The organism is Pseudomonas sp. LB1P83 (genome assembly GCF_054897885.1).
In genome coordinates this window covers 515,763-573,433 of sequence record NZ_CM142709.1, presented here as the reverse complement: position 1 = coordinate 573,433, position 57,671 = coordinate 515,763, and the positions used below count along the sequence as shown (strand labels likewise).

Genomic DNA, 57,671 nt, shown 5'->3' with positions numbered 1-57,671 from the left:
GGGTTTCGGCCAGCATGACCGGCACACCGATCAGTGCGATACAGGCCAGGAACATCAGCACGAAGGCGCCGCCGCCGTAGACACCGACCATGTACGGGAATTTCCAGATACTACCCAGGCCCACGGCCGAACCGGTCGCGGCGAGTATGAAGACCCAGCGGCTAGCCCAACTGCCGTGGACAGAAACCTTGTCTGTCGACATCGTTATCACGCCCAAGCGTTCAAAAAAGAGGGCGCATTGTCCGGGATTCAATCAACCTGCTCAAGCACGTAGCGATACCGTAGCCGACTCGCGTGCAACTCCCTATAATGCCGCCCCTATGGCTAAACAGAAGAAACACCCAACAGGGACCATCGCGCAGAACAAAAAGGCGCGACACGATTACTTCATCGAACATCGGTTCGAGGCTGGTCTGGTCCTGGCCGGCTGGGAAGTAAAAAGTCTGCGGGCAAGCAAGCTGCAACTGGTTGACAGTTACGTGCTGCTCAAGGATGGCGAAGCCTGGTTGCTCGGCAGTCACATTACGCCGCTGATGACCGCCAGCACTCACGTCATCGCTGATCCGACCCGCACCCGAAAGTTGCTGCTCAACCGCCGCGAGCTGGAAAAACTCGCCGCCGCCGTGCAGCAAAAAGGTTACGCCTGCGTGTGCCTGTCCTGGTATTGGAGCAAGCACATGGTCAAGTGCGAGATCGCACTGGGCAAGGGTAAGAAGGAATACGACAAGCGCGATACCGAGCGCGAACGCGACGCCGGTCGTGAGTTGCAGCGTGCGGTACGCAATAAGGGCAAGGAAGATTGATTCTTTCGCCTTGAGGCCCCCTTCGCGGGCAAGCCTCGCTCCTACAGGATCGGGTGATCTGTAGGAGCGAGGCTTGCCCGCGAATGCAATCGCACGAACGATACAAATCTAACTGACTACATCCCCTTGCGCCGCTCCGCCCGGGCCATGCGCTGCACTTCCTGACGCACTTCTTCCAGCACTTCCTGCACATACAAGATGTGTCGGCTGGAGACTTCCCGCGCCTGCTCGGCCCTTCCCTCGATAATCGCCATGTACAACTCCCGGTGCTGCGTAATCAGCATGTCGCGGGTTTCCGTGCGTTGCTTGTACATGCCGCCAATGTTGGTCACCACGTTGCGTTTGAGCAGATCGAACAACCCACGAATGGTGTGCAGCAGCACTGCGTTGTGACTGGCTTCGGCAATCGCCAAATGAAATTTTGCGTCCGCCGCGCCCTCTTCCGCCCGGCTCACTTCGTCATGACGCGTATAGCAGTCCTGTAACTCATTGAAGGCTGCCGTCAATCGCTCACGATCGACATCCGTGGCGCGCAGTGCCGCGTAATAGGCGCAGGACGCTTCCAGCGTATGGCGAAATTCCAGCAGATCACGCTGGGCTTCGGGGTTGCTTTCCAATAAGTGCAACAGCGGATCGCTGAAAGTCGAACCCAGTGACTCCACCACATAATTGCCACCGCCCTGGCGACTGACCAACAAGCCCTTGGCCGCCAGTTTCTGGATTGCCTCGCGCAACGAAGGGCGTGACACGCCGAACTGCTCGGCCAACGCGCGTTCGGCCGGCAAGCGCTCGCCAGACTTCAACGTGCCTTCGAGGATCATCCCCTCGAGCTGCTCGACAATATCGTCAGACAAACGGCGCTGACGAATCTGATCAAACCCCATAACTCAATTCTCCACGGTCCCGACGGCTCGCCGGGCTCTCTATTCTGGCCTATCGGCGCTGTGCCAGCACCTACCAGACGGCATTTGTTAAGGCGGATCAAACGCACGCCACGGCGCTTATTCGACAAAAGTTTTAGGGCGACAAATTGACACACCGCCTACAAGGCTTTTACCCTAGCCAACAGCGATTGTAAATTGGTATTACCAATTATCCAAGAACGCTGACCAGTGCCTGACCAACAACAATTAGGGGCCACCCCATATGCAAACCTGGCAACAGCTCTATACCCCGCTCGGCAGCCTTGGCGTTTCCGCGCTCGCGGCCGTTATCCCCATCGTGTTTTTCTTCCTGGCGTTGGCGGTGTTCCGCCTCAAAGGGCACGTGGCCGGCAGCATCACGCTGGCGCTGTCGATTGCCGTGGCGATCTTTGCCTTCCAGATGCCGGTCGATATGGCCTTCGCCGCCGCAGGCTATGGCTTCGCCTACGGCCTGTGGCCCATCGCCTGGATCATTGTCGCGGCGGTGTTCCTCTACAAACTGACGGTCAAGAGTGGCCAGTTCGAAGTTATCCGCAGCTCGGTGTTGTCGATCACCGACGACCAGCGTTTGCAGGTTCTGCTGATCGGTTTCTGCTTCGGTGCGTTCCTGGAAGGTGCAGCCGGTTTCGGTGCGCCGGTAGCGATTACCGCCGCATTGCTGGTAGGACTGGGCTTCAACCCGCTGTACGCCGCCGGCCTGTGCCTGATTGCCAACACCGCGCCGGTAGCCTTCGGTGCCTTGGGGATTCCGATCATCGTGGCCGGGCAAGTGACCGGCATCGACGCGTTCAAGATCGGCGCCATGACCGGCCGCCAACTGCCGTTGCTGTCGCTGTTCGTGCCATTCTGGCTGGTGTTCATGATGGATGGCCTGCGCGGCGTTCGGGAGACCTGGCCTGCTGCACTGGTGGCTGGCTTGAGCTTTGCCATCACCCAATATTTCACGTCGAACTTCATCGGCCCTGAGCTGCCGGACATCACCTCGGCGCTGGCCAGCCTGATCTCCCTGACGCTGTTCCTGAAAGTCTGGCAGCCAAAACGCGCCGCCGGCCAACACATCGCTGGCGCCGTCTCGGCGTCCGTGGTGACCGCCAGCGCCGGTGGTTTCGGCCAACCGCGCACCAGCGTGGCGTCGCCTTACAGCCTGTTCGAAATCGTCAAAGCCTGGTCGCCGTTCCTGATCCTCACCGTGCTGGTCACTATCTGGACCCTGAAACCGTTCAAGGCCATGTTCGCCGCCGGCGGTTCGATGTACAGCTGGGTGTTCAACTTTGCCATCCCGCACCTGGATCAAATGGTGATCAAGGTCGCTCCGATCGTGACCGCGCCGACCGCCATCCCGGCGGTGTTCAAACTCGATCCGATTTCCGCGACCGGCACGGCGATTTTCTTCTCCGCCCTGATCTCGATGCTGGTGCTGAAGATCAATATCAAAACTGGTCTGACCACTTTGAGAGAGACCTTTTACGAGCTGCGCTGGCCGATTCTGTCGATCGGCATGGTCTTGGCGTTCGCCTTTGTCACCAACTACTCGGGCATGTCTTCGACCATGGCGCTGGTATTGGCAGGCACCGGTGCAGCATTCCCGTTCTTCTCACCATTCCTCGGCTGGCTGGGCGTGTTCCTGACCGGTTCCGATACGTCGTCCAACGCGCTGTTCAGTTCGTTGCAAGCGACTACCGCACACCAGATCGGCGTGAGCGATGTGCTGTTGGTTGCGGCAAACACCAGCGGCGGCGTGACCGGCAAGATGATCTCGCCTCAATCGATCGCCGTGGCCTGCGCCGCGACCGGTCTGGTGGGTAAGGAATCGGACCTGTTCCGCTTCACCCTAAAGCACAGCCTGTTCTTCGCAACGATTGTCGGCCTGATTACCTACATCCAGGCCTATTGGCTCACCGGCATGTTGGTGCACTAAGTCCTACACGCTAAAACGCAAAAACCGACGCCGGACCACGATTCCGGCGTCAGCTATTCACAACCCGGTCTGTAAGGCTGCTGAAAGCTTCCCTCTCTATATTCAGCGGCCTCAGCGGACGGATAACCGGGCCCACCCGGAGACACGCCTGATGAGCGAGCTTTTTTACAACGCCGTGCCGAACGCGACCCGTGTCGCCCCGCCACTGCCCGAGCCTCGGCAATACCCCAGCGAGAAACCGTCACGGGTCTACCTGTTCGGGACCTGCGTGGTGGATTTGTTCTACCCCGAAGCCGGGATGGACGCGATCCACTTGCTGGAACGCGAAGGCATCCGTGTCGAATACCCGCAAGGGCAAAGCTGCTGCGGGCAACCGGCTTACACCTCGGGTTACACCGAGCAGGCAAGGACCGTGGCGCGCTCGCAGTTGGCGCTGTTCGCCGGGGATTATCCGGTGGTGGTGCCGTCGGGATCGTGTGCCGGGATGTTGCGTGAACACTACGCCGACTTGTTCAAGGACGAGCCGCAAACGTTGAAGCAAGTCCAGGCGCTTGCCGCCCGGACTTATGAACTGGCCGAGTTCCTGTTGTTTGTCTGCAAAGTGCAGCTCAAGGACAGCGGCACACCAGTCAAAGTGGCGCTTCACACGTCGTGCTCGGCACGCCGTGAAATGAATACCCACCTGCACGGTCGCGAGCTGTTGTCGCAACTGAGCAACGTGGAGCGAGTCGACCACAGCCACGAAAGTGAATGCTGTGGCTTCGGTGGGACTTTCAGCGTCCGTATGCCAGACATTTCCGGCGCGATGGTGGCTGACAAGACCCGGTCGTTGAAGGAATCCGGCGCGCACCAGGTACTGAGTGCCGATTGCGGTTGCCTGATGAACATCAACGGCTCACTGGAGAAACAGAAGGAAGCGCTACGCGGTCAACACCTGGCCAGTTTCCTTTGGCAGCGAACCGGAGGTGTTCTATGAACGCTTCCGCGATTATTCCTACGGTTGCCGTGGAAGAAGATTTTCGCACCAGGGCCCACAAGGCATTGGGTGACAAGCAGCTGCGAAGCAACTTTCGCACTGCGATGGATTCACTGATGACAAAACGGGCAGCGTCCTTCAGCGATGCCCATGAAAGAGAACATTTGCGAGTGCTGGGCAACGCTGTCCGCGCCCGTGCTTTATCCAAGTTGCCCGACCTGCTCGAACAGCTTGAACAGAACCTGACCCGCAACGGTGTGACAGTGCACTGGGCGGAAACGGTGGACGAAGCCAATGGCATCGTCCTCTCGATCATCCGCGCTCACGAGGGGCGGCAAGTGATCAAGGGCAAATCGATGGTCAGCGAAGAGATGGAGATGAATCACTTCCTCGCTGACCGGGGCATTGAATGCCTGGAATCGGACATGGGCGAGTACATCGTCCAGCTCGACCACGAGAAGCCTTCACACATTATTATGCCGGCGATCCACAAGAATGCCGGTCAGGTCGCGTCCTTGTTCCACGACAAACTTGGCGTGGAGTACACCAAGGACGTTGACCAACTCATTCAGATCGGTCGCAAAGTCTTGCGACAGAAATTCTTCGAAGCGGACATCGGCGTCTCCGGCGTCAACTTCGCCGTGGCCGAAACCGGCACCCTGCTGCTGGTGGAAAACGAAGGCAACGGGCGCATGACCACCACGGTGCCGCCGGTGCACATCGCCGTCACCGGTATCGAAAAAGTCGTGGAAAACCTGCGCGACGTGGTGCCGCTCCTGTCGCTGCTGACGCGCTCGGCCCTCGGCCAGCCGATCACCACCTACGTCAACATGATCTCCGGCCCGCGCAAGGAACATGAACTCGACGGCCCCCAGGAAGTGCATCTGGTCCTGCTCGACAACGGTCGCAGCCAGGCCTTTGCCGACAGCGAATTGCGCCAGACCCTGAACTGCATTCGCTGCGGCGCCTGTATGAATCATTGCCCGGTCTACACCCGAATCGGCGGCCACGCCTATGGGGAGGTTTACCCCGGGCCTATCGGAAAAATCATCACCCCGCACATGGTCGGCCTGGCAAACGTCCCGGACCATCCGAGCGCGTCGTCGTTGTGCGGCGCTTGCGGTGAAGTCTGCCCGGTAAAAATTCCTATCCCGGCACTGCTGCGTCGCCTACGGGAAGAGAACGTCAAGGCGCCGGACAGCCCGCATCAAGTCATGCGCGGCCAGGGCAGCAAATACTCGCGCAAAGAACGTTTTATCTGGAACGCCTGGGCTAGGCTCAACAGTTCGCCGACGCTGTATCGTCTGTTCGGCTTTTTCGCTACGCGCTTGCGCGCCCTTGCGCCAAGCAACGTCGGCCCCTGGACGCAAAACCATAGCGCACCGCAACCCGCTGCCCGCTCACTGCATGACATGGCCCGCGAGCATCTGGCCAAACAGGGAGACCGTTGATGAGCGCCAAGCAAAACATCCTCGCCAAGTTACGGAAAAGTCTGATCGGCACAACACCGGTGCCTGACGCGTTCGACGTCGAATTGGTGACGGCACCTTACACCTACACCGCCGAGCAACGAATCACGCAACTGCGCAAACTGATGGAAGCGGTGCACACCGAAATCCATCTGACGTCAGGCGAAAGCTGGCCGGAACTGCTCGCGCAATTGCTGCGAGATCGCCAGTTGCCGAGCCTGTTGATTGCGCCGACTACACCTCACGGGCAACGCGTCACACAGCACTGGGCGAACAATCCTGATCTGCCGACACTCAAGTCCTACGACCGCCCGGTTGAAGAATGGAAAGCCGAGCTGTTCCACGACACCCCGGCCAGCCTGACCACTACCCTCGGCGCCATCGCGGCCACGGGTAGTCTGATTCTCTGGCCGACGCGGGAAGAACCGCGCCTGATGAGCCTGGTACCGCCGGTGCATTTCGCCCTGCTCAAGGCCAGTGAGATCCGCGACAACTTCTATCAGGTACAGCAGGAATTTGAATGGGCTCAGGGCATGCCGACTAACGCGTTGCTGGTCTCCGGCCCGTCGAAAACCGCTGACATCGAGCAAGTCCTTGCCTACGGCGCACACGGTCCGAAAGACCTGGTGGTTTTGATCCTGGAGGACCAATGACTCTACCGGCGGCTTTCCTGCGAGATGCGCAGCAACTGATTCCCCAAGAGCGACGTTTCGACGACCCCTTGTCGACTTTGGCCTTCGGCACCGACGCCAGTTTCTATCGGCTGATTCCGAAACTGGTGATCAGTGTCGAGTCCGAAGATGAAGTGGTCGCGCTGCTCAAACTGGCGCAACGGGATCAAGTCCCGGTGACCTTCCGCGCGGCCGGCACCAGTCTTTCCGGCCAGGCCATCAGCGATTCAGTGCTGATCGTGCTTGGGGATAACTGGAACGGTCGCGAGATCCGCGGCCAAGGCACGCAAATCCGCCTGCAACCCGGCGTGATCGGCGCACAGGCCAACGCGTGGCTGGCGCCGTTCGGGCGCAAGATCGGCCCGGACCCGGCCTCGATCAATGCCTGCAAAATCGGCGGCATCGTGGCCAACAACGCCAGCGGCATGTGCTGCGGCACGGCGCAGAATACCTATCATACGCTGGCCGGCATTCGTCTGGTGCTGGCCGACGGCAGCCGTCTCGATACCGAGGATGCGGCGAGCGTCACGGCGTTTCGCCAGAGTCATGCCTCACTGCTCGAACGTCTGGCGACCTTGGGCCGCGAGACCCGCGCCAATGCCGAACTGGCTGCCAGAATCCGCCATAAATACCGTCTGAAAAATACCACCGGCCTGTCACTCAATGCACTGGTGGATTTCGACGAGCCTGTGGATATCTTGAGCCACTTGCTGGTGGGTTCCGAAGGCACGCTCGGCTTCATCAGCGCGGTGACCTACGACACCGTGATCGACCACCCGAACAAAGCCTCGGCGCTGATCGTGTTCCCGGATGTGGAAACCTGCTGCAACGCCGTAACTGCGCTGAAAAGCCAACCGGTGTCGGCCGTCGAACTGCTGGACCGTCGCAGCCTGCGTTCGGTGCAGGACAAACCCGGCATGCCGGCTTTCGTACAACAGTTGTCGAACAATGCCTGCGCGTTGCTGATTGAATCCCGCGCTGCATCGTCCACTTTGCTACAGGAGCAACTGGCGCAGATCATGGCGTCGTTGACTTCGTTCCCTGTGGAAAAACAGGTCGACTTCACTGAAGACCCGGTCGAAAACGCCCGACTCTGGGCAATCCGCAAGGACACCTTCCCCGCCGTCGGTGCGGTGCGCAAAACCGGCACCACGGTGATCATCGAAGACGTAACCTTCCCGGTGGAACAACTCGCCATCGGTGTGAACCGTCTGATCGAGCTGTTCGACAAACATCACTACGACGAAGCGATCCTTTTCGGACACGCGCTGGAAGGCAATCTGCACTTCGTCTTCACCCAAGGCTTCAACAACCCGGAAGAAGTCGCACGCTACCAGGCGTTCATGGACGACGTGGCGCAGTTGGTGGCGGTGGAGTTCGGCGGTTCGCTGAAGGCCGAACACGGCACCGGCCGCAACATGGCGCCCTTCGTCGAGCTGGAATGGGGCAGCGATGCCTATCAGCTGATGTGGCAACTCAAGCGCCTGCTCGATCCCAACGGCATTCTCAACCCGGACGTGGTGCTCAGCGAGGATCCGCAGATCCACCTCAAGCACCTGAAACCGCTGCCGGCCGCTGACGAGATTGTGGATAAGTGCATCGAGTGCGGTTTTTGCGAACCGGTCTGCCCGTCGAAAGGCCTGACCCTGAGCCCGCGCCAGCGCATCGTGATCTGGCGGGATATCCAGGCGAAGAAACGCGCAGGCGTCGACACCTCCGAACTTGAAGCCGCCTACGAATACCAGGGCATCGACACCTGCGCCGCCACAGGGTTATGTGCGCAACGCTGTCCTGTAGGCATCAATACCGGCGAGCTGGTGAAAAAGCTTCGCGGTCGCAAGGCGACGCATACGAAAACCGCCAACTGGCTGGAAGGAAATTTCGCCACCGCGTTGCAAGGTGCACGTTTCACCCTGCATGTGGCCAATGGCGCGCGGATGCTCCTGGGCGCACCACGCCTGGCGAAGCTGTCGGCGACGTTGACCAAGTTGTCCAAAGGCCAGGTCCCGCAATGGACCAACGCCATGCCGCAGCCGGAAAAAGCCATTCGCTTCAGCCCGGTCGTATCGGATGAGCGCCCTCGCGTGGTCTATCTCGCGGCGTGTGTCTCGCGGGTGATGGGCCCGGCGGCGGGTGATAAAGAGCAGATGTCGCTGCACGACAAAACCCGTGGGCTGCTGGAAAAAGCCGGCTACCAGGTAGTCTTTCCCGACAACCAGGACAGCCTTTGCTGCGGTCAGCCATTTGCATCAAAAGGTTACGCCGAACAGGCCGAACACAAACGCCAGGAACTGATCGGCGCGTTGCTGCACGCCAGTCGCGGCGGGCTCGATCCGATTTATTGCGACACCAGCCCGTGCACGTTGCGGCTGGTTCAGGATTTGGGCGAAGTTCGACTGGACCTTTACGACCCGGTGCGTTTCATCCGTACGCATTTGATGGATCGCCTGGATTTCACACCGCAGGAAGCGCCAATTGCGGTGCATGTCACCTGCAGCACCCAGCACCTTGGCGAGAGCCAGGCGCTGATCGATCTGGCGCGCAAATGCAGCAAAAACGTGGTCATTCCCGAGGGCATCCATTGTTGTGGTTTTGCCGGCGACAAGGGTTTCACCACGCCGGAGTTGAACGCTCATTCTTTAAGAACGTTGAAGGATGCGGTGCAGCAGTGCAGCGAGGGGATTTCGACCAGTCGCACCTGTGAGATCGGGCTGACGCAACACGGCGGAATTGATTACCACGGACTGGTCTACTTGGTGGATCGGGTAACGCAGGCGAGGGTCATGCAAGAAAAATAGAACCCTGATGCGCTGCCGTAGTCCACAGAATAAGCCCGGACAAACCGGGCTTTACCCAAACTCGGCAGCCCGTCCTGACGGCCAGCGAAGCCTGGACCCTCAGTTCAAGGAGATACACATGAAACGTTCTGTACTGTTAGGTCTGTTCGTTACTGTCTCGCTGATGGCGTCCACCTCGTTTGCCGCCGAAGACCTCTGTGCGGTCAACTTGAAAACCATCGAAAATGCCAAGGCACAGATTCCTCCGGAGATGACTGAACAGGTGGCGGCCTCCGTCAAGAAAGCCAAAGCCGATCACGCATTGGGCACCAAGAAAGGGACTGAAGATTGCATCGCTGAGACTAACCAGACCATGCAGGAACTTCAGAAGTTAAGTGACGGTGGCAAACAATAGTCCCCGCAAAGGCCAACCTTCGGGTTGGCCTTCTACCCCCTCTGGCGCCACCCAACACGAACAAACCAAAACTCGCCAATTGCGGGTTTTGTTGCATCTGGAGATAGGTCATGTGTTAGCCGCCCGCATCGCGGGGAAAGAACTCGACACCATGCCTGAATCAGCGGGAGCCACGCGCCCCACAGAAGCGAGGCCCTGGAAAAGCCCACCAGCTAATAGAGGCAACTGGCGCACCTGTTTACTGCCATTACTTCTATAAGGCAGTTTTTTAATAGCCTTTTTTGCAAAAACCGAATTCTTGCGCAATGCCGCAGTCTTTTAAGTACGCCCCATAAATTGTGGCTTGCTTTCCGACCTCGGCCGAGCCGCCCACCCATACGGCAGCACCGAGACCATCAGTTCAAGGAGATACCCATGAAACGTACCGCACTCGCTGGTATTTTCATCTCTGCTGCAATGTTGGCCTCCCCCGTATTTGCTGCGGACAACGACCTTTGTACGAGCAAGCTGCAGGAACTCAAAAACAAAGTGAGTTCACTGCCAGCGAGCTCCAGCAACGCCACAATGGAGATCAAAAGATTGATGGCCAGCGCCGAAGCGTCCAAAGCCTCCGGGGACGACAAAAAATGCGTCACCGAGGCCACTCAGGCATCGTCACTCGCTGACCAACAGCGCAACCAACCCACCCCATAATCTGTGGTGGGCCAACCTCGGGTTGGCCTTCTCTCGCGTGTTGGCGTACACTGCACAGGCTTGTTGCTCACCATGATTCACAGAGCAACAGGCACGGGGCCGTTTAGGATTCGACGCCGGTCGCGAAACTTTAGGTGCATGCCGAGTTGGTAACAGAACTCGTAAATCCACTGTTGCAACTACTTATAGTTGCCAATGACGAAACCTACGGCCAGGAATTCTCTCTCGCTGCGTAAGCAGCTTTAGATCCTGAGCTTCTGGTACCTTCGGGTCCAGCAATCACCAGGGGATGTCTGTAAACCCAAAGTGATTGTCATATAGAACAGAATCGCCGTGCAGTACGTTGTGGACGAAGCGGCTAAAACTTACACAACTCGCCCAAAGCACCCTGCCCTTCGGGTCGCTGAGGGTTAACTTAATAGAAACGGCTACGCATGTAGTACCGACAGCGGAGTACTGGCGGACGGGGGTTCAAATCCCCCCGGCTCCACCAAATACGAAGCAAGACAAAACCCGCCAAGTGCGGGTTTTGTTGCATCTGGGGGTTGGTGATGTGTGGGTCCGCCCATGTCCCTGTGAAATTCTCAACGCCGCGCACAACCCCACGGCCAGCGCAAAACCTGTAGGAGCGAGGCTTGCCCGCGAAGAGGCCGGTCCTGCTGCTAGCAAGATTTGGGCGGATTGAGCGTTAAGCTCATGTGCTTCGAAGTAGGCTCAGGTTTCGCACAAACCGATTGCGTGATTAGGCCAGACGAGAAATACGTCCCCTTTCTTTGAACGTTCTCAGGTGGGGCTAGCCGGCAGTGCAACGATCTAGGTATCGTTCTATCCCGTCAAAATAAGCAGGGATGCACTGTGTTCTGGAAGAAAGACAAATCGATTCGCGTCGAGTTAGTAACCCCCATTACCCTAGTAGCTCAAAATCCTCTCGTAAATCCGCCGGAAAAAACTGCTCACAAGCAAACACCCGAGCTGAAGAGATCCGAAGCCAACACTGACTTGGCATTCAAACTCATCAATTACGCCGGCATTGGCCTTCAAGCTGCACTCGTGGTGTATGGCTACTCCCTTCTCGTTGGCTACTACAATGGCTTCGGTATCGATACCAACGAAATTGCGTTGAGTACACCTAACCTGCTTCTTTATGGCTACATAAGCCTGTTCTCCGGCGCTCTGACAGCAGCAAATTACGTCCCAATCATCGGCCCAGGCATTCTTGCCTTTTGCTTCATCGCAGTTGCGGCAGCTTTTGTCGTGCTTGTAGTCAAGAATGCAAAAGCAGATACCGTTATCGGCCTTGCGTGCTGGATTGGTTTCCTGATTTTCATGGCCTTTTTTGCCCCAGCGATGGGTGTCCAACAGGGCGTAAAAATGAGCAAGGCTGATATGAAGGGCTTTACTCCTCAGGAGCTCAGTAGGGGCTTTGACAAGCAACACTCTCTCATCACTGATAAGGGCACGAAACTGACAGGCACACTCATCTTGGCTGACGGAAAAAGCACATTTCTTCTGGTAGAAAAAACCGTGTACAAAGTAGACAGTGGCAGCGGTCGTGTACTGCGGGAGACCCTCCTGTCTGCTAAGCCAGACCCGACTCCATCATCAAAGCTTGAGAGTCGGAAAAGTGAGAGAGCAGAGGATGTTCAATGAGCTATACCGCTGAAACCTTCAATGTGATGATCGCGTCTCCAGGTGATGTTGCTTCCGAACGAGCAATTATTCGTGACGTCATCTATGAGTGGAATGCGGTCAACTCAAGCTTGAGGAAGATTGTTCTACTACCTATTGGATGGGAGTCACATTCATCTCCTGAGATGGGTGCCCCGCCGCAAGCAATTATCAACAAACAAATCGTTGAGAACTGCGATCTACTTGTAGGGGTATTCTGGACGCGAATCGGTACCGCCACTGATGGCTATGCGAGCGGCACCGTCGAGGAATTGGAAAGGCATATCGAATCTGGAAAACCCGCAATGCTTTATTTCTCTTCTCAACCTGTGGCCATGGATATGGTCGACTTGGAGCAGGTGGCAAGCGTTAAAAAATTCAAAGCTGATTGCCAACGCAGAGGGCTGTACGAAAGCTATGACAGTCATGCTGACTTTAAAACGAAGCTCTACCGCCAGCTGCAATTGAAGGTAAATCAACACCCCCTATTTTACAGATCTGAAAATCCGCACGTTACAGAACTAGTTGAGTCCAAAACGGAAATTCCCGAACTGACAGCCGAAGCTCGGGTTTTGTTGAAGCAAGCGAGTCAGGATCCGCATGGAATCATCATGTATCTCCGTCACCTGAACGGCACCAATGTGCAGACAAATGGCAAAAACCTCGTTGGCAGTCGGGACCGGCGCGAAATTGCAAAGTGGGAGCATGCCCTCGAAGATTTGCGCGCTAAAGGATTGGTCGTTGCACGAGGTGACAAAGGGGAGATGAACGAGCTCACAAATCTTGGCTTTCAGATCGCTGACATGATCGAGCTGTAATCCCAAAAACCTACCAGATCTGTGAAGACCAATAAAACTGGGAATAAAATAGCCAAGTTCAAATCCCCCCGGCTCCGCCAAATACGAAGCAAGACAAAACCCGCCAAGTGCGGGTTTTGTTGCATCTGGGGGTTGGTGATTTGTGGTTAAACACAACCAGACCTATGCTGGCGATTTACCCGCAAGGATGCCGCCATAAAATTCAAAGTACTGATTGCCGCGTTGACCCTTTCCCTGACGTCCGGTTGTGCGCACTACAACGACCGCACCACTGACACCAACAAGACAGGGCCGATCGCCTGTGATGTCGAGCTCAAAAATCAGGCTGGCTGCTTTACGAGGCAATCGAAAGGCTGGAATTGGGGTGGATTGAAGTTTGGGGTTGGGGCTTCGAACTAGACTCGGGGCTCGCAGAAACCGCTGACTTTGGAAGCATCTTTTAAACAAAAGATCTCGTTCTGGTCCTACAGACGCCGTGATTCTTGGGGATGTTTCCGACAGGTTCCGGCGGTTGTCGGGTAGGAAGGTGAGTGGATAGGCTTTGTGGGTCGCTGCACATCAGCGATCGGGTGTGGAAACCCGAAGATAAACAAACATGTCCCTCATGGCATACTGTGGCGCTTTTTTTCGGCCGTAGGTTCAAGTTATGGCGGCTGTGCGTGGGAGGCCTTCGGGTCTGCCGGGTTTTGTCCGTTTATCTCGGTTTTTCCACCCCGCGCACAGTTGCCACCCATTCGAGTGGAATCGGAAGAGTGGCAGCTCCAAAGACTTAAATGGACGATCTTGCGATGATTAAAGAAACACCAAACCCGCCCGCCCCGGACGACGTTTCCCCCTACGAATCCATCGATTCAAAAAAACTCCACGACGCCGCCGACCGCGCGCTCGATCACTACCTCAATCCCTCCGCCCTGAAATCCCCTGTATCCCGCAAGCCGAGCACGATGTTTCTCGTTGCGCCGGACATCAAGGACGAGGACCTGCTCGCCCATACCTGTGAATCGTTAGCCCAGGCCAGTGTGATGGCGGGTGATTTTGCGGGGTATCTGGAAGGTCCGCATAGGCATACGGCGATGGCGATTCAGCAGATTGTGATGCTGGCGGAACTGGCGGTGAATCGGATGCTGGATAACGTTGTGGTGCCGAAATCTGCGCCACGCAGTTGATCCCCTGTGGGAGCGAGCATGCTCGTGATGGCGGTGTGTCAGTCGACATCCAGGTTGAATGAACAATCGCTATCGCGAGCAGGCTCACTCCCACACTGGATTTTTGTCGCACACAGATTTTGTGTTCGCTGGAGATCACCTGTAGGAGTGAGCCGGCTCCGGGCGGCGTTCCGACGATGGCGGTGTGTCAGTCGACATCCAGGTAGAATGAACAATCGCTATCGCGAGCAGGCTCACTCCCACACTGGATTTTTGTCGCACACAGATTTTGTGTTCGCTGGAGATCACCTGTAGGAGTGAGCCGGCTCCGGGCGGCGTTCCGACGATGGCGGTGTGTCAGTCGACATCCAGGTAGAATGAACAATCGCTATCGCGAGCAGGCTCGCTCCCACATTAGTCTGGTGGGTGACTGGGGTTTAAAGCACTTTCAAATCCACCGACACATGCCCCCGCGTCATCCGCGAATACGGGCAGATCTGATGCGCAGCCTCCGCCAGTTCCCGCTTCACACCCTCCTCCAGCCCGGGAATGTTGACGTTCAACCTGACCGCCAGCTGAAAGTCCCCGCTACCGATCTTGCCCAAATCCACCTCGGCATCCACCGATGTGTCTTCCGGTAGTTTGATTTTCAACTTACCCGCCGCCACCTGTATCGCACCGATGAAACAAGCGGAATAACCCAGTGCAAACAGTTGCTCCGGATTGGTGCCGGGTTTACCCGATCCCGGCGAGCTGAATTTGACATCAAGCTCCCCATCGCTGGATTTGCCAGTGCCTGTGCGGCCGCCGACGGTGTGGGTTTTGGCGGTGTATAGAACGGTTTCCAGTGCAGTGCTCATGATCGTGACTCCTGGTGGGAAGCAACAGATGATGGGGCCGGGAGTTCAAGCCTAGCAGCGCAACCCAGACTCACAAGTGACGTCAGTCGGACGAAAAAAAGGCACTGAGCGAAAACCGCCAGTGCCTTTTTTCACGTCTGAAAGAACGATCAGCGAGACAACATAAACGTGTCGTACTCCAGATCTTCCAGCGCCGTTGAAAGCCTGTGTAAACCCAGCAATACACAGATCAGCAACGACAGCGTAAACCCATACCCGAAGAAGCTTGGCCCCAGGTACATGCTGAACAGCGTCAACATGGCGTTCAACACCGCAAACAGCACGCACAGCTCCAGCACCACAGTACGTTTGTCGAGGTAGAAGAACACATTGAGCAACGCCATGAACACCACCTGAATACTCACGCCGATCACGTCGATGTAGAACAGCGGCAGGTAATAACTGGAGATGCCCAGCCACTCCAGCAGGCGCGGTGCGAACAGGAACAGCAGCACCGCCGTCAGCCCCTGCACCTTGCAGATTTCCAGCAAACCCTGACGGATCGACAAGGTCATTTCGGTTTTCAGCTGCCCGATGTGTTGCAGGGTTTCGCCTTCGCGGATCGCCCGGAACAGGCGGTCGTACCACTCGGCGAAATCAGTCTCGATGCGCACCAGAAACACCGCCATGCCGGGGATGATCGCCAGGTACGCGAGGAAGATCGGCAAGTCGTAAAGGATCGAGGCGCGCAGCGGGCCGACGATTTCGTTGGAGGTGCCGGGGTTGAACCAGAACAGGAATTTGTCGATCCAGATGCCCAGGTTGTAGAAAAAACCGGTGGCCAGCAGGCTGAGGAAAACGTTGCGACGATCGAGGAAATCGAAGGCGATCAGTTTCTCGGCACGGTACTCGCGCAGGATGTCGTAGAGGAACAGAAACAGCAGCGTGCTGTGCCCGATCAGCAACGCCAGCAGCAAGCCCGGCATCTGCAAAAAGCTCAGCACGTAGGCACTTGCGACCATCAGCGTATAACCCACCAGCATCACCAGCAGAATGCGGTTATAGGCTTTCATCCCTGAGAGGAAGATGATCACCAGCCACAAATTGCACAGCACCACGAAGTTCGCCAACACCAGCACGCGGTAAATCAGCGGCTCATCGAACAACAAGCCCAGCACGACGATCCCCAACAACCCGGCGCCGAGGGTGACCAGCAACAACACCCCCAACAAGTTGGGCAGGATCTGATCGTACTTGTGCTCGAACAAGCGGTCGGACACGAAGCGGGTGAAGAACAACTGCAAGCCGCCGGTCAGGATCAACGAGGTGGCCATCAGGTACGTCACCGTCACCAGGAACTGCCCGACCAGCATGTTCGGCAGCAGCAAGCCGATGCTGATGATGCCCACCAGCATCACGCTGATGATCGACAATACCCACGGCCCGGAGCTGATCAGCCCGGCGTAGACGTAGGCGTGCAAGGTCGCCGTGTAGGAATCGCGCGAAAGGATTTTTCGCAGTTCAAAGCCAATACCGGCCATTCAGCTGTTCTCCATGGCGGCTTGATACAGGTCGCGGTAACGCTGCAGCATCAAGGCTTCGGTGTAATAACGAGTGACCCGCAACAAACCGCTGGCCTGGGCGGCCTGCCAGCGTCGCGGGCTGCGCAACAGTTCAAGGATCGCGGCGCTCGTGGCTTGTGGATCGGCAATCGCCACCACTTTGCCGGCGTGCCCCAGGTCTCGGTCTTCGGCGCTGCCACCTTCGATCAACTCGCGGCACGAACCCACGTCGCTGCTGACCACCGGCGTACCGGCGGCCCAGGCTTCGAGGATCACCAACGGCTGCGCTTCACTGATCGAGGTCAGCACCATCAGGCCGAGTTTAGGCAGGATGTCCTGAATGCGCTGGAAGCCGAGGAAATGCACCTTGCCTTCCAGGCCCAGACTGGCCATCAGGCTGCGGCATTCGCTGACGTATTCCGGGTCTTCCTCTTCGGGGCCGACGATCCAGCCTTCGGCTTGCGGCATGGCGCTGATCACGCCGCGCATCGCCCGCAGAAAGGTTTTCACGTCCTTGATCGGCACCACACGCCCGATCAAACCGACCACGGGCGCAATCCCGTGAGCGCGGGATTCCAGCGCCGCGGTCCACACCGGCAGGTCGATGCCATTCGGAATGACTTGGGTGCGGGCCGCGAGGGCGCCGTCCTTGATCTGCCGCTGACGGTTGCCGTCGTAGAGCGCGATGATGTTGTCGGCGCTGTTGTACGTCAGCTGGCCGATGCGCTCGAAGAAACGCACCCACAACGTGCGGATGTAACCCGAGCCGGCGTCGAGGCTGCGGTTCAGCGCCTGGCCGGAACTCTCGGCGATCCAGCTGGCCTGGGCCAGGTCGATCTTGCGTTCCTTGGTGTAGATCCCGTGTTCACTGAGCAGGTAGGTGCAGTTCCAGCGTTGCTTGAGGATGCATCCCAGAAAGCCCGCATACCCGGTGGAAATCGAATGCAGCACCCGTGCTTTCGGCATGCGTTGCGCGGCTTCGGCGAGCATCAGCAACGGCGACTGCATCGCGCGCAGGGTCCAGAAATAATTGACGAAGGACGGGTCGGCGCAATGCTGCCGATAGCCTTCGCTCAACGACTCCCAACTGGCACGGCTGCGCAGCACATCGTCGAGGGTCATGCGGCCCTGGGCGATGCAATCGAGCAAGCGTTCGCCCAGCGCCCGGTCTGGCGCATCCGGGTGATGCAGGAAGCGATACAAGTCCTGCAACTGCTGTTCATCGGCCTCGCGGGGCACCAGCAGGGAATCGGCCGGATGCGTCGCATCTTCGAGGAACACTTCTTCGATGTGCAGCACGTTCGCCGGCACTTCGTAACGCCGGGTCGGATAGGCCTGACGCTGGCCGCCGATGAACATCACCGAAAAGGTCAGTTCCGGCAGGCCGAGGATCATCTGGTGAATCCAGCTGGAAACGCCGCCGCGCACGTATGGCCAGGTGCCTTCGAGCAGCAGACAGATGTCGGCAACCGGTGCCTGTTCCTTGTGACTCATGTCCAGCTCCTGACCAATGCGGCGAACGGCGGCCGCTGACGGGTTTCCTCGGGAAGGCGTGCGAGCAGTGCGGGAATTTCGTGGTACCGGCCGGCCTCGAACGCCAGTTCGGCGCGAAACGGCAGCACTTGTGCCGCGCCCATGCCGTTTTCCTGAGCCTGACTCAGCAGCACCTCGGCACGCTCGACGTCGCCACGCTCCAGCGCGATGCGCCCAGCCAGCAGCACCAACTCACCGCCCTCGCCCGCGGCCAGGCCAAGCTCGGCATGTTCGCTGGCTTGATTGAGCACGTGGTCGAGCACACTGCCTTGGGCCAGGCCCAGATACGCCAGCTCCCAATACCAGCGCGCCAGCCTGCCGTGCAGCGCACCCGCCGCTTTGGCGCTGGCATCGACCAGTTCGCCAAGCGCGATCTGGATGTGCAGGTTGATGTCGCTTTCCTGCTTGTCGAGCATCGAATACGCCAGCAGCCGCACATCGTCACTCGGGTCAGCGAGAGCCAGTTTGAGGATCGGCACCGCTTCTTTGCCGGGCATGCGCCGAGTGGCCAACAACGCGGCCAGACGCTGATCCGGATCCGGCGCATGACGCAACACGTCCTGCAAACCGCCATCGGCAAAGATCGGCGAGTGCAATTGCGACTGTGCCCGAAACGGCAGTTTCGGGATGCCCACCGCTTGCCACGCTTGCTTGTCGCGTTTACGCGGCAGGTACAGCGCCGGGAAGATCGCTGCTACCACACCGACCGCGCCGAGCACCGGCACGAAGAACGCCAGGCTGAAAATAAACAGCGGGCTCCACGGCAGCGGCGAACGGTAGCGCGCCGGCAGCAACAGCCACACGGCCGCGCACAACATCACGCAGGCCAGGCCATGGCTGAGGGTGAACACCAGCAATTGTTGTAACTCGGGCGCCGCGAGCCACAAACTGGCCCAACTGCCCGCCTCTAACAACAAGGCTCCGCTAAACAGCCACTTGCTGATCATTCAGGCCACACTCGTTGAACAGGAAATTACGCAGCCCGTTGCGTTCACAGCCAGGCTCCAGGTTAAACGGCAATACCCGGACGCCAAGGCTGTCGAGGCTGCTTTCAATGCCAAAGTGTTCGTGCAGCATCAGGTTCATCCGCGCCAGATAACCTTCGGTGCCTTGCGGACTGGTCAACGGCAATAGCACCAGCAACAGCTGATGATCGCGGTTGTTACGCAGCGGCAATTGCAGATCGAGGCCACGCTGGCTGCGTTCGAACAGACGCGACAGCTCATCGTTGGGACGGGTTATTTCGAAGGCGAAAAGACCGGCCGCCAGTTTGTGTTGCTCGACGTCCACCAGCGAACGCTTGAGTTGCAGCGTGAACTGCTGCGCATCGGCGTCGGCCAATTGCAGCACTTGCGGGTCGCGGCGCAGCAGGTCGGCGATGTGCCCGGCGAGCAACGCCAGCAAGCTCAAGGTACGATCCTGAAAAGCGAAGAACGGCATCTGCCGCACCGCCAGAATCGCCAGCAAACGCCCCTCGGCATCGATCAGCGGAATGCAGGCCTGCAACGACGAGAACTGCGCCGAGCTGCCGGCATCAATCAGTTCCTGACGTACGCTGACCAGTTCGCCACGCTCCAGGCACAGCTTGACCAGACCGTCTTCAGTGCCCAAAGGCCCCATGACGCCGATGGTCGCCAAGGCTTCGGGCAACACGTTCTCTTCGCGCTCATCGACGCGGTACAGCCCGGCCACGCGCAACGTGCCGTACTGTCCCAGCATGGCCACGATCGGATCCGCCAGTGCGGCCAGTGCATCGCCTTCGTCAGGCATCACTCGGAGCTTTTCGCGCAAGCCCAGCAACGAACTGCGCAAGCTCTGATCGCTGCCCGCCACGCGCTGTTCCAGCAGGTCGTGGGAGACCCGCAAAATCTGGTGCGCACGGGTGAATTCGTCGAGCCGATACTGGCGGTAATCGTTGGCCATCTGCAGACGCTGCAAGCGCCGTTCCCACAGATCGCGAACCTCGCCCACCAGCATGCCGCTGACCAGTACGCCGACAATGAAGGACGGATCGAGCTGGGCGTAGGCTTCATGCCCGATGTAACGCAGTGCAAACAGTGCCGCCACCAACAGGCTGGCGCTGAGCAAGCCGCGCACGAAACCGTAGCGCACGCCTAACAACAACGGCGCCAGCACCGGCCAGGGAAAACCGGCGTGCATTTGCAGCGGGTCTTCGGGGGCCAGCCACAAGCCGAGGCCGATGGCTGCGCCGGTGACCAACAGCGTTTCCAGCCAAGACACCGGGCCGCTGGCACGCGGCGCGAGGCTGTAATCCATGTGAGGAGAATTCATTGCATTCACTCGAACCGAAGGGCGCCAACAAGTGTGTCGAGCACCGTTTGCGCGGTGCCGGCGAGGCTTTCACGGGACCAGCCCGCACGCGCGCCGCTTTTGCTCCAGAGCACACGACCGCTGCTGGCTTCGAGCACGCGCAGGCTGATGCCCACTGCCGGTTCGCCGTCCAGACCGTTCTTGTACTGCCACTCTTCAACGCTGCCGGCGACCACGTAATCGAGCTTCTGATCCCGTGCCCAGTCGAGGGCACCAGCCAGGCGCTCGTTGTCATCCATCAGTGCTTGCTCGCCCTGACTGCTGACCGGGTAAACCTGTGGTTGCAGGCCATGGCTGCTGAGCACGCTGAGCAGGATCTGCTCGGCGCGTTCACCGGCTTGCGGGGTTTGCGAATAGTTGATCATCGGCACGGTGCCCCACTTCGCAGTGCGCGGAAGGTTCGGGCTGGTGTCGCCAGTGAAACTGGCGCAACCGGCGACGAACAGGACTGCCAGAGCCAGGCTCAGATTACGAATTGCTTGCATCAGTTTTTCTCCTGTAAACATTTCATGATCAGCGTCCGAACCGCACGCCGTAGCTCACACCCAGTGTTCCGCCTGCCTGACCGTCCCCGCCTTGTGGGGCGGATTGGTAGCCGACGGTGAGGGCCAATTCGTCACCGCCCAGCACTTCGACGCCGATCCCGGTGTTGATGCCGTAGTTGAAGGTTTGATCCAGCCATTGCCAGCCCGCCGTCACGTCCACCAGCCAGGTGTATTGCGGGCGAGTGCGCACCAGGGCGCCCGGCAAACCGCGACGCCATGAGCTGCCGACATACAGTTGGCCATAACGGCTTTGCAGCAGATCGTCGGCCGTCACGACCGTGGGGTCGTCCGAGTCATCAACGCTTTTCACCGGGCCGTCGTTGGCGCTGGACAGGTAGTCCAAGGTGCGGTCCTTGACGTTGTTGTGCTGATAATCGACACCGCTGCGCACGGTCCAGTTAGGCCCCGCAAATTCCAGCGTGTGGTTGTATTCCATCTTCAGCGCCTGGCCGTTGCCCAGGGCATCGCCCGCACGGGTAGAGAACGATTTCTGCGCCACTTCCCAGCTGATCTGATCCCGCGCCGAGAGCCCGTGACGTCCGCCGACCCACACACTGTCGTGCTGGCCGAAAGCGCGCATCAGGCCGCTGTCTTCGCTTTTGCGATGCCAGTCCAGGCCGGTTTCGATCTGGTCGCTGGAACTCAACTGCCAGGTCCGGGACAGGCCCAGGCCGGTGCGGTCGTCGTCATCGCGCTGGCTGGTGTCGGCGAACAGTTTGTAGCCGCCGTCCTCCACCGAACGTTGCAGGGTCAGCGCGGCGTTGCGCTCATCGCCCATGCGCGACTCGATCAGTTGATCGCTGTTGTAAGTGCCGTTCTCCAGCTCAAGGTTGGCGTACCACTGACTGCCAAGGTTGTGCGCGATCTGCAGACGTGGCCCGTTGAATTCCAGGCCGCCGAAATCCTGCTGATGCCAGGACAGCTGCGCGCCTTGCGGTGTCAGTTCCTGGAGTTCCACGGCCTGACGGCGCAGTTGCTCGCGCACGGCGGCCGGCTGATCGTCACCCAGTGCGGACTGGCTGAGGTCGAGGGCTTCGTCGAAGCGGCCGAGACGGCTGAGGGCCTGAGCACGTTGCGCCGGATTCAGGTCGCTACTGGCCAACAGCGTTTCGACTTGCGCCTTGTTACGGCTGCGCAAGGCTTGCTGAATTTCTTCGTAACGCTGGACCTTCAAGCCCTGGCCCCGCGCCCAATCAAGCCACTGGTCTTTCTGCGATTCCTGGTTCGTTGCGTCGAGACGAGCCAGCAACCGTTCGAACCACAATTGCAGCATCGCTGGCGAGCCGTCCTTCCACTTCACCACTTCCTGCTGCGCCTTGGCCGGCGAATAACTGCTGGCCATCAGGCGCAACCAGATCGCGTAACGCTGGGACGATGGTTGAATGTTTTCGCCTTCGGGACTGCGCAGCAGCTTCAAGCGCAACCGTTGGGCCGCGTCCTGATAACCGGCACTTTCGAGGGCATCGGCGTACGCCGCGCGCACCAGCCAATCCTGCGGACTGGTCTTGAGGTACAGGCGATACCAGGCCAACGCTTCGGCATCGCGACCGAGCATCTGACTGGCACTGGCAAACGGCAGCCAGAGGATTCGATCCTGACGTGCCTGGGGTTTCCACTCCGTCAGCAAAGGCTTGAGCGCGGCGGTGTTGCCTTGATCGACGTACAGCCACATCAGGCGCTCGCGGAACAGGTTGTCATCCGGAAAACGCGACAGACCCTGCAGGTACAAACGCTGCGCTTCGTCGATATTGCCCTGCTGAACCGCCAAGGCACCGCGTATCGCCAGCACTTGGGCTTGCTCGCTGGCGTCCGGGTATTGCTGGGTGTCTTTGAGCAGCGCGACCACTTGCGGCCAGTCCTGCAACTCCTGGGCTTGCTGCAAGGATTCGACCAGACGCTGCGGATCACGGGTGCGTCTCCAGCTGCCGACCATCATGGTCAGGGCGCGTTTCGGATCGCTGCTGCGATACATGGTGATCAGCTGACTTTCGTCGCCACTGTTGAGCGAACCCTTGAGTGCGAGGAGTCGTTCCAGGGAAGCTTGCAGCTCGTCGTCGAGCTCCAGATCCCAGGCCAAAGCAGCGCGAAGGCGCCAGTAGCCCTCATCGGTGATCTTGCGGTTATCGACCTGCAAAACGTCCCACGCCGCCTGGTTATCAAACAGCTTCAGGTCGGTATTGGCCCAGTCGATGCGCTCGGTCGTGGTCAGTGCGAAGCGTTTCGAGTAACGCTTGTAGACCTCGGTTTTCTGCGCGAACTGCCCGGTGTTTTCGAGGTTTTGCAGCAGGCGTGTCCAGGCCAGACGATGCGCCGGGTACTTGCGCAAGTAAGCGTGCAACCAGGCTTCGGCTTGCGTCGGTGTGCCTCGCGATTCGTGACCGTAGTTCAGCGCATCGAGTTCGACGTCAGTGAGTGCGCGCTGCTCCATGATCTCGGCGAGCAAAGGAATCGCCCGGTCAAAATCGTATTGCTGGCTTGCCAGACGCCAGGCGTGTTCGCGGGTTTGCGGGTCTTCGTGCAGTTTCAGCAGGCGAATCCAGTAGCCCAGAGCGGCCTGACTGTCGCCACGCCATTCGCCCAGCTGCCCCATTTGCTCGAGCAAGGCCAGGTCATCCGGGTGTTCAGCCACGAGCTGCTGACCACTGTCCCACGCACCGGCCAGGTCGCCGAGGGCCAGGCGCATGCTGAATTCTTTGCGGAGGATTTGCGGATTGTCCGGCTGCAATACCCGCCACTGATCCAGAAAGCGCTGCGCCAGATCGAAGCGCTTGCTGCCGACGGCGACGTCGACGCCTTGCTCCAGCCACGCCGAATCGGTTTGCGGATCCTTGAGCTGATCCAGTTCATCGGCCAGTACGCGTGCGGCCTGCTCACCACGACCGGCGGCCAACAAGCTGTTGAACGCCAGTTGCGCGTATTCACGACGCTGGGACGCTTGTGGGCTGTCCTGTTTGAGCAGCAGGTAAATGTCGGCGGCGCGGCCAGGTTGCTCACCGGCCAGGTACCACTGCGCGGCAGACTTGAGTGAAGCAATGCGCTGAGCCGGGTCGCGTTCGGCGATTTCTTCGTAGACGCTGGCCGCGAAGGCCGGCGCCTGTAACGTCAGCGCCAACTTGGCCAGGTTCTGCAATTGCGGCAGCGGCAGCAGGCGGTGATCAAAGCTTTGCAGGCGTTCGATCAAGGTTTTCTGCGCGACCGGATCATCGGCCTTCGCCGCTTCCAGTGCATCCAGTTCCAGCCGGTAATACGTCTGCAATTCGAGTTCAGGTTTCGGCCAGTTCTCAAGGTGCTGGCGCGCCTTCGGGTAGTCGCCGAGACGGATCAACAGATCGACCAGCTGCAAGCGCAGGTGATCGTCTTCCGGGTGCGCCGCCAGCAGCAATTCGGCGTAATTGGCCGAGACCGCATCCGGCTCGCGGCCATCAGGCTGGAACACTTCTTCGCGCTGGAACGTCAGCCACAGCAGGCCGCCCACGGCCACCGCCACCACCGCCAATGCCCAGGGATTGAGCAGGCGGCTGCTTTTAGTTGCTGAGGCGTTAGATGCAGTAGAGCTGACCATGACTCACCTGCTTCATTGGTAATTGAAAAGTCCACAGGCCGGCGGATGCCTTGCCTGCAAATTGCTGCCCGTCCACTTCAATCCGGCAGCTGCTCGCCGAGCGCACGGAGAAGGTCAGGTCGACCTGACCGGCAAACGAAAAGCTCACGTGCTTTTCGTCCACATATTTCCAGTCCACCAACGGCAGGTTGGCCTCCTCCAGCGCCGGTCGTTGATCCCGGTCGGGGCGCAACACCAGCAACGCCTGGTCGCTGCTCAACGCCACGTATCGGCCCTGCGGCAAGTCGCGAACACCGGCGATGCCTTGCGAGCGCAGCAGGTCCGGCCAGCCCATTTGCGGGTCGAGTCGAAGGGTGCGCAGGGCGTCCATCCCGCGAACCTGCCAGTCGCCCTCGGCGGTGCGCGCCAGGCTGGCCTGATACAAACCATGCACACGATCGAGGTAGTCGCTCATCCACAGCGACATCGGTTGCTGGTCCTTCATGTAGCCGTAGATCTCGTTCATCGCCTTGATCGAGGCCTGCTTGGTGCTCGAATAGAAGTGGTAATACAGGTGCAGTCCGCGCAAACGCCGTGGGCTGTCGGTGAGTTCGAAGGTGTCGATCACATCGCGGAAGCCGTAGTACGGCCCCTTCCACAGGTTGGTGTAGAGGTTTTCGTTGATGATCGGCGCGTAGTACTGCAAGCCGCCGGCGGTGGGGCGCAGTAATGGATTGAGGCCGGTCAGCGACGGATTGGCCTTGGTCAGCAGGGTCTCGGCGCCGTTGACGTTTTTCAGGCCCGCGTCATAGGCAAGCTTCAGGGTGGCTGCCGAGGGCAAGGCATCGCCCGGCCAGAAGATCAACTTCACCGGTTTTTCCGGGGTGGTGAGCTGCTGGTTGATGTAGTCGCGCGAGCCAAAAATCTCGCGGCGGAAATCGATTTTGTCGTATCCCGGGATGGCCATTTTCAAGCCGTATTCCGGTTTGAAATTCTCACGTTTCTGCGCCACTTCCGGCTGCATGAAAAACGGATGGCTGAAGGTATGGGTGGCGACTTCGACTTTCGGGTTGGCAAACAACTCACGGGCGATGGGTTCCAGCTCCCGCGCCAGGAACGGGAACATGCCGCGCGGTGAAATCTCACCTTCGACGATCGACACCGAAGTCAGGAACGGGTTGGGCCGAATGAAATCGTCGAGCACCTGCTTGCCGGCATACGGCGTGCCGCGCACTTCGGCGCGCGACGGGAAACCATCGCCATCGATGTGCACGGTGGCGATGCGGCGGCCGTTTTCGGTGGTGGTGTCCGGACGCGGCTGAACCGGCAGGCGCAAGCTGGCCTGGAGGAAGGCGAACGGGTCGAGAATCCAGCGGCTGCGCTCGTTGTTCGTTTCGAGAACGTACGGCGCGAGGGCTACACCGCCCCACTCGGCCGTCGCCACCGGGGCGAATGTCTGGCCGTCGGCAGCGGTCAACAGCAACGCGGCTTTCGGACCGTTGGGCAGCAGGGAAATCGCGGTCAGGTCACGGGATCTGGGCTGCACCGGTGCTTCGAAGGCGCCGAGCAGCGCCTTGTCCTGATAGCTGATGGTCAACGCTTGAGTGCCGATCGGCGCCGAGCGATTCAGGCCCAGACGCTTGAGCAGCAGCGGGTCTTGAATCGGCAGGCCGGAAAAGAACACCACCGGGACGTGTTCGTCCAGACGCTTGCCGATCCAGCTGTTGAAGGCCGATGCGTCCTGCGGCGGGCCGCTGGTCATCCAGGTAACGATCCCGGCGTACAAACCGCTGAAACGGTGCTCCGGCATAGAGCTGTCGACGGGCAGGTAATCAACCCGGTAGCCGAGGTATTCGAGCAAACCGCCGAGCAAGGTGTGCCCGGCGTTGCGTACCAGATCACCTTCGCGCGGATCGTAAAGCAGCGCGACTCGGCGCGGCTGGATTTCGATGCTGCTGATGCCCATCGAGTCCAGCTCGGGCGTGCCGATGTAGGGAATGAAGCCCTCATCGCGTAGACGCTTGGCCAGTTTGCGCGCTTCATCGCGACGCTCCGGCGGCAAGTAGTCGATGGCTACCAACGGGATGCCTTTGGCGCGCAACGGTTGGATCTGGGTTTCCAGCCACTGGCGATCGGCTTCAGGCACCGGGCGATAGCGCTTGGCGGAAGCGTCCCAACCGGCGTGAATGGATTCGATAGCCACCGCGGCCGCCACGCCATCGAGGTCGGGCAACACTTCAAATCCACGGTTGAAAAACAGCTTCAGGTTCGGCTGACGCTGGTGCAATTCCCGCAGGAAACCGGCGAGTGCCAGGCGTTGTGTTTCTCGCGCCGACTCCGGCAGCAACTGGAAGCTGTCGAGGGTGTCGAGAAACAACCCGGCGTAGCCTTCGGCCTGCAACGCCTTGGCTCGGCCGAACAAATGTTCACGCCAGGCGGGCGCCGCGAGGTCCATGACCTGACTGTCCCACGCGCCATTACGCACCGGGCTGACCGCCCCCGTGAGGGATGCCTTGTCGAGTTCGGCCTTGCCACCATGGAACTCGCCCACCGACAGATAGGCGAATGGCTGGCTGCCCAATTTGCGCAGGGTTTTGACGTCGCCCGCAGTCAAATGACCCGGTTCGACCACCGACCAGTCGAACTGAGCCAACTCAGAAATAGGCGGTTGATCGGCGTACCAAAAAACTACGCTGGTGGGTTGCGGTAATGCTGCGGCCTGGACGGCGGGTGCGCTCACGAACAACGCTAAAGCGGCGAGCAGCCGTTTAGCGGCCGCGCGGACACGCGTCCTGCGAAAAACGATTTCCATAACTCACTCTTGAATTGACTGAACCGATACTGCTTCGAAGTCGGACAGTAGAACCGGCCGGGTTAGAGGCTGCGGATAAGCTGCGCCAGGCCTTTGCCGATGGCGGTCGGTTCCGGGAGCGTGAAACGCTCGAGCAGGCGGCTGTTGTTGGCGCGCGAATGGCGAATGTCGCCCTGACGTGGCGCGTGATGGATCACCTTCAGCGGACTGCCGGTGACGGCGCCCAATTCAGTGATCAGGTCGTTGAGGCTGGTGGAGCGACTCAGGCCAACATTTACCGCGCCGGGGCTCGGTTCGCTGACTTCCAGGGACTGAACGAGGATGCTCACCAGGTCCTGGACATAGACGAAGTCGCGGGTCTGCGCACCGTCGCCGAAAATCGCCACCGACTGCTCGGCTATGGCCAGCTTGGTAAAGATGCTGATCACGCCGGAGTACGGCGATGAAGGATCCTGGCGTGGGCCGAAGATGTTGAAGAACCGAAAGATCATCGGTTCCAGGCCATGTTCGCGGCGATAGAAATCCAGGTATTGCTCACTCGCCAGTTTGTCGCTGGCATATGGCGTGAGCGGGGATTTTGGCGTGTCTTCGTGAATCGCCGTGCCTTCGCCGTTGTTGCCGTAGATGGCCGCGCTGGAAGCGAATACCACGCGCTTGATCCCGGCCTTCACCATGCTTTCGCACACGTTGAGCGTGCCGACGAAGTTGCTTTGGTGGGTACTGACCGGATCATCCACCGACGCTTGCACCGAGGCCACCGCCGCCAGGTGAACGACAGCACCGCAATCGCGCATGGCCTGTGCCACCACGGCGCCGTCTGCGACATCACCGATGACCAGGCTCAGATTGGCATTGTCCATCGGCAGATTGCTGACCTTGCCGGTCGACAGATTATCCAGCACGCGGACTTTGTAGCCTTTACCCAGCAACGCTTCCACGAGGTGCGACCCAATGAAACCTGCACCACCAGTCACCAGTATTCGCTCAACAAACATGAAATCTCTCCCTGAACAGTAGAGCGGATACGAGTGATTAAAGTCCGCCGATTTTATGGCGCAAGGCCACCAAAGCGCGGCCGATAATGGGAGATCAAATGGGCACTGTCAATACTTTGTCCAATTTATCGCCGAGCGGTATTTCACCCTGCAAGCCGTCATTTATTTGACGACATTTATTAACTACAGGCAGTCATACGATTGCCATTCCAGACCGTCAGACTACGTCTAGACCGGAACTTTCGCCATGTCTCAAGCCCTTCTTATCATTGACGTCCAGCCCGGTTTTCCCCACCGCAATGGCTCATCGACGGTATCCGGAAAATCCTCGGTAACCTGCCCAGCATCGCCACCGTGGAACGCCACGACGAAACGAAAACGCCTTTTGAGAAATAACTCGGATGGCACCCTGCGCCGGACGATGACAGCCTGATCGAGGCCGATCGCGTCTTTATCAAATACGGCTATGCGCCTTCCCTAAGACCGTGAGTATTTGAAAAGCCTGAAGGTCGATCGCGTGTTGGTGTGCGGGCTTCAGACCGAGACCTGCTGCCTGGCGGTGGGCTCATCACTGGATCGGACGGGGGCGTTGGGGGTGAGACTTTGGGAGCATCATTCCAGCACACGGTGAGGTCGGATGAGCTGTAATCAAGTGGAAGCGCAGTTCTAAGGAAGATAAACATGAACATCTGGATCACTGCCGCCCTCGCGGCCATGGTTTCCCTGTCTGCACAGGCCGCCACCGAAGTCGCGCCCCGTGTCGAGCAGGTCCCTTTCGACAAGGGCACCGATGCCGTCGAGATCAAACAGTCCATCCAAGGCCGGCTCACCGCGCAATACCGCGTGAGTGCGAAGGCAGGCCAGATACTGACCGTAGACCTCAAGCCTTCCAACACCTCTGCCTACTTCAACATCACCGCCAAAGGCGCGGACTACGCGCTGTTTAATGGCTCGATCATGGGCAACCACTTCATGGGGCCGTTGCCCGTCGATGGCGAATACTCGGTTCAGGTGTACCTCATGCGCAACGCCGCACGGCGCAACGAGGTGGCGAACTACAACCTTTCGTTGAACCTCAGCCCCTCCGATACCTCGGACAGCACTCAGCCGTTTGACCAGACGCTTGAACTACAGGGCATTCGTTTTCATGTGACGGGGGAATGGGTCGACGGGAATCCTGCCGTGCGCATCTCGCCTCAAGGCTTGGAGGTCGATAATTCGGATATCACCCGGTCACTCACTGGCAACATCGTCCGGGCGGAAGTCGCGGACCTTGATCAGGATGGTTCGCCGGAGATTTACGTCTTCATCAGATCCCCTGGTCGCGGGTTACCGGGGGAGTTGGTTGCGTATGCCGCCAATCGTAAGAAATCGCTGAGCGATATTTATCTTCCGGTTGTTAGTGAGAATGCGAAAGCAGCCGAGGGGTATCAGGGGGAGGATGAGTTTGCGGTGGTGGAGGGTGTGTTGGTGCGGCGGTTTCCGGTTTATGAGAGTGCGGATGATGGGGCTGGGCGGACGGGGAAGATGCGGCAGGTTCGGTATCGGTTGGTGGCTGGGGAGGCTGGGTGGGTTTTGTGGGGTGATGGGGTTACGGAGTATTAAGAAATATAAAACATAAAAAACCCGCGCTATGCGCGGGTTTAGAAAATCGAGCGGGTTTACGTTTGCGAATAAGCCACAAGAATCTCATGTACGCTAGGTTTGCTATCCAGCTTACGCATCATCAGATCGTATTGACTGACACCCTTTAGCTGCCGAGCGGGGCGGATCTGCTGATTCTCGATGCTCAACGCATCCCTTGCGACAGCCGACGCCGAAGGTTTCGATGGTTGTGGCGCTGAGAAGATCATATCTGACTCCATTATTCTGCTCGTTTGAAGAATCGAGGTTTCAATTCAGGTCTAAAATAATGCTTCCTATCGATCCATACGAACCCGTCATGTTTACTAATGACGGCAACGTCAATCGGGCCAGAAACAGACTCGCTAGGCCGCGTCACCCTCTCTTTCAGTGACTCTAGCTCAATTAAGCTCTTTGCCAAGCCTGCCATATCCGGCAGAGGGAGCGAATGTATAATATTGGAAAGTGGAAATACATGCTGGTTTCGTATCTGCTGATACCACCGGTCGGTGTGTTCGGTATGAGCCTCTTGCACGAGGATACTCAAGCGCTCCTCGGTTAACGGCACCTGAGCACCGCACTCAGCCATCACTCGTGCACCTAAATCCGTCAAGGCTTGGTTGGTCGAGCCGTAAATTGAGCCAAGTACATCGGGAGCTACCCCTGTGCGGAACGTATCGATCATGTGAGTAGTCGCGAAGGGCTGAATCACTGCAGGCGAATTGGCATCCATCACCCTTGGCTCATTACGAAGAAGGATTAGTCTGTCGCCGAGGAAGCCGTAGCAATCGTAGACCTCGAGTGCCGGAAAATATTCTTCCTTACCATAACCAGCAATTACCACACCTGTTTGGTCTGCATATTGGATGAATTGTTTTACTGCAAGTTTAACCAGGGTAACGATGAATCGTGGAACCAGAAATACACGCGATGCTGACTGTATAAATAGCGGAATTGCGGTGGTCGCTTCCTTCGTTAGCTCCTCCGTCGTCTTAGCTGTCGCATTCGCAATGTCTGCTTCTGTGAGAAGTTGAGGCAGCTCCATTGCATCGACTTGGGCTTCTGCAAGAGAGAACGCAGCCTCAATTTCTTCGTCAGTTTTATCGGCAAGACCTTCAACCTTATTCACTTCTGCATAGACGGCGATTAGCATCTGAAGCCGGAACACTGCCGCACCGACTAAATTAAGAAGTGCTTTATTTTTGGTTTCCTCTGAAAAGAGCTTGTCGTTGTGCTGTAGAAACTCAAAAAAACGCTCTGGGTACGTTTCCAGTCGGTCAAACTGGTCGCTACCGAGGGTTTCTCGAAACGCTTTGATAGGTAGCTCCCAAGGAACACCTTGCAGCCCGGCTGATCCGTAAATCATCAACCCCACTGGCCCGCCCCGGGACAGCTCGTACAGCTTGTTGGCACCTTTGAAATACCTGCGCTCTTGATTTCCATCCTTCCACGATGTGACGGTAACAGCGCTATCGGCAGCCAGTACAACGGCAGTACGGCTCATAATTGCGATCTCAGCTGTCATGCTTTGCTCTCCGAAAATTGGTGTTAGCGAATGGAGAAACTTTGGTCTTTACCCTTCCTAACCGTCAACCGTCACAATGCGTAGGAATTACACCTCGGCAACCGTAGTTCAGTTCTGAGAGATAATCCTTCTATGTCTTTCTCAAAAAAAACAACGCTTCAATGTCTTGGTCAGCGCGTAGTCCACGTCCTAGGAAACTTCCCGCGATTCGTGTCGACTTTCGTGAACTTGCGGGCGTCACTCCTGGCAGATAATCTCTGCACTTCGCTGCAAAACAGCGAACGGTTTTGACAGGCCGAAAAACGTGGGAATCCTGAAATGACTGGAGTTCCTTTAATGAAAAAGACCAACCCGAATCAACCAGAAGACCCGACTCTTTCTGAGTCAGAACCCCTCGATTTATCCAAGCTATCCGAAACCACCGAACGCACCGTCAGCGCCCGCCTCCGCAACCCAAACCACCCCGACCCCATCAGCCACGTCTTCACCATCCTCCCCGACGTCGACACGCCAACCCTGCTCGCTCACGCCTGCGAAACCCTCGCCTCACTCAACGTCATGACCACTGACCTCGCCTGCGATCTCGAAGGCTCGCGCCGCAACGTGGCACTGGCGATTCAGCAGCTGGCGGTGCTGGGCGAACTGTTGGTAAACCGAGCGCTGGACAACCTCGACCCGCCCGATGGCGTGTCCGAAGTTCCGTCCGCCGGCCACCACTGAGTGGTCGCGCTCTTTTACCCAATGGAGGTTTTGTCATGGATCGATACATGCCTGTTACCGGCATCGACTGCACCATCGCGTCGCTGCTGATCGACACTGAAGCACCGCTGGACGTACTGCATGAAACCGCGGCTTACCGCATCCGCACCGCGACTCAATTGCTGGAGAGCTTTGCTGTGAGCGAGGGGGTTCACAGTGAATTGGCGCGAGTGCTGGTGACATCGCTACGCGATGGCTGCGATTTGATGGATGTCGTCGGCCGACGATTGCAGGCTCAAGTTTCGGCATAGAAAAAATGGGCGACCTCACTGAGATCGCCCATTTTTTATGACTGCCGGACTTTACATTTTGAAACCAAAGCCCTGAACGTTCTCAGCCCCGGACAACGCTTTCTCCGTCGTCACATACAACTCACGTATATGCCCAACCAAAAACGTCCAGAACGCCGGTTCATTAACGGTTTGCGCGACCAGTTCTCCTGGCAGGAACCGCCCCATCTCCTTGCGAAACTCAAGCACAACTTTCGGATCAGCATCGAGCAGTTCCGAACGCTCCTTGAATAGCTTCAAGAATTCATCCTGTTCGCAGTGATGATCGCTCAGTTTCTTCCCAATCAAATTCAGTTGCGGCGTTACACCCTGCTGACGCAGCCAGACCATGTCCCAGAGATCCCGGTTCTTGATTCGGTTAGGACGCAGAGCGAAAGCCACTATTTTGTCGGCATAGATTTCTTCGCGTGTTTCTGCCTGCAAAATCAGGCCACTTGTGCCCATGTCGACGCCATATGGATTGAGCAGCAACATAGGTTGTGGCTGATAACTCGGAATGGAACACACATCGATGTTGATGCGCTGCGCCGGAAGGTCTTTGCGCCCGGGCCGGGTCTGAACCTTCAGCTTCCAGGTATCGACATTCCCCTCCTCACGAACAGGCTCACCGACTTCAACCTCAAGGCCATATTTGGTTTTCAGCGTTGAGACAAGAACGTGAGCAAGCTGAGTCAGACTCTCGCGATTGAAGTCCGCGCCACCGGTGAAATCCAGATCCTCGCTCAAGCGGTTTGAACCGTAGCAGGCACGCAAGCAGGTTCCACCGATGAAGGTGAGTTTAGCGAGCATGCCGGCAGAACTCAGTGCGAGCATGATGTCGTGGTGCAGCAGTTCCTTTTCCACCACGACGCGCAATGGCGCCAGATCCTGTTTGTTTTTAAGTGCTTCATCTACCAGTTCATCAAACAAACTCATTGGCGACGCTCCAATCGATCAAATCCATGTTTCGTTTCGCGACCTTCATGTCCCGCAATGCTTGTTGCGGTGTTGCCCGCCACAGGCGACAACGCGCGTCATAGTGAACCTGTCCAACCAGGTCTTGAGGTTTCTGGCGGGTGTGAACGAATTCGATGGTGCCCCAGCGTCCGCATGAAATGGTGCTGCTGCGACCAGAAGACATCAGCGTGATCCAGTTGATGGGGATCTGAGAGATGACGCCGCTATCGCTCAATGCCGTTTCTAGGCTGATGTAGTTGAACTCCTTGGCACGTAGCCTGGCAGCGGCATGAAACAGCACCAATCCGCTGGACGGTTTGGCCGCTTCAAACAGGTAAAGCCCTCTACACACTCGCGCCAGATGACCATCCGAGGCTGCGCGACTCAATAAGGTTTTGTAGGCACCGTCGGAAATATCTGGCACCAACGATCTGAGATCGTCGGGAGTGAACAGGTAGCGTTCTTCGCTGGCCAAACGGGTCAGTTTTTGGAGAAGCCGCCCCATTGGCTGGGTAGATTTTGAGTGCGGATGCATACCCATGACTCTACAGAAGGTTTCACTTTATGTAACTTACTGTTGAGTCAGTGAAAAAGCTATTCTTCTTTTTTCCTGTAACCCACTCACCCTGTGATCCAGATGGCTCAGGAAACTATCAGAGCGCAATCCATGTGCAGTTACCGCAACATTGATAGCAAAATGTGATGAATACGCAACATTTCAGCTAACTCAAATTCCGATTTCACGAATTCACCCCCTCACCCGCTTCACCCCAATCCCCACCAATATCCCCACTACAATCGCCCCCAAAGGCACTGCGCCCACCCAAGTCATCGTCGGAAACACCAGCAAAATCTGCGAATCATTTCCACCCAGCATCATCGACGCACCAATCCCCATCAACACCCCTGCCAGTAAATGCTTCCCCGCCGCCCGCCATTCAAACCGCTGATAGCTGAACGTCCGTCGATGCAGCGTGTAACTGAGCATTCCCACCAAGAGCATGACGAAAACCGCCACGCGCTGACTGGTCAGCGAGCTGTCGCCCGAGGCCCAGAACATTTGCGAGAGGTTGTAAAAGAACACGCTCGGGGTCCACAGCGGTTCGAAGGTGTAGAGGGCGCTGGTCAAGGCCCCCAGGAGCATGCTGGACAGCACCAGGTGTTTGTCGCCGTGAACGCGGATCAGGAAGAGTAGCGCCATCAGCACGATGCCGATGGTCAGCCAGTATTGGTGGCTGGAGATCGTTGGCATTTGCAGGGTTTTGTGTTCGGTCAGCATGTTCAGGTGATACCAGAGGACGATCCCCAGCACCCAGCCAATAATCGTGAAGGCTTTGCTGAGGTTGCCGCTGGCGAGCTTGGTGAGGGTGCCGACGCTGCAACCGTCGTTGAGCACCGAGGCGATGCCGAACAGCAACCCGCCCCCGACCAGCGACAGGTAGCCGATTTCAGGAACGAACAACGGCTGACTGACGCCAAACAACCGGTAAAACGGTGCCAGTAGCAGGCCGAACAGACCGCAAGAGATGAGCGACACAAACAGCGTCGGCCGGCGCCTGAGCAACAACCCGGTGGCATTGACCAGGCACATGCCCATGCGCTGGGACACCCAACCGATCAGGAAGGCTAACAGCAGCGAAATCAGCAGGGAAAGCACAGGCCTCCTTGTTTTCGGACCGCGACATCGAACAGGTTCTTGAAGGATAGATTAGCCGCAGCCCAAACTTCGGATGAACCCGCGAAGGCCTTCTACACTAATCCCGCATACGCCCCCACCAAACGAGCCCCTATGACAACCCTCAAAGACCGCTTGAAGCAAGGCAAGGATGCTCGCAAGAACTGCCCCCGCAATGCTCAAGCGTCGACGGGAAAAGCGACCCGCGACCCGCTCCCGCTGATCAAAGCGTCCAGCGAAGGCCGGATCAAATCCCTGGTCGAATTACGCTACGGTCGAATGCTCGTTTCTCCTTTCACCTTCTATCGCGGCAACGCGCTTTTGCAGGCCCATGACCTGGCCACCACACCGAACATGGGGCTGACATCGCCAATCTGTGGCGATTCCCACCTGATGAACTTCGGCGGCTTCGCCACACCCGAACGCAATCTGCTGTTCAGCGTCCACGACTTCGACGAGGCCCATCCCGGCCCCTGGGAGTGGGACGTTAAACGGCTGGTGGCGAGTATCGTGGTAGCCGCCCGCGACTTGCGTCATAGCGAAACAGTCGAAGAAACGGTCTGCCGCGAAGCGGTCGGCGCCTATCAGGAAACGATGCTTGAGTGCGCCGAACAAAGCTCTCTGGAAACCTGGTACGAGTCCATCCGTTACGACGACCTGCGCAAGCAGGCGAACAAAAAAACGCTCGAGCATATCGAACGCGCCATCGAAAAAGCCAAAGGTCGCTCCCATGCTGAACTGCTGCCGAAAATCAGCGAGCGTGACGCCCATGGCCGTCTGACTATTCGTGATGATCTGCCAGAAATTTTCCACCTGCACAAAAGCACTACGCTGCTGGACGCCGACGATGACTGGCTGCGCCTCTCGGATTGGCGGCCGATCTACGACGCCTTCATGCGCGAGTATCCAGGCACGCTGCAGGCTGACCGACGAGCGTTGTTTTCACGTTTTCATATTCAGGACATGGCCTTCAAAGTGGTGGGTGTGGGCAGCGTCGGCACTCGTTGCCTGGTGGCTCTGCTGACTGACGATCAGGAATTCCCGCTGTTTCTCCAATTCAAGGAAGCACGGCGCTCGGTGCTGGCCGATTACGTGAAGACAAAATCAAAAGAGCGGCACAACGGTCAGCGGGTGGTCGATGGTCAACGGCTGATGCAGGCGGCCAGTGATCTGTTCCTCGGTTGGACCACCGGCCCCAGCGGTCGACACTTCTATGTGCGGCAGTTGCGCGACATGAAAATCTCGGCCGAACTCGAGACCTTCGATGCGGACACCTTCGCGGAGTATGGACGCGTCTGTGGTCGCGCCCTCGCCCGCGCACATGCCAAATCATCCGGGCAGGCCGCGCAGATCAGCGGATACATCGGTAAAAGCGATGCACTGGCCGACGCGCTGTTCAAGTATGCCAATAGCTATGCCGAACAGAATGAACGCGATTTCGAACGCTTCCAGCAGGCTTGTCGCAAGGGCCGGTTGCGGGCACGTTCGGAGGCGGACTTTGCGGCAGATCATTTGCCGTAAGCGCTAACTCGGGGGTCTACCTCCACATAAATTTTTCTTCACCCCATCGCCCCTCTCCAACCGTTAAAGTGCGCTCGCTCATTCAAGAAACTACAGTTTGCCCGCCCTCCCGCGGGCTTTTTTTTGCCTTTTGATTGATTACCTGCAGGTTGTCATCCGAAACCCTGCGCCCTGATTCAAATCACACCCGCCCGATTTATTGGGTGTAGCATGGATGTCTGTCCATCAGATATCAGTTAGCCATGTCCACGCTAAGCGAAGAGAGCCGCCAGATCGTAGCTTCTCTGGCGCACCGTGTTGGCCCCAATGCTGACATCGCAAGGATCGCCCAAGCGATCATTTCAACCTTGCGGGATATGGATGTAGCCCTCACGCCCATCATCGGCCCGCAGGGAGTTGCCGCGCTTTATCGCCGCAGCCTCCACCTGTGCGCCTCTACTCATCCGCGTTTAGCCGGCACCTACGACAAAGTGCCAGCCGGCATGGACCTGACTGCCCTCAAGTCCGTAATCGTTGAGCACAACGACGCCGATGCGCTGTTTTTCGGTGAAGTGTTGCTGACTACGTTTTACGAGCTGCTGACCACGCTCATCGGGCCCTCGCTTACCGAACGCTTGCTTCGTGGCATGTGGGAACCTTCTTTGAGCGACACCCCTTCGCAGGAAAATTCGCCATGAGCACCAAAGTGACTATCAACCGCCTGGCCACCGGCGTGCCAGGACTGGACGAGGTGCTGGGCGGGGGATTACCGGAGTTTTCGTTCAACCTGATCGCCGGCCCGCCTGGCTGTGGCAAAACCACCCTCGCGCATCAGATGATGTTCGCCCTGGCGACACCTGAACGCCCGGCGCTGTTCTTTACCGTGCTGGGAGAGCCGCCGCTGAAGATGCTGCGCTATCAGCAGCAATTCGATTTTTTCGACAGCGAAGCGATCAACCAGTCGATTCGCTATATCAACCTGGCCGACGACACCCTGGCGGGGAATCTGGACGAGGTGCTGCGGCGCATCGTCAGCGAGGTGGAGACTCACTCGCCAGGGCTGGTGTTTGTCGATTCGTTCCGCTCCGTGGTGCTGGCCAGCCAGACTCAGGACAACCCCAACAACAACCTGCCGCAGTTCGTTCAGCAACTGGGCATGTTGATGACCACTTGGCAGGCGACGACCTTCCTGATTGGCGAATACTTCACCGAAACCGACACCAACCCGATTTTTACCGTGGCTGATGGCCTGATCTGGCTGCGCCAGAGCGTTGAGCGCAACTCCATGGTGCGCAAGATGGAAATCATGAAGATGCGCGGCCAGCCAACGCTGCCGGGGCTGCATACCTTCCGTATTGCTACGTCGGGGATCAAGGTCTTTGCACCTGCCTCCGCCAGCCCGGTTGAAGCACCGCTGGAATTCCCGAGCAAACGCCTGAAAATGGGCGTGCCGCAGCTCGATGAAATGCTTGGCGGCGGCCTGCCCCGGGGTTATTCCTTGTTGGTGGCCGGTCCGTCCGGCTCGGGCAAAAGCATTCTGGCGTCAACCTTCCTGGCCGAAGGCGCGCGCAATGGCGAAACCGGCGTGATTGCGGTGTTTGAACAACGGCCGAATCACTCCCAGAACACCACCCTGGCGGGGCTGATTCAAAGCGGACAAGTAGGCCTGGTGGACAGCCGTGCGCCGGACCTGTCCATCGACGAAATCGTGCATTTACTGCTCAGTGAGATCAGCCGCCTGAAAGCCACCCGTGTGGTGATCGATTCATTGTCGGGTTTCGAACTGGCGCTGGCGCCGACTTTCCGCGAAGACTTTCGTGAGTCGCTGTCGCGCATGGTCACGGCACTGACCAGCATCGGTGTCAGTGTGTTATTGACCTCGGAACTGGAAGACCGCTACACCGACCTGCGCTTCAGCCCTTACGGCACGGCGTTTCTCACCGACGCAATCATCGTCCAGCGCTATATTGAAGTGCAGAGCCGTTTGTTGCGCATCATGGCGGTGGTCAAGGTTCGGGCCAGCGCCCACTCCGATGAGTTGCGCCTGTACCGCATCGACAATAACGGCCTGCAGATCGGCGAGATGCTGCCGGATCAGGAAGGGTTACTGGGAGGCCGGCCAACCCGGCAGTTCAGCAAGGACGAGGGGTAAACCGGGACTATGACTGAGGCCAATGGCACGAATCCGCAAACGATGGCCTCGGCCGCTCGTGAGTTGTTCCTGCTCGGCCAGAAAACCGTCGAAGCCCGTGCTGTGCTGGCGGCGCTGAAAAAAGAATTGAGCGATACCAACAACCGGCTGGTGGATGCCCAGCAGATCGAACAATTGGTCGAAGCCAATCAGCAATTGGTGCTGGCCATTCTGCTGGCACAATCGGATGCGGAAAAACCCCAACGCTCGCAAGAAGAGCAGCGGCTGTTTCTGGAAATGCGCGAGGCCAACGCGCAATTGGTGATTGCGGCCCTCAGCGCGCAAAACCTTCAAGCCTCGGCAGAACATATGCTGGCGCAGCAACGCAACATCCTCACCCTGGTCGCCCATGAACTGCGCAACCCGCTGACGCCCATCAGCATGATCGCCGGCCGGCTGGTGCGGGTGCCCAGCGAAGAGCTGCCACGCATGCAGGCGTTGATCGAGAGCCAGGTGCAGCACATGACGCGGCTGGTGGATGACTTGCTCGACGTGTCCCGCGCCAGCACCGGCAAGCTGCGCCTCGATTGCCGGATCGTCGACATGGTGCAGATCATCCACGAGGCCATCGATGTGTGCAGCCCGGTGATGAACACCCGACACCTGCACTTCACCGCCGAACTGCCCACGTGCGCGCTTTCGGTGGACGGCGACCCGGTGCGGCTCACGCAGATTCTCGGCAACTTGCTGGGCAACGCGGCCAAGTACACCCCCGCGCTGGGCCATGTCACGCTGTCGGTCACGGCCAGGGACAACGCGCTGGAAATGAGCATTTGCGACGACGGCATCGGTATTTCCGCTCAAGCCCTGCCGTTTATCTTCGAGCCGTTTGTGCAAGACGTTCACGCCGTCGGTTTCAACGGCGCAGGCCTTGGCATTGGCCTGACGGTCGTTCGCGAACTGGTGGAGGCCCATGGTGGCACGGTGATCGGCATGAGCGACGGCGACGGCAAAGGCAGCACTTTTATCGTGACGTTGCCGCTGGCGGTTTGAGTTTTTCCGTTGGCCACGTAATGCTTGCGCGACGATCCCCACGAACCGGAGCGCCCCATGCCGCTGCTGTCCCTGCCCTGTAAACGCTTGACGCTGGCGGTGCTCGACCCTGAACAGGCGGCGCTGGAAAGCGACTTCTACCGACGCAACCAAAGGCATCTCGCCCGGTGGTCGCCGATTCGCCCCACCGATTACCACAGCCACGAAAACATCCGTCCGCGCCTTGCAGTGCAAGCCAGCGCTTTTCTGGCGGGCCTGGCCGTGCATTTCGCGCTGCTGGACCCGGACGGCCAGATGATCGGCGCCTGCAACTTCAGCGGCATCACTCGCGGGGCGTTTCAGGCCTGCTATCTCGGTTACCACATCGACGAATCCCATCAGGGCCAGGGCTTGATGCAGGAAGCATTGGAAGCGGGAATCGGCTACATGTTCGATGAGCAGAAACTGCACCGGATCATGGCCAATTACATCCCCGGCAATGAACGCAGTGCGCGGCTGCTGGAGCGCCTGGGATTTGAACGCGAGGGCTACGCCAAGGCCTATCTGAGCATCGCCGGGCGCTGGCAGGATCATGTGTTGACGGCGTTGATCAATGATCGCTTTGAAGCCCCGGAACAGCGCTGGTCCAGACGTCTCTCGTAATACTCGCAGACCGTTCACAATTCGTTAAGCATTCGCCCCGTATGCTCGGGCTTCCCGGTCCACCTCTCGGTAGCCAGAAGTCTATGACGCGTCCCGCCACTTCACTGTTTCTGCTTGCCGCTGTGCTGTTTTTCTTTGCCCTGGGCAATCATCAGTTGCAAGGTTCCACGGAGGCCCGGGTGGCCGGGATCGCCATGCAAATGCACCTGGATAACGACTGGGTGACGCCACGCTTGTTCGGCGAACCGTTTCTGGAAAAACCGCCCTTGAGCTTGTGGCTGGATGCCGGCGCCATCCGCGCATTCGGCGGCACACCGTGGGCGGTGCGGCTGGCATCGGCGTTCGCCGGGTTGTTCAGCGTGATGCTGTTGTACGCGATGCTGCGGCGGTTCGGCCGGCCCAAGGCGATTGCCTGGATCGCCGGCATCCTGCTCGCGACCATGGCCAGTTACTGGAGCAACGTGCGCGGCGTCGGCGAAGACGCATTGCTTGCCCTCGGCGTGACCATGGCGTTGCTGGCGTTCTTTCAGGGGCACCGACAATCGACGTTCGGCAACGCGTTGCTGTTTGCTTCGGGAATCGCCATCGCCACATTGAGCAAAGGCGTGCTGGGCCTGGCGATGCCGGGCGTGGTGATTTTCGCGTATCTGCTGGCCGAGACCTTGATGGACAAGCGCCTGAAACTCTCGGACTGGCTACGCCCCGGTTTACTGACGCTTGCGGGATTGATCCCGCTGATGATCTGGCTTGCCGTGCTGTATCAGCGCGGTGGCGCGCAGGCCGTGGGGGAAGTGCTGCTGACCAACAGCGTCGGGCGCTTCAGCGGTTCCTTCGTCGAGGCCGGGCATTACGAACCGTTCTACTACTACCTGACCAAGCTGCCCCAAGCGTTTCTGCCGTGGAATATTTTGGTGTACCTGGGGTTGTGGCATTTCCGCAAAAGCCTGATGGCCAATCGTTACTTGCTGTTTTTCACCCTGTGGATAATGGCGCAGTTTGTGATGCTGACGTTGGCGTCGAGCAAGCGCACGGTGTATCTCATGTCGATGACGCCAGCGGCGGCGGTGATTGCTGCGGAGTATGCAAGCGTTCTGTTCGAGCGTCTGAAGGTGCGCGAAGGGGCCTCGAACCTGTTGGGGCGCATCGCACGGCATCAATGCAGCGTGGCGATGGGCGTCCTCGCTTTGGTGATCGGCAGCTACCTGACCGCCGCCCAATGGGCACTGCCCCATGCCGATCACAAATTATCGTTCCTGCCGTTGACCGAACAGATTCAGACGATGCAGGCCAACGGGCAACACATCGCCTTGTTCCAGGCCAACGAGCGGGTGGGCGGCGCCAGCGTGTTCTACACCCAGCGAGTGCTCAAGGGCCTGGATACCGAGGCGCAACTACATGAATTTCTGACCGCCTCCCCTTCCAACGTGGCGGTCATGTCCGGTGAAACCGAACCGGCCGCGCCGTTGAAAGTCCTCAAGACCATGATGGTGGGGCGTCAGGCTTATTACTTTGTAAACCAGTAAGCGACTCAGCGGTCGGCGCTTCAGCCTTTTGCAGCACCGGCATCTCCAGCCGCGCTCGGCCGTAAAACGCCAGCGCCGTCAGCAAACACGCCAGCCACACGAAGATCCCGGCCCAGAAGGTGTGGGACATGTAGTGCCAGCCTTGCAGAACCCGCGTCGTGCCGTACACGAAACCGAGCAGCAACGCGCCGTACATCAGCGCTTTGGAATAGCGCCAGCGGTAGCGGCGAGCCACGAAGTACAGGGCGAGCATGGTGAAGCCACCGGAAGCATGGCCGCCCGGCCAGCAACGGCCATCACCGGCTTCCTTGAACAGCTGGAAGTTGTTGTACCACTCCACATGGGCCATTTTCCCACCGTAGAGGGTCGTTTCAATCGGGCAGTACACGCTGGTGTGCGACTTGAGGAAATGGATCACGCCGGTGCAAATGGCAAACGCGAAGACCACAAACAGAAAATCCCGACGATGTTCATAGGCAAATCGGAGCACCGCCGCCGCTTTGCTGCGTTCCAGAAAGCGGCCGAGACGCGGATGCTTTTGCGTGTTGGCCAGCGGCCAGACAAACGACAGCATCGCGCCGATCAAGGCAATCTCGCCAGTCCAGTTCGGAATGATGCGCGCCCACTTATGAGTCAGCTTCTCAAAGAAGTGAACCTTGTCGAGCGGAAAGATCTGGGTGACGGGATCAAACAGCAGATTACTGAAGCTGATGTCGATATTGGTCATGTCGAACATCAGGAAAACCACGGCCGCGCAGACCAGCGGGATACCGAAATTCACCCAGTAAAACCGGTTGCGGGAAGGCGTCAGCATGGTGTGTCCTGATCCAGAAGGAATACTCATTCGGAGGTCACCGAGCGCCAATCAGCGGCTTCAATGAAACCAAGCATGCGCGGTGCTTTATGGGTTTTGGCAGAGATAAACAAAGAAGCGCCGTAACCGAGCGTGGAGGTCGACAACTTGAGGTCTTTTTCGAGTTGCGCCATGCATTCGCTGTGGGTCACCAGAATCAGATTGCGACCGGCCACTTTGTGCGCCAGGGCATCACGCAGCATCGTACCCCTGCAGCTGATCAGCCAGTCCTCGCCCACACCGACCTTGTTGAACATGTAGCTGGCCGTCTGTGACGTACGCATCATGGGGCTGTTGTAGATATCGGCCTTTTCCAGCCCCAATTGTTCGAACCGCGCACCGACACTCACCGCGACGCTGCGCGAACGATCGGTAATGCCATCGTTGCCGCTCAGGCACGCAGCTTTCGAGTGATCACAGCGCTCGACATGGCGTACCAGCACGATCACATCGCCTTTGGCCCAACCCTTGGCCAATGCTCGCGCGCCCGCCACGTTGCCATGCGCCAGGTCCGGCACTGCGGCCGGCCGCAACAGCCATACGGTCAATGGAATCACCAGCAGCGCCGAGGCCAGCACCACCGCGGTATTTCGATAACGGGCCAAAACGCTCAGATTGATCGAGCGTTTGATCCCGAACAGATTCAGTCTCAATTCCACATCAAACGGCCTCACCCGCATGCATCACTGTCATTCGATGCGACGAGGGTAGAGAGACGCGCGTCGGCAGCCAGTGAAACCCATGTGAAAAAAAGCTTAAGCCGCCCACAAAGACCTTGTTACAGAATCTGTCCGACAAAATCCTTTCAGCTCTCGCGATTGCTGCCGATACAGGCCTGCTACACACCCTTGCTGGCACCTAAAAACAACAATCTTCCAGCCAACCGACGATCGAAAGCGCAACGTTCCTGGAGGAATTTGATGAATAGCTGGTTCGGCAACATCAGCGTGAACATGAAACTGGGCCTGGGGTTCGGCCTGGTCCTGGCACTGACCTGCGTACTGGCCCTGACCGGCTGGACCAGCCTGGGCGGGTTGATTGACCGCAGCAACTGGATGAGCGACATCACCCAACTCAACTCCGGCCTGACCAAGCTTCGTGTGGTTCGCCTGCAATACATGCTGACCAACGGCGATGAAAACGCCGCTCAGAACGTACAGACCACCCTTGACGCCTTTTCCGCTCAGCAACAATCGCTGTTGTCGAAGTTCAAGAGCCCGGAAAACCTCAAGCTGCTCAAAGAGCAAGGCGCTTACATCGACGCCTATAAGACGTCGCTGAACAAAATGCGCAGCGCTTACCGCACTGGCAATAGCGCCCGCGACGCCATGGCCGCCAATGCTGAAACGGCCAGCACGCTGATCGACGCCATCAGCACTCGCGTGCAACAGATGCCCCTGAGCGATCAGCGTTTCGAACAATTCCAGGCCGTCACCGCCGCCAAGGAAGCGTTCATCCTGGCCCGCTACGAAGTGCGCGGCTACACCGCCACCACCAATGCCGAGACCGAGCAAAAAGCCGTTGTCCAACTGGATACGGCGATTGCCAGCCTGAAACCGCTCAACGTGCAGTTTGCCGAAACCCAGCAAGACGCCCTGCGTCAACTGGAAACCGCGCTCGGCAACTACCGCAGCGCGTTGCACGCCTATAAAGCGGCCAACACAGATGCCGTGCAGGCCCGCAAGGAAATGACCGACCAGGGCGCCGCGATCGTGACCCTGAGCGATCAGCTGTATCAGATCCAGCTCGATCGTCGCGATGTCGAAAGCGCCCAGGCGCGCACGCTGCAGCTGATCAGCACGCTGCTGGCGTTGTTGGTGGGCATCATTGCTGCCGTGATCATCACCCGTCAGATCACCGGCCCGTTGCGCGACACTCTGGCCGTGGTCGAACGCATCGCCAGCGGCGACCTGTCCCAGGACGTCAAAGTGACGCGCCGCGACGAGCTCGGCGTGTTGCAGCAAGGCATCGCGCGCATGGGCGTGACCCTGCGTGACTTGATCAGCGGCATCCGCGACGGCGTCACGCAGATCGCCAGCGCCGCTGAAGAATTGTCCGCCGTCACCGAGCAAACCAGCGCCGGCGTCAACAGCCAGAAGATCGAGACCGATCAAGTGGCCACCGCCATGCACGAGATGACCGCCACCGTGCAGGAAGTCGCGCGCAACGCTGAACAAGCCTCCCAGGCCGCAGCCGCCGCAGACGGCGAAGCGCGCGAAGGCGACAAAGTGGTCAACGAAGCCATCGCCCAGATCGAACGTCTGGCCAGCGAAGTGGCGCGCTCCACCGAAGCCATGAGCGTGCTGCAACAGGAAAGCGACAAGATCGGCAGTGTCATGGACGTGATCAAGGCCGTCGCCGAACAGACCAACCTGCTGGCCCTCAACGCTGCGATTGAAGCCGCGCGTGCCGGTGAAGCCGGTCGTGGTTTTGCGGTGGTTGCCGATGAAGTCCGCGGCCTGGCCCAGCGCACACAGAAATCCACCGAAGAAATCGAAGGCCTGGTGGCCGGTCTGCAAAATGGCACCCAACAAGTGTCGACCGTGATGAACAACAGCCGCGCCCTGACCGACAGCAGCGTCGCCCTGACCCGCAAGGCTGGCGTGTCGCTGGAAAACATCACCCGCACTGTGTCCAACATCCAGTCGATGAACCAGCAGATCGCTGCCGCTGCCGAGCAACAAAGCGCCGTGGCCGAAGAAATCAGCCGCAGCATCATCAACGTGCGCGACGTGTCAGAACAGACCGCCGCCGCCAGCGATGAAACCGCTGCGGCCAGTGTTGAACTGGCGCGGTTGGGGGGGCAGTTGCAGCAGATGGTCAGCCATTTCCGAGTGTAACGCCGCGATCCTGACCCTCCGGTATCTTGCTGGAGGGTCAGGGGCTTACCGGCGAATTTCATTGCCATCACCCTTCAAAATCCTACAGCCTTCCTGCCCCTCTTCCCCTGCCCAGTGACGAAACTTCCAGCCTGCCCTAAATGGAAGAGCTGACAGCGTTCCCCCCTGCTAGTCCGTAATGTCGATATCTCCACATGAGGCTCATCGGCATGGACGACAATTTCGCAACCGATAACAAAGAAAATTCCCTGCTCGATACTTTGATCGAGGCCTTCGCTCCCGAGGGCGAATCGTCAGCATTAGAAACACTCTTCAAAGAAAAGCTGAACATCACTTCGGTATTCGACATCACCGGGATGACCGCGGCCGAGTTCAAGGATCGTCTGGATACCGCGATCAACAATGACGAGAGACTGAAAACGCAGGCAGCCAGCATCGACACCGGAGCGCTCTACAACGACGCCAGATGTTATTCCGCGCAGATCAACCACCTTTACCGGGAGCAGCGGACGTCGGACGGAACGGCGCAGGATCAGTGGCACCCGCTGGGCATTCGCGCCCTCGAGAAACAGGGCCCCACCTACACCCATCTGTTCAAAGAGAACTGGGACGACGCATGCAAGAACGATTCGATCGCCGCCATCGATTCACCGGTCGCCTATCTCAGAGCGCTGTACCGGTTTGCCCTGCAACTGGAATCCAGCGCCTCGTCAACAGACGGAGAAAAAGCCAACCGGATCACGCTGGCAAAACGCCGTCCGGATCTTGCTGACCTGTCGATTGATCAGCAAAGCACCTTCACCGCGCAACCGATGCTCGGGATCGTCAATGCGATCCTGGACCAGAATATTCAGGACGCGCTGAAGAGCACCGAAGACAGAGGCAAATCGACCTATGACGTTTTGGCGCAACGGTATTACCCCTTCGCCCTTCCGTACGAGTTTTTCCATCATCAGTGCCTGCTGGGACTGGGCGCGGACAAACCGACGCTCGGAGAACTGAATTACCTCGCCAGCGAATTCCTTCCTGTCACGCACTACTACGGTTCCCGGTTTGGAACGGTGCAGAACGCCTCCTCCGATCAGGCTCAGCGGCTGATGTCCGGGCTGGGCCCGCAACAACAGGCGCTGCTGACAGAACTGCCATGGGCTGAAAAGATCCTGACAGATACAGCGCTCGCCGGGCTCCCCGCCGTAGAACAGAGCAGGCATAAAGACAACTACTGGAAAAAGATCTACGGCACGGCATTAGTTTCCGACCTGAAAAAAATACAGCCCTTCCTTGAGCGAACCGAACTTAAAGCCGAGCAACTGGAGGCATTGCTGGCGCAAGGTAAACACGCGCCCTACACCTCTGCGCATTACTTGTTGTCGGCACCTTACCCCCAGCCCTATGGCGCCCGGTACGTAAACGGCCCTGTCGCAACCCCTGAAAAAAGCATGTCGCTGGACAGAGAGAAAAGCCTCGGGGATATCGCGAATGCGACCGAGGACCAACTCGAACGCCTGCATCGAATGATTCGCCTTCAGCGCTGGCTCGACATTCCTTTCACAGAGCTGGACAGTCTGCTGTGCAGCGCATTTGAATTGAAGCGGCCACGTAATGCCCAGATGCAGCTCGACGGGCATGCCATCCGAGCCCTTGGTGTTTATCGATACCTGAATCGCAAGTACTCAATCACCGCTGAAGAGTTCGGCGCGCTGCTGCACCAGGTATCACCCTGCGCGACCGGCGATAAAATTGCCCTGTTCGATAAGGTGTTCAATCAGGCCCGGGTATTTGACACACCGCTGAAGCTCGATGGTCGTGTCTTCCGGGCGGAGAATTCGGATCCCGCCTCCCACACCATTCTCCAACATCTGAGCATCAGCCTTGGCTTGCCCCTGACAGAGGACTCGCTATTGCAGATCGTCAAAAATACGCAAAAGCACTTGGGTTCGCTCAAGTGTGATTTGCGCACGATGTCGTCCATCTATCGCCAGGCACGCATTGCGCGGATGTTCGGCCTCACGGTCAGCGAAAGTTCGACGCTGACGAATTTGCTGGGTGGGGAAAGTATTTCCAGGTGCGTGGCAACCGGCAACAACGGCATGCGGATAATTCGAATAAGGGGTCAAAACGGAACGCAGTATTTCGAGCTGATCGCACACTTTCTACTTCGGGAACAGAGCGGCCCGGGCGAAGCCACCCTGCTTGCAGGATCAAGCCTGCGAACCAACACATCATGGTTCGCCGACGCCAGTACAGACAAAAGACTTGATCTCAGATTTACCAAAGCATCAGGAGAGAGAGATGAGCCGTCGATCTACATCAACCAGACTCCAACCACTGATTCGAGGAGCGTCACCTCATTGGAGGGCCAGAACATCAAATGGAGTGGCGCTGGTTTCGATGAACTTACCCATCGGGAAAATCCGCTTCTGATATTGCAATCCATGTATCAGGGAGGGGCGTTGACCTCGATTGGCACTTTGACTGGCGACATAAACGAAGTACTCCTGAGCCATGAAGTCTCCCAGGGCATTTTTGCTTTCGACCTTCTCGACGTCCTGATGCAACTGGACTGGATAACCTGCTGGATCAAGGAATCCGTCTACGACATCCCCATGCTGCAACGCGTTCTTGAATTGCAAACCAGCGCTGATTATCCGTTGGGGGACTTGCAGCAGTACCTCACTAAATTCATGGCCGACACGCGCGCGAGCGTGGTCTGCGCACAAGAATGGGCAGCGCTGGCGTTACCGGGGGCAATTGATTGGCGAGTGAAGCTGGCAAAAACCCTGCTTGATGGCAAAGGGCTTATCAAAAATTTCACCCCCACGATCAAACACGATGTTCCACAGACGTTGACCGCCGCACTAAACCAGATAGTCGATGACGCCACCCTCGAACTGGACAAGGATCCCGAAAAAAACCGGAAGCTCAAAGACGAAAGCAAACGGAAACTCAAGAAGTTTCTCTTGCTGGCCCATGATCGCCAGCAGCATCTGATCGAAGTGTTTTTACAGGAAACTTTCCTGCTGCCCATGAACTGTGCAAAAGACGTCGTGATATGGGCGAACAACTCAGTCAATCAGATTCTCACTGCTGCGCTGGACTCAAAAGACTCGCACGAGCTTGCGCGCACATTGCATCCGCTTCTGCGCCACACAGAAGCCGCAGTCCGCTTGCAGCTGAGCAACAAGGCATTGCGCGCACTTCTGAACACTGCTCGCTGGCTGGACACACCGGACGGGCAGCTGAAGCTGTCATTCAAAACCTTGTACCTGTTCGATCGCTTTAACCACTTCATGAGCACCTATCAGCAGCCAGAAGAAAACCTGCTGAGCTACCTGGAGTTCGCCGATTTTTCCAATCGCGAGACAAGCGTCGTCAACGAACGCCTGGCCCAATTACTGAACTGGACAGTGGCTGAGGTCACCGCGCTCACCTTGCATCTGCCGTTCAAAAAGGCCCAGACAATAAAAGACATCGACTGGGTCATGCGCTGTCACAGCGCCTGCAAAGCCACCGGGCTTGGCACGACCGCGCTGCTCGGTGCCACAGCACTCGAAAACAACAGTTCGGCCGCTCAATGGAAAACGGTCGGTGAAGCCATCATGGCGGCCAGTCAGTAAATTTCGATACATGCTCAAGGAATGAACATGTCTGTTGCTATTGAAAAACAACTTAACGAAAGCCTGCGTGATGCGCAGCTCGGGCTCTATCTGACGGCGATTGCTCCGCAAGACCAGACGCTGCAAGCCTTGAAGATCGCAGAGCACCTCAAGACGGCTGATGATCTTTACCACTATTGGCTGCTTGACGTGCTGGTCAGCCAAGACGTGCCGACCAGCCCGGTAGCCTGCGCGATTGCCAGTCTTCAGCAGTACATCAACAGCATTCTGGCCAACATGGAACCGGGTTATCACACCGCGCAGATCCCCACCGACCAAGTCGACACCTGGCGCACTGTCCTGCATCACTATCAGGCCTGGGCGACCAATCAGCGTCTTTATTATTTCCCGGCGGCCTACCTTGATCCGACGCTGCGCAAGACCCGAACCGCAAGCTTCGAGCAACTGGAAAACGACCTCAACCGAAACCAGCTCAATGCCGAGTCCGTGCAAACGGCGGTGCTGGCTTATCTGACCAGACTGGAGGAAGTAGCCAACCTGCAAATCGTCAACGGTTACATCGACGGCAGCGATTTCGCCAACAGCACTTACTACTTCATTGCCAAATCCCGTGCGGCCAATACGTGGTATTGGCGCTCGCTGGACATGGCCTGTCGCCCCTTCGTGGCCGGCTCCCGGACTGCCAAATATGATGCGCCGGAACCGCAAGCATGGTCCGACTGGCACCGCATCAATCTGCCGGTTTCCGACAGCACCGTTGAACACACCATTCGCCCGGTCATGTTCAACAATCGCTTGTATGTGATCTGGGCAGAATGCGTGTTTCAGGATCAGACGAGCAGAGAAGAAAACAAGAGCAAAACCTTTCCCTTGTTTCGCCTGAACCTGTGTTTCAAGAAATTCGACGGGAGCTGGAGTACGCCGCAGACCTGTGTGCAAGGTTATTGTTCGGCCGGAACAATTGGAGGTATGAACCTGAAGAAACTCAGGGAATACACACGAACCATAACCATCTGCGATCAATCGTCTTCGTCACTCTGCATTGCTTTACATCTTGGTGAGTTTGAACGTGAAAATTTGAGTCTTCCCTTTGTTGATTTCTGCATGTGGGCCGTGATCGATAAAGATGCCTTGATTGAGTCAAAAGTAATTCCACGCAGTGAATTGGACAGCGAGAAAGACAACACCCTTCTCAAGCTTCTTGAGTGCTGGCCTTACTCCAAGGCGAAAATGCTTCAATTCAGCTATCTATCAGGTTCGCCGACAGCTCCCAGTATTGAATTCCATCTGGACAACGTATTAGGTACAACAGAATTCATCGATTTCTCAAAGTCTGGAATCAAAAACAGCGAAGCTCGGACTTCCCTGCCTCGCCATCCCATCCGAATGAACATCACCTTCGCCCGACACCTGATCGAGCGCGCAGAAGACAGTATGGACACCTTGCTGAGCTGGTCCTCTCAGCACCTGCAAGAGCCTCCTTTCGAAAGCGGAAAACCGCCTGAGCAACTGGACTTTTACGGCGCCTACGGTCGCTATTTCGTCGAGTTGTTCCTCTACCTGCCCTGGCTGGTGGCCCACCGCTTTAACCAGGAGCGCCAATACGGAGAAGCCGAACGCTGGTTGCAGTACCTGTTCAATCCCGCCCGAAAAGCAGTCAGTGGCAGCAACCCTGATTACTGGAGCGCGGTGCCCCTGATCACCGGCACGCTCAAGCCCGGCCAACCCAGCTACGCCCTTCAGGGACCACAGGATCCGCACCAGATTGCACTGAGTCATCCCGTGCACTTTCGCAAAGCCCTGTACATGCTCTACCTCGATATTCTGCTCAACCGTGGCGACACCGCTTACCGCCAGTTATCTCCCGACAGCCTGACCGACGCGAAGCTCTGGTACCTGCGCGCACAGGACCTGTTGGGCCCGCGACCGGATGTCAGGCAAACCGATCTATGGGCAAAGACCACATTGAAAGCGTTCAGCGAGGAGCCCAACACAAAACTGCGTGCGTTTGAAAAAGCCTTGGGAGAAGCAGACAAACACCTATCGACAACCGTCGCCCCAGAGCAGGCCCCTCAAGTGTGTGTTCGCCCTTACGTCCATTCACATTCTGCCCATGCGATTGACGCGCCGCATTCGCGCTTGCCCTTCAACCCCGTGTTGTTCCCCCGCTGGGAAAAGCTCGAAAGCCGCCTGCATAACCTGCGACATAACCTCGACATTGTAGGTCGCCCCTTGAGGCTTGCGTTGTTCGCGACTCCAGCCGCCTCGAACAAACAGCTCGGCGCCAACCCTTCTCGCGCTGCGGAGCCCGGCCTTGCCCAGCGACTGGGCACAGAGATCCCGCCTTACCGTTTCAGTGCCCTGCATGCCCATGCCATGAGTGCGATAGACACGGTGATTCAGTTCGGCGAAACGCTCATGTCGTTTATCGAGCGCAGCGAGCAGGCCAGCTATCAGGAACTTCAGCAACAGCACCTCTGGGATATCGCCACCATGGCGGTAGACCTGCAGACCCAGGCCCTGAAGATCGATCATAAAAACCGCGAAGCGTTACTGGCCAGTAAAGCCATCGTCGAAAGCCGCCGTGATTACTACAGTCAGCGGGTCAACGAGGTCGTCAATCTGGAAGAAGTGACGGCCGCCGCGTTCCATCTGGAAGGGCGGATCGCTGAAGCAGGCGCCCATGCGGCTCATGCCGGCGGTCAGGGCCTGAAAGTGGTGCCCAACATTTTTGGACTGGCAGACGGTGGGGCTCGCCTTGAGGGCGGACCGCTCGCCATGATGGCCATGGCGCAGGGGGTGGCAACCGCCGCCTATGGCGCGGGTGAGGCCCTGGACCGTGCCGCGCAGTATCGACGCCGCCATCAGGATTGGACCCTCGCTCGCGACCAGGCAAAGCTCGAAATCGCCCAGATTGATGCACAGCTTGCACTGGAGGCTGAACGAGAGATCGCTTCACGACTGTTGTTACAACAGACTCAAACGTCGCTGGCTCAAGCCCGGACCTCTTACGACTTTCTCAGCCAGCGCTTTACCAACTCGCAGCTTTACCAGTGGTTCACCCACCAGCTCTCCAGCTTCTACTACCAGGTGTATGACTCGACGCTCTCCCTGTGCCAGTTCACCGAACGGAGCTGGCGATACGAGACGGCCGACACCACCACTCAACCGTTCTTCCAGAACCAGACCTGGAACAGCACCTACCGCGGACTCGGCCCTGGCGAGCGTATGAAGCTGGGCTTGATGAAGATGAAGAATGCCTGGCTGCTGGGCAACGAGCGCGAACTGGAAATCCGCAAGACCGTGTCTTTAAGCAAACTCCACCTGAAGGAAAACATCACGCCGTCGATCAACAAACCCTGGGACGGAACGCTCGCAGCAGACAAGACACTCATCAAAGGAATGAAGGCCATCCTGCTGGATACAGGCTCATGCGAGTTTGAATTGACGCAGGCCCTGTTTGATAACGACTACCCGGGGCACTGCCTGCGCCGGATCAAGACCATCAGCATTTCCCTGCCGGCCGTCCTTGGCCCCTATGTAGATATCCGGGCCACGCTGACCCAGACCGGCAGCGAAGTCGTCCTGCCCGGCGCCGACAAGACGGTCATGAAAAGTCTGCGTGCCAATCAGCAAATTGCCCTGTCCACAGGCATCGACGACAGCGGTCTGTTTACCTTGAGCTTCCAGGACGAACGCTACCTGCCCTTCGAATGCACCGGAGCGGTGTCGAAATGGCAGTTGTCATTCCCCAATCATGCGGCGCAGAAAAGCATGCTCGAATCCCTGACCGATATCATCGTGCACGTGCAGTACACCGCCAGGGCAAATGGTGGTGCGCAATGAGCGAACACGCCGCCCTCCCTGTCACCCCTCCTGCCTTGCCCAAGGGCGGAGGGGCGATTCAAAGCATCGGTGACGGCCTCGGTGCAATCGGCTCAAGCGGGACCGCCTCCTGCGAGATTCCGCTGCCCGTTTCACCCGGTCGCGGATACGCCCCGGCCCTTGCCTTGCGCTACAGCAGTGCTCAAGGCAACGGGGTGTTCGGCCTCGGTTGGAAACTCTCGCTGCCGACCGTCACACGACGCACCCACCTGGGCGTTCCGTCCTACACCCGTGATGATTTGTTCATCGGCCCCGACGGTGAAGTTTTGATGCCTGAGCGGAACCGCACCACCGGCGTGATCGAGTCCAGCCAAAAGCTTTACAGCGACGGCACACGGCAGGTGGAACACAAAGTCGTGCGCTATCAACCGCGCATCGAAACCGCCTTCGACCTGATCGAGCATTGGTCCAGCGCAACAGATGAACCGGGCTTCTGGCTGATACATAACGCCGACGGTAGCCAGCATCTGTTTGGAAAAACGTCATCGGCACGTCGTGCAGATCCCGATGCGCTATCGCGCGTGGGCGAGTGGTTGCTTGAAGAGAGCATGAACCCTCATGGCGAGCATATTGTGTATGAGTACAACGCGGACCCGGCGTCGACGAAGGGCCCTTCCGATAGCCGTGCCCAGCGTTACCTTGGGCGGGTACGCTATGGCAATTTTGAAGCTGACGCTCAGTTGTACTTAGGCAAAATCGGGGGGCTCGACGAAGTACGCTGGCATTTCGAATTGTGCTTCGACTACGGTGAACGCAGCACGACACTGGAGGAAAAACCCGCGTATCGGGCAACAAAAACGTCGCCGGAACGTAGCGATCCCTTCTCGGATTTCTCCTATGGGTTTGAGCTGAGAACCCGACGTTTATGCCAGCAGATTCTGATGTTTCATCATTTCCCCGATGAAACATCGATGGGACCCGAGCCGGTGCTGGTTCGCCGCAGCGTGATCCAGTATCAGACCAGCCCCCATTCCTATAGCTGCCTGAGCGCAGCACTGGACCAGGCCTACGGCGAAAGCACCAATGGACTCCATCCACCCCTGGAGTTCACCTACACCGACTTCTTGCTTGAACCTGACGTTCAGCGCTTCAAACCGTTCGAGGCGTTGTCCGGGCTCAATCATCAACAGCGCTTTCAGTTCGTCGATCTACTGGGGGAAGGACTGCCCGGCGTGCTGCACCGTACCGACAAAAGTTGGCGGTATAGCCAACCGGTGCGCGATGACCAGGGTGGGGACCGTATCACGTATAAAGCGTTAAGCGATCTGCCACATCTCCCATTAACCGACAGCCGCAAACCCACCCGACAGTTTCTCGCTGACCTCAATGCAAACGGACGCCCGGACTGGATCGTGGCGCAGCCGGGGCTCAGTGGATTCTTCACGCTGAAACCCAACGGCACCTGGTCGAACTTTGCCTCGTTTGACGCCCTTCCGACAGAGTTCTTCCATCCTCGAGGGCAACTGGCCAATCTGATGGGCGCAGGGCTCAACGATCTGGTCATGCTGGGCCCGCGCAGTGTTCGCCTGTATGCCAACCAGAAAGGCACGGGCTTCGCCGCCGCAACCGAAGTAGACCGCGGGGCTGATGAGGATGACCTGCCACTGCCCGGCAACTCATCCAGCGAACTGGTGGCCTTCAGCGACCTTCTGGGAAGCGGGCAGCAGCATCTGGTCCGTATCCGCCGTAACGAAGTGAAATGCTGGCCCAACCTCGGTCGCGGACGCTTCGGCAAAGGTCGAGTGATCGCCACACCGGATCTTTCATTGGAAGAATTCGATGCATCGCGTCTTTTGCTGGCCGACCTGGACGGCTCTGGAAGCGCAGACCTTATTTATCTGGAACCCCATTGCGCGCGCATTTTCATGAACCGGTGCGGCAATGGCCTGAGCCCGTCGATCGACGTGCCATGGCCCGCAGGTTTTAGCTATGACCGGTTCTGCCAGGTCAGCGCCACCGACCTGCAAGGGCTCGGCTGCTCCAGCCTGGTTTTCAGCATACCGGGGGCAACGCCACGGTATTGGCGATGCGACTTCATCCGCACCAAACCCTATTTGCTGCAATCGACCAATAACAACATGGGCGCCAGCGGCACCATCAGTTACCGCAGTTCGGCACAAGAGTGGCTGGACGAAAAAACACAGCTACTCAAAAACAAGAAAACGGCGGTTTCACGCTTGCCGTTTCCCCTGTTTCTGGTCAAACAGCAGACTCGATTCGACGAAATCACCGGCAATCGTCTGACCCAAAAAATCAAGTATCGACACGGCTTCTACGACAGTACCGAACGCGAATTCCGGGGGTTCGGCCTGCTCGTGCAAACCGATATGGGTGGTGATAAAGCAAGCAATCTGCACTCCGTGCCGACACTGACCAAAACCTGGTTCCATGTCGGCAACGAAGTTGATCTGATGATCCATGATCGAGACTACAGCGACGAAAAATCCGTGCTGCTCAAAGGCACTATCCAGAACCTGGGCGAAAGCTGGACGCCGCGCAGCGACCGGCATGTTCCGGCCAACACCTGGTCCAAAGGCCGCCGACGTGAAATCGCCCGGGCGCTGAACGGACGTATTTTGCGGGTAGAGGTTTACGGCCAGGACCAAGGTGACAAGTCAAAGCTTCCGTATTCGGTGCAACAACATCGCTACAAGGTCAATGAGCTCAAGGGCATGGGCAGGCACAGCCCTTATTCGATCCTGCACTCGGTGCTGGTGGAGTCGATTCACTATCAGTACGAGCGCTTCCCGCATGACCCGCGCTGTACCCACACGATCAATCTGAACTGGGACGCCTACGGTTACCTGACCCACCATCTGGAGATCAGCTATGCCCGACGCACAACAGCGGACGATGCCTGCCCTTTCACCGATCCCTGGGAGAAAAAATGGTGGGCCGACGCCCATGACGAAGCCCAGCAGTTCTTCTACGTGGCCGAACATAAAGCCCAATTCATTCACATCACCACCACGCAGAACAGGCGGTTGGGGCTGCCTTACCTGCAACGTACAAATGCTCTGAAACTGCCGAAAGCGCCACTGGCCGAAGGCCTGGCGACTTCTGCCATCAATCATGAGGCGCTTTTGACCCTGAGTGCTTCGGCTGCATGGAAAGCCCGACAGGTAATGACCGGCCTGTCCCTGCAGCGTTATAGAAAACCCGATGCCAGTGGTCCCTTCGCGGATGGGCACGCCAGTGTCGAAGCTTTGGTCGATCACACGGAAACAGCGGAACTCAATGAGTTGGCGTTGAAGGCTTACGACGTACTCAAATCGCAGGCTCCGTCCTTTGATTTGACTCAACGGCTCAAGGATGGCGGCTACAAAAAAATGCCCATCGCCTTACCGGGCGACGTTGAATGGGATAAGCAGGACAAGCTTTGGTCGGTACGACGCCACTTCGTCACGTACAACAAACTGGATGGTTTTTTCAAACCGTCGAGTTTTAAACAGAGTCCTCAACAGGGTCCAACCACCTTCACCCATGACCCTTATTTCTGCCTGACCACCGACATCAAGCTGCCGGACACCTGCACGACCACAGCTTCCAACATCGACTACCGAATACTCCAACCCACTCGGGTCACTGACCCCAACAACGTTGTCCAGGAAGCGTCATACGATACATTCGGACATGTTCACGCCATCACCCATTTCAAAAGCAGCGCCGATGGCAATATCGGGTTCGCGCCACTCTCCACCTATATCCGTCGCTATCACGGCCGGCCTGACCTCGCTATCGAAAACCCGGAGCCGGCGTTACAGCAAGTCGCCAGCGCTTACTTCTACGATGCGCTCAGCTGGATGGGGCGCATTGAGGTCGCAACACCGCAGGACCAGGAATGGTACAAAGCGGCAATTGCCAAAGGCGATTTGCTGCCCGATGGGTACATCCGCGCAAGCACCCGTGTGCGTCTGGCCCGCAGCGATATCAAGAAAACACTTCACGAACAAGCACTCCAGACGAAGATCCAAAGCGTGCAGCGCGAACCGGTTCACTGCGCCACGTTGCAGGCTGATCGATACCTGCGCGATCCCGATACGAAACAAATCCGCATCGTTATCGCTTGTTGGGACGGCTTTGGCCGGCCGTTACAAAGCAAACAGAGGGTTGGGCAAGGAGCAGCGTTAGCGGTCAAAGAAGACGGCACATTGGCATGGGCAAACGACAAACCGCAGGAACACGAAGTCAGCGTTCGCTGGCGTGTCAGCGAGCGCACTGAATACAACAACAAGGGACTGGTGACTCGTACGTATCGGCCGTACTTCAGTGACCGGCACCGCTACATCAATGATGAGTCCCTGCGCATATCAGGCCATTGCGATCGATATTTCCATGACCCCATGGGTCGACTCATACGCGTCATCAATGCCAAAGGAGACGAA

General features: G+C 58.0%; 41 protein-coding genes, 1 other RNA gene and 2 pseudogenes (2 of these 44 cut by a window edge). 27 read left to right on the top strand and 17 right to left on the bottom strand.

Going from position 1 to position 57,671, the window contains the following annotated elements:
* Positions 1–202, bottom strand: the start of a protein-coding gene (locus ACYZTY_RS02470; RefSeq protein ID WP_461957170.1) for a sodium-dependent transporter. It extends 1,202 nt beyond the left edge of the window; 202 of the gene's 1,404 nt are visible here — the first part of the coding sequence; it begins with the start codon at positions 200–202; its stop codon lies off the left edge, out of view.
* Positions 203–320: 118 nt separating this feature from the next.
* Between ACYZTY_RS02470 and smpB the strand changes: the two genes are divergently transcribed.
* Entirely contained in the window at positions 321–803 is a 483-nt protein-coding gene (gene smpB / locus ACYZTY_RS02465) for an SsrA-binding protein SmpB (RefSeq protein WP_028623113.1), read from the top strand.
* 116 nt (positions 804–919) lie between these two features.
* On the opposite strand, the gene ACYZTY_RS02460 is transcribed toward smpB, so the two are convergent.
* Positions 920–1,687, bottom strand: a complete 768-nt coding sequence (locus ACYZTY_RS02460; RefSeq protein WP_438657954.1) for a GntR family transcriptional regulator — start codon at positions 1,685–1,687, stop codon at positions 920–922.
* A 262-nt stretch (positions 1,688–1,949) separates the two neighbouring features.
* On the opposite strand from ACYZTY_RS02460, the gene ACYZTY_RS02455 reads away from it, so the two are divergent.
* The 11 genes from ACYZTY_RS02455 (at position 1,950) to ACYZTY_RS02405 (ending at position 14,297) form a co-directional block, all read left to right on the top strand.
* Entirely contained in the window at positions 1,950–3,644 is a 1,695-nt protein-coding gene (locus ACYZTY_RS02455; RefSeq protein ID WP_461957169.1) for a lactate permease LctP family transporter, read from the top strand.
* Positions 3,645–3,795: 151 nt separating this feature from the next.
* The gene (locus ACYZTY_RS02450; RefSeq protein WP_461957168.1) at positions 3,796–4,620 is read left to right on the top strand and encodes a (Fe-S)-binding protein; all 825 of its coding nucleotides are present in this window, start codon (positions 3,796–3,798) and stop codon (positions 4,618–4,620) included.
* Positions 4,617–6,071 (top strand): LutB/LldF family L-lactate oxidation iron-sulfur protein, encoded by a 1,455-nt coding sequence (locus ACYZTY_RS02445; protein WP_461957167.1) that lies wholly within the window; start codon positions 4,617–4,619, stop codon positions 6,069–6,071. The genes ACYZTY_RS02450 and ACYZTY_RS02445 overlap by 4 nt, the downstream gene beginning before the upstream one ends.
* Positions 6,071–6,742 (top strand): LutC/YkgG family protein, encoded by a 672-nt coding sequence (locus tag ACYZTY_RS02440; protein ID WP_461957166.1) that lies wholly within the window; start codon positions 6,071–6,073, stop codon positions 6,740–6,742. Before ACYZTY_RS02445 ends, ACYZTY_RS02440 begins: the two co-directional genes overlap by 1 nt.
* Positions 6,739–9,558 (top strand): FAD-binding and (Fe-S)-binding domain-containing protein, encoded by a 2,820-nt coding sequence (locus ACYZTY_RS02435; protein ID WP_461957165.1) that lies wholly within the window; start codon positions 6,739–6,741, stop codon positions 9,556–9,558. The genes ACYZTY_RS02440 and ACYZTY_RS02435 overlap by 4 nt, the downstream gene beginning before the upstream one ends.
* A gap of 118 nt (positions 9,559–9,676) precedes the next feature.
* Complete coding sequence (locus tag ACYZTY_RS02430; protein WP_461957164.1) at positions 9,677–9,952, top strand: hypothetical protein; 276 nt, start codon at positions 9,677–9,679, stop codon at positions 9,950–9,952.
* 414 nt (positions 9,953–10,366) lie between these two features.
* Positions 10,367–10,645 carry a hypothetical protein gene (locus tag ACYZTY_RS02425; protein WP_461957163.1) on the top strand — a complete coding sequence of 93 codons (279 nt, stop codon included), beginning with the start codon at positions 10,367–10,369 and terminating at the stop codon, positions 10,643–10,645.
* A 95-nt stretch (positions 10,646–10,740) separates the two neighbouring features.
* Positions 10,741–11,138: a transfer-messenger RNA gene (gene ssrA, locus ACYZTY_RS02420) on the top strand.
* Between the two features lie 362 nt (positions 11,139–11,500).
* The gene (locus ACYZTY_RS02415; protein ID WP_461957162.1) at positions 11,501–12,295 is read left to right on the top strand and encodes a hypothetical protein; all 795 of its coding nucleotides are present in this window, start codon (positions 11,501–11,503) and stop codon (positions 12,293–12,295) included.
* Positions 12,292–13,131 carry a DUF4062 domain-containing protein gene (locus tag ACYZTY_RS02410; protein ID WP_461957161.1) on the top strand — a complete coding sequence of 280 codons (840 nt, stop codon included), beginning with the start codon at positions 12,292–12,294 and terminating at the stop codon, positions 13,129–13,131. The genes ACYZTY_RS02415 and ACYZTY_RS02410 overlap by 4 nt, the downstream gene beginning before the upstream one ends.
* Before the next feature lie 788 nt (positions 13,132–13,919).
* Entirely contained in the window at positions 13,920–14,297 is a 378-nt protein-coding gene (locus ACYZTY_RS02405; RefSeq protein ID WP_461959238.1) for a DUF6124 family protein, read from the top strand.
* A gap of 416 nt (positions 14,298–14,713) precedes the next feature.
* Here the strand turns inward: ACYZTY_RS02405 and ACYZTY_RS02400 are convergent, their stop codons facing one another.
* The 9 genes from ACYZTY_RS02400 to ACYZTY_RS02360 form a co-directional block, all read right to left on the bottom strand.
* Positions 14,714–15,136, bottom strand: coding sequence for an organic hydroperoxide resistance protein (locus tag ACYZTY_RS02400; RefSeq protein WP_461957160.1), 423 nt, complete (start codon positions 15,134–15,136; stop codon positions 14,714–14,716).
* A 149-nt stretch (positions 15,137–15,285) separates the two neighbouring features.
* The gene (gene pelG, locus ACYZTY_RS02395; protein ID WP_461957159.1) at positions 15,286–16,656 is read right to left on the bottom strand and encodes an exopolysaccharide Pel transporter PelG; all 1,371 of its coding nucleotides are present in this window, start codon (positions 16,654–16,656) and stop codon (positions 15,286–15,288) included.
* Entirely contained in the window at positions 16,657–18,171 is a 1,515-nt protein-coding gene (gene pelF, locus ACYZTY_RS02390) for a GT4 family glycosyltransferase PelF (RefSeq protein ID WP_461957158.1), read from the bottom strand.
* Positions 18,168–19,157, bottom strand: coding sequence for a tetratricopeptide repeat protein (locus ACYZTY_RS02385; RefSeq protein ID WP_461957157.1), 990 nt, complete (start codon positions 19,155–19,157; stop codon positions 18,168–18,170). The genes pelF and ACYZTY_RS02385 overlap by 4 nt, the downstream gene beginning before the upstream one ends.
* Positions 19,135–20,502: a PelD GGDEF domain-containing protein gene (locus ACYZTY_RS02380; RefSeq protein ID WP_461957156.1), complete on the bottom strand. Its 1,368-nt coding sequence runs from the start codon at positions 20,500–20,502 to the stop codon at positions 19,135–19,137. Before ACYZTY_RS02380 ends, ACYZTY_RS02385 begins: the two co-directional genes overlap by 23 nt.
* Before the next feature lie 5 nt (positions 20,503–20,507).
* On the bottom strand, positions 20,508–21,026 hold the full coding sequence (locus tag ACYZTY_RS02375) for a penicillin-binding protein activator LpoB (protein ID WP_461957155.1): 519 nt from the start codon (positions 21,024–21,026) through the stop codon (positions 20,508–20,510).
* A gap of 28 nt (positions 21,027–21,054) precedes the next feature.
* On the bottom strand, positions 21,055–24,648 hold the full coding sequence (locus tag ACYZTY_RS02370) for a tetratricopeptide repeat protein (RefSeq protein WP_461957154.1): 3,594 nt from the start codon (positions 24,646–24,648) through the stop codon (positions 21,055–21,057).
* Complete coding sequence (locus tag ACYZTY_RS02365) at positions 24,626–27,439, bottom strand: endo alpha-1,4 polygalactosaminidase (protein ID WP_461957153.1); 2,814 nt, start codon at positions 27,437–27,439, stop codon at positions 24,626–24,628. The genes ACYZTY_RS02370 and ACYZTY_RS02365 overlap by 23 nt, the downstream gene beginning before the upstream one ends.
* Positions 27,440–27,501: 62 nt before the next feature.
* Entirely contained in the window at positions 27,502–28,434 is a 933-nt protein-coding gene (locus tag ACYZTY_RS02360; RefSeq protein ID WP_461957152.1) for an NAD-dependent epimerase/dehydratase family protein, read from the bottom strand.
* Positions 28,435–28,681: 247 nt separating this feature from the next.
* On the opposite strand from ACYZTY_RS02360, the pseudogene ACYZTY_RS02355 reads away from it, so the two are divergent.
* Together ACYZTY_RS02355 and ACYZTY_RS02350 are read left to right on the top strand one after the other, a co-directional pair.
* Positions 28,682–29,082: pseudogene (locus ACYZTY_RS02355) on the top strand (cysteine hydrolase family protein).
* A 33-nt stretch (positions 29,083–29,115) separates the two neighbouring features.
* Complete coding sequence (locus ACYZTY_RS02350) at positions 29,116–30,039, top strand: hypothetical protein (protein WP_461957151.1); 924 nt, start codon at positions 29,116–29,118, stop codon at positions 30,037–30,039.
* A gap of 259 nt (positions 30,040–30,298) precedes the next feature.
* Here the strand turns inward: ACYZTY_RS02350 and ACYZTY_RS02345 are convergent, their stop codons facing one another.
* The gene (locus tag ACYZTY_RS02345) at positions 30,299–31,582 is read right to left on the bottom strand and encodes a hypothetical protein (protein WP_461957150.1); all 1,284 of its coding nucleotides are present in this window, start codon (positions 31,580–31,582) and stop codon (positions 30,299–30,301) included.
* A 336-nt stretch (positions 31,583–31,918) separates the two neighbouring features.
* Between ACYZTY_RS02345 and ACYZTY_RS02340 the strand changes: the two genes are divergently transcribed.
* Complete coding sequence (locus tag ACYZTY_RS02340; RefSeq protein WP_461957149.1) at positions 31,919–32,302, top strand: DUF6124 family protein; 384 nt, start codon at positions 31,919–31,921, stop codon at positions 32,300–32,302.
* 35 nt (positions 32,303–32,337) lie between these two features.
* Positions 32,338–32,592, top strand: a complete 255-nt coding sequence (locus ACYZTY_RS02335; protein WP_090175784.1) for a hypothetical protein — start codon at positions 32,338–32,340, stop codon at positions 32,590–32,592.
* 51 nt (positions 32,593–32,643) lie between these two features.
* Here ACYZTY_RS02335 and ACYZTY_RS02330 read toward each other — a convergent pair whose 3' ends face one another.
* From ACYZTY_RS02330 to ACYZTY_RS02320, 3 genes are all read right to left on the bottom strand, one after another.
* On the bottom strand, positions 32,644–33,546 hold the full coding sequence (locus tag ACYZTY_RS02330) for a nucleotidyl transferase AbiEii/AbiGii toxin family protein (RefSeq protein WP_461957148.1): 903 nt from the start codon (positions 33,544–33,546) through the stop codon (positions 32,644–32,646).
* Entirely contained in the window at positions 33,533–34,102 is a 570-nt protein-coding gene (abiEi, locus tag ACYZTY_RS02325; protein ID WP_461957147.1) for a type IV toxin-antitoxin system AbiEi family antitoxin, read from the bottom strand. The genes ACYZTY_RS02330 and abiEi overlap by 14 nt, the downstream gene beginning before the upstream one ends.
* Before the next feature lie 213 nt (positions 34,103–34,315).
* The gene (locus ACYZTY_RS02320) at positions 34,316–35,224 is read right to left on the bottom strand and encodes a YeeE/YedE thiosulfate transporter family protein (protein WP_461957146.1); all 909 of its coding nucleotides are present in this window, start codon (positions 35,222–35,224) and stop codon (positions 34,316–34,318) included.
* A 132-nt stretch (positions 35,225–35,356) separates the two neighbouring features.
* Between ACYZTY_RS02320 and ACYZTY_RS02315 the strand changes: the two genes are divergently transcribed.
* The 6 genes from ACYZTY_RS02315 to ACYZTY_RS02290 all read left to right on the top strand — a co-directional run bounded on the left by ACYZTY_RS02315 (position 35,357) and on the right by ACYZTY_RS02290 (position 42,091).
* On the top strand, positions 35,357–36,763 hold the full coding sequence (locus tag ACYZTY_RS02315) for a DUF2252 domain-containing protein (RefSeq protein ID WP_461957145.1): 1,407 nt from the start codon (positions 35,357–35,359) through the stop codon (positions 36,761–36,763).
* Positions 36,764–37,005: 242 nt separating this feature from the next.
* Entirely contained in the window at positions 37,006–37,440 is a 435-nt protein-coding gene (locus ACYZTY_RS02310) for a hypothetical protein (RefSeq protein ID WP_461957144.1), read from the top strand.
* Positions 37,437–38,894, top strand: coding sequence for an ATPase domain-containing protein (locus ACYZTY_RS02305; RefSeq protein WP_461957143.1), 1,458 nt, complete (start codon positions 37,437–37,439; stop codon positions 38,892–38,894). The genes ACYZTY_RS02310 and ACYZTY_RS02305 overlap by 4 nt, the downstream gene beginning before the upstream one ends.
* A gap of 9 nt (positions 38,895–38,903) precedes the next feature.
* Positions 38,904–39,926: a sensor histidine kinase gene (locus tag ACYZTY_RS02300; protein WP_461957142.1), complete on the top strand. Its 1,023-nt coding sequence runs from the start codon at positions 38,904–38,906 to the stop codon at positions 39,924–39,926.
* 57 nt (positions 39,927–39,983) lie between these two features.
* Positions 39,984–40,568: a GNAT family N-acetyltransferase gene (locus ACYZTY_RS02295; RefSeq protein ID WP_461957141.1), complete on the top strand. Its 585-nt coding sequence runs from the start codon at positions 39,984–39,986 to the stop codon at positions 40,566–40,568.
* Positions 40,569–40,651: 83 nt separating this feature from the next.
* Positions 40,652–42,091 carry an ArnT family glycosyltransferase gene (locus ACYZTY_RS02290; RefSeq protein ID WP_461957140.1) on the top strand — a complete coding sequence of 480 codons (1,440 nt, stop codon included), beginning with the start codon at positions 40,652–40,654 and terminating at the stop codon, positions 42,089–42,091.
* On the opposite strand, the gene ACYZTY_RS02285 is transcribed toward ACYZTY_RS02290, so the two are convergent.
* Together ACYZTY_RS02285 and pmrG are read right to left on the bottom strand one after the other, a co-directional pair.
* The gene (locus ACYZTY_RS02285) at positions 42,042–42,905 is read right to left on the bottom strand and encodes a phosphatase PAP2 family protein (RefSeq protein ID WP_461957139.1); all 864 of its coding nucleotides are present in this window, start codon (positions 42,903–42,905) and stop codon (positions 42,042–42,044) included. The two genes, ACYZTY_RS02290 and ACYZTY_RS02285, sit on opposite strands and share 50 nt — an antisense overlap.
* A gap of 26 nt (positions 42,906–42,931) precedes the next feature.
* Complete coding sequence (gene pmrG / locus ACYZTY_RS02280; protein WP_461957138.1) at positions 42,932–43,603, bottom strand: lipopolysaccharide core heptose(II)-phosphate phosphatase PmrG; 672 nt, start codon at positions 43,601–43,603, stop codon at positions 42,932–42,934.
* A 261-nt stretch (positions 43,604–43,864) separates the two neighbouring features.
* Here pmrG and ACYZTY_RS02275 point away from each other — a divergent pair.
* The 5 genes and pseudogenes from ACYZTY_RS02275 to ACYZTY_RS02255 all read left to right on the top strand — a co-directional run.
* Positions 43,865–44,878, top strand: a pseudogene (locus tag ACYZTY_RS02275) (methyl-accepting chemotaxis protein); the annotation flags it as partial.
* Between the two features lie 42 nt (positions 44,879–44,920).
* Positions 44,921–45,784, top strand: a complete 864-nt coding sequence (locus tag ACYZTY_RS02270; RefSeq protein ID WP_461959237.1) for a methyl-accepting chemotaxis protein — start codon at positions 44,921–44,923, stop codon at positions 45,782–45,784.
* Between the two features lie 209 nt (positions 45,785–45,993).
* Complete coding sequence (locus ACYZTY_RS02265) at positions 45,994–49,401, top strand: Tc toxin subunit A (RefSeq protein WP_461957137.1); 3,408 nt, start codon at positions 45,994–45,996, stop codon at positions 49,399–49,401.
* Positions 49,402–49,422: 21 nt separating this feature from the next.
* Positions 49,423–53,247, top strand: coding sequence for a Tc toxin subunit A-related protein (locus ACYZTY_RS02260; RefSeq protein ID WP_461957136.1), 3,825 nt, complete (start codon positions 49,423–49,425; stop codon positions 53,245–53,247).
* Positions 53,244–57,671 carry the 5' portion of a SpvB/TcaC N-terminal domain-containing protein gene (locus ACYZTY_RS02255; RefSeq protein WP_461957135.1) on the top strand. The gene runs 90 nt beyond the window's last position, so the window shows 4,428 of its 4,518 coding nt (coding positions 1–4,428); the start codon lies at positions 53,244–53,246; its stop codon lies off the right edge, out of view. The genes ACYZTY_RS02260 and ACYZTY_RS02255 overlap by 4 nt, the downstream gene beginning before the upstream one ends.

Bases quoted from the DNA above. Each gene is read 5' to 3' on its own strand.
- smpB (WP_028623113.1), top strand. From the start codon at position 321: ATGGCTAAACAGAAGAAACACCCAACAGGGACCATCGCGCAGAACAAA.
- ACYZTY_RS02460 (WP_438657954.1), bottom strand. From the start codon at position 1,687: ATGGGGTTTGATCAGATTCGTCAGCGCCGTTTGTCTGACGATATTGTC.
- ACYZTY_RS02455 (WP_461957169.1), top strand. From the start codon at position 1,950: ATGCAAACCTGGCAACAGCTCTATACCCCGCTCGGCAGCCTTGGCGTT.
- ACYZTY_RS02450 (WP_461957168.1), top strand. From the start codon at position 3,796: ATGAGCGAGCTTTTTTACAACGCCGTGCCGAACGCGACCCGTGTCGCC.
- ACYZTY_RS02445 (WP_461957167.1), top strand. From the start codon at position 4,617: ATGAACGCTTCCGCGATTATTCCTACGGTTGCCGTGGAAGAAGATTTT.
- ACYZTY_RS02440 (WP_461957166.1), top strand. From the start codon at position 6,071: ATGAGCGCCAAGCAAAACATCCTCGCCAAGTTACGGAAAAGTCTGATC.
- ACYZTY_RS02435 (WP_461957165.1), top strand. From the start codon at position 6,739: ATGACTCTACCGGCGGCTTTCCTGCGAGATGCGCAGCAACTGATTCCC.
- ACYZTY_RS02430 (WP_461957164.1), top strand. From the start codon at position 9,677: ATGAAACGTTCTGTACTGTTAGGTCTGTTCGTTACTGTCTCGCTGATG.
- ACYZTY_RS02425 (WP_461957163.1), top strand. From the start codon at position 10,367: ATGAAACGTACCGCACTCGCTGGTATTTTCATCTCTGCTGCAATGTTG.
- ACYZTY_RS02410 (WP_461957161.1), top strand. From the start codon at position 12,292: ATGAGCTATACCGCTGAAACCTTCAATGTGATGATCGCGTCTCCAGGT.
- ACYZTY_RS02405 (WP_461959238.1), top strand. From the start codon at position 13,920: ATGATTAAAGAAACACCAAACCCGCCCGCCCCGGACGACGTTTCCCCC.
- ACYZTY_RS02400 (WP_461957160.1), bottom strand. From the start codon at position 15,136: ATGAGCACTGCACTGGAAACCGTTCTATACACCGCCAAAACCCACACC.
- pelG (WP_461957159.1), bottom strand. From the start codon at position 16,656: ATGGCCGGTATTGGCTTTGAACTGCGAAAAATCCTTTCGCGCGATTCC.
- pelF (WP_461957158.1), bottom strand. From the start codon at position 18,171: ATGAGTCACAAGGAACAGGCACCGGTTGCCGACATCTGTCTGCTGCTC.
- ACYZTY_RS02385 (WP_461957157.1), bottom strand. From the start codon at position 19,157: ATGATCAGCAAGTGGCTGTTTAGCGGAGCCTTGTTGTTAGAGGCGGGC.
- ACYZTY_RS02380 (WP_461957156.1), bottom strand. From the start codon at position 20,502: ATGAATTCTCCTCACATGGATTACAGCCTCGCGCCGCGTGCCAGCGGC.
- ACYZTY_RS02375 (WP_461957155.1), bottom strand. From the start codon at position 21,026: ATGCAAGCAATTCGTAATCTGAGCCTGGCTCTGGCAGTCCTGTTCGTC.
- ACYZTY_RS02370 (WP_461957154.1), bottom strand. From the start codon at position 24,648: ATGGTCAGCTCTACTGCATCTAACGCCTCAGCAACTAAAAGCAGCCGC.
- ACYZTY_RS02365 (WP_461957153.1), bottom strand. From the start codon at position 27,439: ATGGAAATCGTTTTTCGCAGGACGCGTGTCCGCGCGGCCGCTAAACGG.
- ACYZTY_RS02360 (WP_461957152.1), bottom strand. From the start codon at position 28,434: ATGTTTGTTGAGCGAATACTGGTGACTGGTGGTGCAGGTTTCATTGGG.
- ACYZTY_RS02350 (WP_461957151.1), top strand. From the start codon at position 29,116: ATGAACATCTGGATCACTGCCGCCCTCGCGGCCATGGTTTCCCTGTCT.
- ACYZTY_RS02345 (WP_461957150.1), bottom strand. From the start codon at position 31,582: ATGACAGCTGAGATCGCAATTATGAGCCGTACTGCCGTTGTACTGGCT.
- ACYZTY_RS02340 (WP_461957149.1), top strand. From the start codon at position 31,919: ATGAAAAAGACCAACCCGAATCAACCAGAAGACCCGACTCTTTCTGAG.
- ACYZTY_RS02335 (WP_090175784.1), top strand. From the start codon at position 32,338: ATGGATCGATACATGCCTGTTACCGGCATCGACTGCACCATCGCGTCG.
- ACYZTY_RS02330 (WP_461957148.1), bottom strand. From the start codon at position 33,546: ATGAGTTTGTTTGATGAACTGGTAGATGAAGCACTTAAAAACAAACAG.
- abiEi (WP_461957147.1), bottom strand. From the start codon at position 34,102: ATGCATCCGCACTCAAAATCTACCCAGCCAATGGGGCGGCTTCTCCAA.
- ACYZTY_RS02315 (WP_461957145.1), top strand. From the start codon at position 35,357: ATGACAACCCTCAAAGACCGCTTGAAGCAAGGCAAGGATGCTCGCAAG.
- ACYZTY_RS02310 (WP_461957144.1), top strand. From the start codon at position 37,006: ATGTCCACGCTAAGCGAAGAGAGCCGCCAGATCGTAGCTTCTCTGGCG.
- ACYZTY_RS02305 (WP_461957143.1), top strand. From the start codon at position 37,437: ATGAGCACCAAAGTGACTATCAACCGCCTGGCCACCGGCGTGCCAGGA.
- ACYZTY_RS02300 (WP_461957142.1), top strand. From the start codon at position 38,904: ATGACTGAGGCCAATGGCACGAATCCGCAAACGATGGCCTCGGCCGCT.
- ACYZTY_RS02295 (WP_461957141.1), top strand. From the start codon at position 39,984: ATGCCGCTGCTGTCCCTGCCCTGTAAACGCTTGACGCTGGCGGTGCTC.
- ACYZTY_RS02290 (WP_461957140.1), top strand. From the start codon at position 40,652: ATGACGCGTCCCGCCACTTCACTGTTTCTGCTTGCCGCTGTGCTGTTT.
- ACYZTY_RS02285 (WP_461957139.1), bottom strand. From the start codon at position 42,905: ATGCTGACGCCTTCCCGCAACCGGTTTTACTGGGTGAATTTCGGTATC.
- ACYZTY_RS02270 (WP_461959237.1), top strand. From the start codon at position 44,921: ATGGGCGTGACCCTGCGTGACTTGATCAGCGGCATCCGCGACGGCGTC.
- ACYZTY_RS02265 (WP_461957137.1), top strand. From the start codon at position 45,994: ATGGACGACAATTTCGCAACCGATAACAAAGAAAATTCCCTGCTCGAT.
- ACYZTY_RS02260 (WP_461957136.1), top strand. From the start codon at position 49,423: ATGAACATGTCTGTTGCTATTGAAAAACAACTTAACGAAAGCCTGCGT.